At 66.6% G+C, this 54882-nt stretch carries 58 protein-coding genes (2 of these 58 only partly in view); 24 read left to right on the forward strand and 34 right to left on the reverse strand.

What is annotated here, in order from left to right:
* Nucleotides 1-62 carry the beginning of an AMP-binding protein gene (locus HALNA_RS10635; RefSeq protein ID WP_049936355.1) on the reverse strand. Its footprint begins 1945 nt before the window's first position, so only the first 62 of its 2007 coding nucleotides appear in the window; the start codon lies at nucleotides 60-62; its stop codon lies off the left edge, out of view.
* A 94-nt stretch (nucleotides 63-156) separates the two neighbouring features.
* Here HALNA_RS10635 and HALNA_RS10640 point away from each other — a divergent pair, with 94 nt between their 5' ends.
* The gene (locus tag HALNA_RS10640) at nucleotides 157-795 is read left to right on the forward strand and encodes an IS6 family transposase (RefSeq protein WP_049935679.1); all 639 of its coding nucleotides are present in this window, start codon (nucleotides 157-159) and stop codon (nucleotides 793-795) included.
* Between the two features lie 62 nt (nucleotides 796-857).
* On the opposite strand, the gene HALNA_RS10645 is transcribed toward HALNA_RS10640, so the two are convergent.
* Together HALNA_RS10645 and HALNA_RS10650 are read right to left on the reverse strand one after the other, a co-directional pair.
* On the reverse strand, nucleotides 858-1628 hold the full coding sequence (locus HALNA_RS10645) for an inositol monophosphatase family protein (protein ID WP_049936356.1): 771 nt from the start codon (nucleotides 1626-1628) through the stop codon (nucleotides 858-860).
* A 51-nt stretch (nucleotides 1629-1679) separates the two neighbouring features.
* Nucleotides 1680-2456 carry an SDR family NAD(P)-dependent oxidoreductase gene (locus HALNA_RS10650; protein ID WP_049936357.1) on the reverse strand — a complete coding sequence of 259 codons (777 nt, stop codon included), beginning with the start codon at nucleotides 2454-2456 and terminating at the stop codon, nucleotides 1680-1682.
* A gap of 171 nt (nucleotides 2457-2627) precedes the next feature.
* On the opposite strand from HALNA_RS10650, the gene HALNA_RS10655 reads away from it, so the two are divergent.
* Nucleotides 2628-3563: a BKACE family enzyme gene (locus HALNA_RS10655; RefSeq protein ID WP_049936358.1), complete on the forward strand. Its 936-nt coding sequence runs from the start codon at nucleotides 2628-2630 to the stop codon at nucleotides 3561-3563.
* An 85-nt stretch (nucleotides 3564-3648) separates the two neighbouring features.
* Nucleotides 3649-4905 carry an argininosuccinate lyase gene (argH, locus tag HALNA_RS10660; RefSeq protein ID WP_049936359.1) on the forward strand — a complete coding sequence of 419 codons (1257 nt, stop codon included), beginning with the start codon at nucleotides 3649-3651 and terminating at the stop codon, nucleotides 4903-4905.
* A gap of 141 nt (nucleotides 4906-5046) precedes the next feature.
* Here argH and HALNA_RS10665 read toward each other — a convergent pair whose 3' ends face one another.
* A complete protein-coding gene (locus HALNA_RS10665) occupies nucleotides 5047-5289 on the reverse strand; it encodes a DUF7120 family protein (protein ID WP_049936360.1) in 243 nt (80 codons plus the stop codon).
* A 100-nt stretch (nucleotides 5290-5389) separates the two neighbouring features.
* Between HALNA_RS10665 and HALNA_RS10670 the strand changes: the two genes are divergently transcribed.
* Nucleotides 5390-6706, forward strand: coding sequence for a hypothetical protein (locus HALNA_RS10670; RefSeq protein ID WP_049936361.1), 1317 nt, complete (start codon nucleotides 5390-5392; stop codon nucleotides 6704-6706).
* A 6-nt stretch (nucleotides 6707-6712) separates the two neighbouring features.
* Here HALNA_RS10670 and HALNA_RS10675 read toward each other — a convergent pair whose 3' ends face one another.
* The 5 genes from HALNA_RS10675 to HALNA_RS10695 are packed head-to-tail and all read right to left on the reverse strand — an operon-like array spanning nucleotide 6713 to nucleotide 9399.
* Entirely contained in the window at nucleotides 6713-7264 is a 552-nt protein-coding gene (locus HALNA_RS10675; protein ID WP_049936362.1) for a hypothetical protein, read from the reverse strand.
* Nucleotides 7265-7289: 25 nt separating this feature from the next.
* The gene (locus HALNA_RS10680) at nucleotides 7290-7574 is read right to left on the reverse strand and encodes a hypothetical protein (protein ID WP_049936363.1); all 285 of its coding nucleotides are present in this window, start codon (nucleotides 7572-7574) and stop codon (nucleotides 7290-7292) included.
* Nucleotides 7575-7576: 2 nt separating this feature from the next.
* Nucleotides 7577-8656 carry a radical SAM protein gene (locus HALNA_RS10685; RefSeq protein WP_049936364.1) on the reverse strand — a complete coding sequence of 360 codons (1080 nt, stop codon included), beginning with the start codon at nucleotides 8654-8656 and terminating at the stop codon, nucleotides 7577-7579.
* Between the two features lies 1 nt (nucleotide 8657).
* Nucleotides 8658-8930 (reverse strand): CGCGG family putative rSAM-modified RiPP protein, encoded by a 273-nt coding sequence (locus tag HALNA_RS10690; protein WP_049936365.1) that lies wholly within the window; start codon nucleotides 8928-8930, stop codon nucleotides 8658-8660.
* Between the two features lie 52 nt (nucleotides 8931-8982).
* A complete protein-coding gene (locus HALNA_RS10695; RefSeq protein WP_049936366.1) occupies nucleotides 8983-9399 on the reverse strand; it encodes an SRPBCC family protein in 417 nt (138 codons plus the stop codon).
* Between the two features lie 89 nt (nucleotides 9400-9488).
* On the opposite strand from HALNA_RS10695, the gene HALNA_RS10700 reads away from it, so the two are divergent.
* From HALNA_RS10700 to HALNA_RS10710, 3 genes are all read left to right on the forward strand, one after another.
* The gene (locus HALNA_RS10700) at nucleotides 9489-9752 is read left to right on the forward strand and encodes a DUF2249 domain-containing protein (protein WP_049938035.1); all 264 of its coding nucleotides are present in this window, start codon (nucleotides 9489-9491) and stop codon (nucleotides 9750-9752) included.
* Nucleotides 9753-9956: 204 nt separating this feature from the next.
* Nucleotides 9957-10145 carry a methytransferase partner Trm112 gene (locus tag HALNA_RS10705; protein WP_049936367.1) on the forward strand — a complete coding sequence of 63 codons (189 nt, stop codon included), beginning with the start codon at nucleotides 9957-9959 and terminating at the stop codon, nucleotides 10143-10145.
* Between the two features lie 41 nt (nucleotides 10146-10186).
* A complete protein-coding gene (locus HALNA_RS10710) occupies nucleotides 10187-10768 on the forward strand; it encodes a DUF7524 family protein (RefSeq protein ID WP_049936368.1) in 582 nt (193 codons plus the stop codon).
* 71 nt (nucleotides 10769-10839) lie between these two features.
* Here the strand turns inward: HALNA_RS10710 and HALNA_RS10715 are convergent, their stop codons facing one another.
* The 3 genes from HALNA_RS10715 to proC are packed head-to-tail and all read right to left on the reverse strand — an operon-like array spanning nucleotide 10840 to nucleotide 13778.
* The gene (locus HALNA_RS10715) at nucleotides 10840-12171 is read right to left on the reverse strand and encodes a glutamate-5-semialdehyde dehydrogenase (protein ID WP_049936369.1); all 1332 of its coding nucleotides are present in this window, start codon (nucleotides 12169-12171) and stop codon (nucleotides 10840-10842) included.
* Nucleotides 12164-13009: a glutamate 5-kinase gene (proB, locus tag HALNA_RS10720; RefSeq protein WP_049936370.1), complete on the reverse strand. Its 846-nt coding sequence runs from the start codon at nucleotides 13007-13009 to the stop codon at nucleotides 12164-12166. The genes HALNA_RS10715 and proB overlap by 8 nt, the downstream gene beginning before the upstream one ends.
* Nucleotides 13002-13778, reverse strand: coding sequence for a pyrroline-5-carboxylate reductase (gene proC, locus HALNA_RS10725; RefSeq protein WP_049936371.1), 777 nt, complete (start codon nucleotides 13776-13778; stop codon nucleotides 13002-13004). The genes proB and proC overlap by 8 nt, the downstream gene beginning before the upstream one ends.
* A gap of 391 nt (nucleotides 13779-14169) precedes the next feature.
* Between proC and cysS the strand changes: the two genes are divergently transcribed.
* The gene (gene cysS / locus HALNA_RS10735) at nucleotides 14170-15651 is read left to right on the forward strand and encodes a cysteine--tRNA ligase (protein ID WP_049936373.1); all 1482 of its coding nucleotides are present in this window, start codon (nucleotides 14170-14172) and stop codon (nucleotides 15649-15651) included.
* A gap of 3 nt (nucleotides 15652-15654) precedes the next feature.
* On the opposite strand, the gene HALNA_RS10740 is transcribed toward cysS, so the two are convergent.
* Both HALNA_RS10740 and HALNA_RS10745 read right to left on the reverse strand, forming a co-directional pair.
* Nucleotides 15655-16752, reverse strand: coding sequence for an L-dopachrome tautomerase-related protein (locus HALNA_RS10740; RefSeq protein ID WP_049936374.1), 1098 nt, complete (start codon nucleotides 16750-16752; stop codon nucleotides 15655-15657).
* Nucleotides 16753-17854: 1102 nt separating this feature from the next.
* Nucleotides 17855-18139: a DUF357 domain-containing protein gene (locus HALNA_RS10745; RefSeq protein ID WP_049936375.1), complete on the reverse strand. Its 285-nt coding sequence runs from the start codon at nucleotides 18137-18139 to the stop codon at nucleotides 17855-17857.
* Between the two features lie 90 nt (nucleotides 18140-18229).
* Between HALNA_RS10745 and HALNA_RS10750 the strand changes: the two genes are divergently transcribed.
* Both HALNA_RS10750 and HALNA_RS10755 read left to right on the forward strand, forming a co-directional pair.
* Nucleotides 18230-19306: an NAD(P)/FAD-dependent oxidoreductase gene (locus tag HALNA_RS10750; protein ID WP_049936376.1), complete on the forward strand. Its 1077-nt coding sequence runs from the start codon at nucleotides 18230-18232 to the stop codon at nucleotides 19304-19306.
* 40 nt (nucleotides 19307-19346) lie between these two features.
* A complete protein-coding gene (locus HALNA_RS10755) occupies nucleotides 19347-19631 on the forward strand; it encodes a DUF7545 family protein (RefSeq protein ID WP_049936377.1) in 285 nt (94 codons plus the stop codon).
* On the opposite strand, the gene HALNA_RS10760 is transcribed toward HALNA_RS10755, so the two are convergent.
* Nucleotides 19628-20440, reverse strand: coding sequence for a ZIP family metal transporter (locus tag HALNA_RS10760; RefSeq protein WP_049936378.1), 813 nt, complete (start codon nucleotides 20438-20440; stop codon nucleotides 19628-19630). The two genes, HALNA_RS10755 and HALNA_RS10760, sit on opposite strands and share 4 nt — an antisense overlap.
* Nucleotides 20441-20592: 152 nt before the next feature.
* On the opposite strand from HALNA_RS10760, the gene HALNA_RS10765 reads away from it, so the two are divergent.
* Nucleotides 20593-22683: an acetate--CoA ligase family protein gene (locus HALNA_RS10765; protein ID WP_049936379.1), complete on the forward strand. Its 2091-nt coding sequence runs from the start codon at nucleotides 20593-20595 to the stop codon at nucleotides 22681-22683.
* Nucleotides 22680-23747: a phosphotransacetylase family protein gene (locus HALNA_RS10770; protein WP_049936380.1), complete on the forward strand. Its 1068-nt coding sequence runs from the start codon at nucleotides 22680-22682 to the stop codon at nucleotides 23745-23747. Before HALNA_RS10765 ends, HALNA_RS10770 begins: the two co-directional genes overlap by 4 nt.
* On the opposite strand, the gene HALNA_RS10775 is transcribed toward HALNA_RS10770, so the two are convergent.
* A complete protein-coding gene (locus HALNA_RS10775; protein WP_049936381.1) occupies nucleotides 23744-24841 on the reverse strand; it encodes an aminopeptidase P family protein in 1098 nt (365 codons plus the stop codon). The two genes, HALNA_RS10770 and HALNA_RS10775, sit on opposite strands and share 4 nt — an antisense overlap.
* Nucleotides 24842-24935: 94 nt before the next feature.
* On the opposite strand from HALNA_RS10775, the gene HALNA_RS10780 reads away from it, so the two are divergent.
* Complete coding sequence (locus HALNA_RS10780) at nucleotides 24936-26087, forward strand: DUF7544 domain-containing protein (RefSeq protein ID WP_049936382.1); 1152 nt, start codon at nucleotides 24936-24938, stop codon at nucleotides 26085-26087.
* Here the strand turns inward: HALNA_RS10780 and HALNA_RS10785 are convergent.
* Both HALNA_RS10785 and HALNA_RS10790 read right to left on the reverse strand, forming a co-directional pair.
* On the reverse strand, nucleotides 26039-26839 hold the full coding sequence (locus HALNA_RS10785) for a CBS pair associated ParBc domain-containing protein (RefSeq protein WP_049936383.1): 801 nt from the start codon (nucleotides 26837-26839) through the stop codon (nucleotides 26039-26041). The genes HALNA_RS10780 and HALNA_RS10785 overlap by 49 nt on opposite strands.
* A gap of 41 nt (nucleotides 26840-26880) precedes the next feature.
* Nucleotides 26881-28347 (reverse strand): DHH family phosphoesterase, encoded by a 1467-nt coding sequence (locus HALNA_RS10790; RefSeq protein WP_049936384.1) that lies wholly within the window; start codon nucleotides 28345-28347, stop codon nucleotides 26881-26883.
* A 170-nt stretch (nucleotides 28348-28517) separates the two neighbouring features.
* On the opposite strand from HALNA_RS10790, the gene HALNA_RS10795 reads away from it, so the two are divergent.
* The gene (locus HALNA_RS10795; RefSeq protein WP_049936385.1) at nucleotides 28518-28913 is read left to right on the forward strand and encodes a DUF7522 family protein; all 396 of its coding nucleotides are present in this window, start codon (nucleotides 28518-28520) and stop codon (nucleotides 28911-28913) included.
* 134 nt (nucleotides 28914-29047) lie between these two features.
* Here HALNA_RS10795 and HALNA_RS10800 read toward each other — a convergent pair whose 3' ends face one another.
* The 15 genes from HALNA_RS10800 to purH all read right to left on the reverse strand — a co-directional run bounded on the left by HALNA_RS10800 (nucleotide 29048) and on the right by purH (nucleotide 44655).
* Nucleotides 29048-30553, reverse strand: coding sequence for an NADH-quinone oxidoreductase subunit N (locus HALNA_RS10800; protein WP_049936386.1), 1506 nt, complete (start codon nucleotides 30551-30553; stop codon nucleotides 29048-29050).
* Nucleotides 30550-32082 (reverse strand): complex I subunit 4 family protein, encoded by a 1533-nt coding sequence (locus HALNA_RS10805; RefSeq protein WP_049936387.1) that lies wholly within the window; start codon nucleotides 32080-32082, stop codon nucleotides 30550-30552. Before HALNA_RS10805 ends, HALNA_RS10800 begins: the two co-directional genes overlap by 4 nt.
* The gene (gene nuoL, locus HALNA_RS10810; RefSeq protein WP_049936388.1) at nucleotides 32079-34097 is read right to left on the reverse strand and encodes an NADH-quinone oxidoreductase subunit L; all 2019 of its coding nucleotides are present in this window, start codon (nucleotides 34095-34097) and stop codon (nucleotides 32079-32081) included. Before nuoL ends, HALNA_RS10805 begins: the two co-directional genes overlap by 4 nt.
* A gap of 1 nt (nucleotide 34098) precedes the next feature.
* On the reverse strand, nucleotides 34099-34401 hold the full coding sequence (nuoK, locus tag HALNA_RS10815; protein WP_049936389.1) for an NADH-quinone oxidoreductase subunit NuoK: 303 nt from the start codon (nucleotides 34399-34401) through the stop codon (nucleotides 34099-34101).
* Nucleotides 34401-34766 (reverse strand): hypothetical protein, encoded by a 366-nt coding sequence (locus tag HALNA_RS10820; RefSeq protein WP_049936390.1) that lies wholly within the window; start codon nucleotides 34764-34766, stop codon nucleotides 34401-34403. Before HALNA_RS10820 ends, nuoK begins: the two co-directional genes overlap by 1 nt.
* Nucleotides 34763-35047, reverse strand: coding sequence for an NADH-quinone oxidoreductase subunit J (locus HALNA_RS10825; RefSeq protein ID WP_049936391.1), 285 nt, complete (start codon nucleotides 35045-35047; stop codon nucleotides 34763-34765). Before HALNA_RS10825 ends, HALNA_RS10820 begins: the two co-directional genes overlap by 4 nt.
* Nucleotides 35048-35110: 63 nt before the next feature.
* Nucleotides 35111-35572 carry a NuoI/complex I 23 kDa subunit family protein gene (locus tag HALNA_RS10830; protein ID WP_049936392.1) on the reverse strand — a complete coding sequence of 154 codons (462 nt, stop codon included), beginning with the start codon at nucleotides 35570-35572 and terminating at the stop codon, nucleotides 35111-35113.
* Entirely contained in the window at nucleotides 35572-36696 is a 1125-nt protein-coding gene (locus HALNA_RS10835; RefSeq protein ID WP_084509985.1) for a complex I subunit 1/NuoH family protein, read from the reverse strand. The genes HALNA_RS10830 and HALNA_RS10835 overlap by 1 nt, the downstream gene beginning before the upstream one ends.
* Nucleotides 36696-38354, reverse strand: coding sequence for an NADH-quinone oxidoreductase subunit D (locus tag HALNA_RS10840; RefSeq protein ID WP_049936393.1), 1659 nt, complete (start codon nucleotides 38352-38354; stop codon nucleotides 36696-36698). The genes HALNA_RS10835 and HALNA_RS10840 overlap by 1 nt, the downstream gene beginning before the upstream one ends.
* Entirely contained in the window at nucleotides 38351-39058 is a 708-nt protein-coding gene (locus HALNA_RS10845; protein WP_049936394.1) for an NADH-quinone oxidoreductase subunit B, read from the reverse strand. Before HALNA_RS10845 ends, HALNA_RS10840 begins: the two co-directional genes overlap by 4 nt.
* Nucleotides 39055-39468, reverse strand: coding sequence for an NADH-quinone oxidoreductase subunit A (locus HALNA_RS10850; protein WP_049936395.1), 414 nt, complete (start codon nucleotides 39466-39468; stop codon nucleotides 39055-39057). Before HALNA_RS10850 ends, HALNA_RS10845 begins: the two co-directional genes overlap by 4 nt.
* A gap of 131 nt (nucleotides 39469-39599) precedes the next feature.
* Nucleotides 39600-40214: a 5-(carboxyamino)imidazole ribonucleotide mutase gene (gene purE / locus HALNA_RS10855; RefSeq protein ID WP_049936396.1), complete on the reverse strand. Its 615-nt coding sequence runs from the start codon at nucleotides 40212-40214 to the stop codon at nucleotides 39600-39602.
* On the reverse strand, nucleotides 40211-41380 hold the full coding sequence (locus HALNA_RS10860) for a 5-(carboxyamino)imidazole ribonucleotide synthase (RefSeq protein WP_049936397.1): 1170 nt from the start codon (nucleotides 41378-41380) through the stop codon (nucleotides 40211-40213). Before HALNA_RS10860 ends, purE begins: the two co-directional genes overlap by 4 nt.
* Before the next feature lie 56 nt (nucleotides 41381-41436).
* Complete coding sequence (locus tag HALNA_RS10865; RefSeq protein WP_084509987.1) at nucleotides 41437-42864, reverse strand: ATP-binding response regulator; 1428 nt, start codon at nucleotides 42862-42864, stop codon at nucleotides 41437-41439.
* 216 nt (nucleotides 42865-43080) lie between these two features.
* A complete protein-coding gene (gene purH / locus HALNA_RS10870; RefSeq protein ID WP_049936399.1) occupies nucleotides 43081-44655 on the reverse strand; it encodes a bifunctional phosphoribosylaminoimidazolecarboxamide formyltransferase/IMP cyclohydrolase in 1575 nt (524 codons plus the stop codon).
* 696 nt (nucleotides 44656-45351) lie between these two features.
* Here purH and HALNA_RS10875 point away from each other — a divergent pair.
* The 9 genes from HALNA_RS10875 (at nucleotide 45352) to HALNA_RS10915 (ending at nucleotide 52189) form a co-directional block, all read left to right on the forward strand.
* On the forward strand, nucleotides 45352-46104 hold the full coding sequence (locus HALNA_RS10875) for a S8 family serine peptidase (protein WP_049936400.1): 753 nt from the start codon (nucleotides 45352-45354) through the stop codon (nucleotides 46102-46104).
* A gap of 36 nt (nucleotides 46105-46140) precedes the next feature.
* Nucleotides 46141-46458, forward strand: coding sequence for a hypothetical protein (locus tag HALNA_RS10880; protein ID WP_049936401.1), 318 nt, complete (start codon nucleotides 46141-46143; stop codon nucleotides 46456-46458).
* Between the two features lie 157 nt (nucleotides 46459-46615).
* Complete coding sequence (gene purB, locus HALNA_RS10885) at nucleotides 46616-48007, forward strand: adenylosuccinate lyase (RefSeq protein ID WP_049936402.1); 1392 nt, start codon at nucleotides 46616-46618, stop codon at nucleotides 48005-48007.
* Between the two features lie 183 nt (nucleotides 48008-48190).
* Nucleotides 48191-48535 (forward strand): glutaredoxin family protein, encoded by a 345-nt coding sequence (locus HALNA_RS10890; RefSeq protein ID WP_049936403.1) that lies wholly within the window; start codon nucleotides 48191-48193, stop codon nucleotides 48533-48535.
* 104 nt (nucleotides 48536-48639) lie between these two features.
* Nucleotides 48640-49200, forward strand: a complete 561-nt coding sequence (locus HALNA_RS10895; protein ID WP_049936404.1) for a DUF7110 family protein — start codon at nucleotides 48640-48642, stop codon at nucleotides 49198-49200.
* Between the two features lie 336 nt (nucleotides 49201-49536).
* The gene (locus HALNA_RS10900; protein ID WP_049936405.1) at nucleotides 49537-49719 is read left to right on the forward strand and encodes a DUF5786 family protein; all 183 of its coding nucleotides are present in this window, start codon (nucleotides 49537-49539) and stop codon (nucleotides 49717-49719) included.
* A 184-nt stretch (nucleotides 49720-49903) separates the two neighbouring features.
* Nucleotides 49904-50872 (forward strand): phosphoadenosine phosphosulfate reductase family protein, encoded by a 969-nt coding sequence (locus HALNA_RS10905; protein ID WP_049936406.1) that lies wholly within the window; start codon nucleotides 49904-49906, stop codon nucleotides 50870-50872.
* 83 nt (nucleotides 50873-50955) lie between these two features.
* Nucleotides 50956-51666, forward strand: a complete 711-nt coding sequence (locus tag HALNA_RS10910; protein ID WP_049936407.1) for a diphthine--ammonia ligase — start codon at nucleotides 50956-50958, stop codon at nucleotides 51664-51666.
* 31 nt (nucleotides 51667-51697) lie between these two features.
* Nucleotides 51698-52189: a type IV pilin gene (locus tag HALNA_RS10915; RefSeq protein ID WP_049936408.1), complete on the forward strand. Its 492-nt coding sequence runs from the start codon at nucleotides 51698-51700 to the stop codon at nucleotides 52187-52189.
* Here HALNA_RS10915 and HALNA_RS10920 read toward each other — a convergent pair.
* Nucleotides 52186-53154, reverse strand: coding sequence for a nucleotidyltransferase family protein (locus HALNA_RS10920; protein WP_049936409.1), 969 nt, complete (start codon nucleotides 53152-53154; stop codon nucleotides 52186-52188). The two genes, HALNA_RS10915 and HALNA_RS10920, sit on opposite strands and share 4 nt — an antisense overlap.
* A 91-nt stretch (nucleotides 53155-53245) precedes the next feature.
* Here HALNA_RS10920 and HALNA_RS10925 point away from each other — a divergent pair, with 91 nt between their 5' ends.
* A protein-coding gene (locus HALNA_RS10925; protein WP_049936410.1) for an ATP-binding protein crosses the window boundary here: on the forward strand, nucleotides 53246-54882 show its 5' portion. The gene runs 169 nt beyond the window's last position; the window shows 1637 of its 1806 coding nt (coding positions 1-1637); it begins with the start codon at nucleotides 53246-53248; the stop codon falls past the right edge of the window.

Genomic DNA, 54882 nt, shown 5'->3' on the forward strand with positions numbered 1-54882 from the left:
ACGAACGACTGCGAGGGGCTGTAGACGACTGCATCCGTCCGCTGCTCCCGGTTTTCGGTCATGCACCGAACTGTACCACGAGAGGGTAATAGGTTTTTGCGTCGAAAGTGTGGTCGCGTTAAGTTAGAGGATGAGGCGTTCGATTTCTGAGTGTCTATGGCAGAATCCGAACGCCTCAGCGAGTGTATCGAGTGGATCGACTTGTCGTTTGTGGAGCGCAAGCGGACTCCCGAGTGGGCGATTCAAGTGGGCATCCGGTGTCATCTCGCCGGCATGTCAACGAGAGATGCCAGTCAGTTTCTCGATGAGTTGGGAGTCCAACGTAGTCACGTCGCGGTTCACAACTGGGTGCATAAGGCTGATCTACAGCCGATTTCGACGGTGAGTGCGGATCAACTTGCGGTCGACGAGAAGGTGATCCGCATCAACGGCGACGACTACTGGCTGTACGGTGCCGTTGATCCCGAAACGAACGATATCCTGCAGTTTAGGCTGTTTCCGACGACGACGAAACAGACAACGCGATGGTTTCTGGCCGAGCTGCATCGGCAATATCGGCTCGATGGCGTCGAGTTCCTCGTCGACGATGCCGATTATCTAGTGAACGTTCTCGACGAAGACGGCTACCGATTCCGGATGATTTCACACGGGAATCGGAATGCTATCGAACGTGTCTTTTGGGAGATAGAACGACGAACCTCCTCGTTTGCAACTAGTTTTAGCCATGTCGAACCGCAGACAGCAGAATCGTGGCTCCAAGCCCTCGCCGTCCGGCACAATTCACGCCAAAGTTAACGCGACCGAAAGTGTGAGACGCCGATCCGGCCGCGTGCCGGCGACTCGGGACGGCGCCGCGCCTACGACAGAAGCGCCAACAGGTCGTCGTGAATCCCACCGCCGGAGGCGACCAGTCCTTCGCTCCGCGGCGTCCAGCGGTCGCCCGAGAGGTCGGTGACGGTCCCCCCGGCCTGCCGGATCAGGTGGACGCCCGCGACGGTGTCCCACGGGTGGGCCGGAACGACGCCGACCGCGGCGTCGACGCGCCCGTCCGCGACGAACGAGAGCGTCGCCTGCGCCGAGCCCAGTCGGCGCACGTCGCCGACGGTGGGTGAGAGGGTATCGAGCAAGCGCCCGTAGGCGCCGCCGTGTTCGCGGCCGTACCGGAGCGTCGGCGCGACGATGCTCGTCTCCAGAGTCGTCGCGTCGCTGACCGACGCCGGGTCGTCGTCGACGATGGCGCCGTCGCTCCCCGCGTGATACTCGGCGTCGATGGCCGGGAGACAGTTCGCGGCGGCGACCGTCTCGCCGTCCTTGACGACGGCGACGCTCGTCGCCCAGACGGGCACCCCGCGGACGTAGTTCGTCGTCCCGTCGATGGGGTCGATCACCCACGCCGTCTCGCCCGGACGGAGCCGCTGTCGACCGTCACCCTCCTCGCCGACGACGGCGTCCTCGGGGTACGCGTCGGCGATGCACTCGACGATCCGGCGCTGCGCTCCGGTGTCGGCTTCCGTGACGTAGTCGGTCGCCGACCCCTTCGTCGCCACGTCGAGCGCCGTACCGAACAGGTCGGTGGCGACGGCTGCGCCCTCGCGGGCCGCCCGAACCGCCATCGTCTCACGATCCATTGGGGGGCCTTACCGCGTGTCGCGACAAGAACGGTTCGGTCGCACTCCTCGCTACTCCCCGAACGCGCCGTGGGTGAAGCCGTCGTCCACCGTCAGGACGGTCCCGTTCGTGTAGCTCGCGGCGTCGCTGGCGAGGTAGATGGCCGCGCCGACGACCTCCCCCGGATCGGCCAGCCGTCCGGTCGTCGTCCGGCGGGCGATCTCGGCGTGGCGCTCCGTCCCCTCGTCGTACGTCCCCCCGGTCTGTTCGGTGCGGACGAAGCCGGGACGGATGGCGTTCACCCTGATCTCGGGGCCGAGCTCTTCCGCGGCGACGCGCGTGAACGCGTCGATCCCGCCTTTCGCCGTCGTGTACGGCACGAGATTCGGGATCGCGAGCCCGTTCGAGATGGAGGAGATGGGGATGATCGCCCCCTCGTCCATGCGCTCCGCGAAAAGCTGTGTCGCGCGGTAGGTGCCGTCCAACTGCACGTCGAACACCGTCTGCCACTCCTCCTCGGTGCCGTCGGCCAGGCTCGACCGGGAGATGGCGCTCTGTGAGGCCACCAGCACGTCGATCCCGCCGAGGGCGTCGACCGTGGCGTCGCGCAGGTCGACCAGCGACTCGCGATCAGTCACGTCACAGGTCTTCTCGACCGTCTCGGCGCCGAGTTCGCGGAGTTCGGCCGCCGTCTCGGCCACGCTCTCGGCGCCCCGACTCGTCGCGACCACGTCGGCGCCGTCGGCCGCGAATCCGTGGGCCAGCGCCCGTCCGATACCGCTCGTCCCACCGATGACGACCGCCCGTTTGCCCGCGACCGTTACCGGCGTGTGGTCGTAATCCACCATACACCTCGGTCGGCCGTCCGCGACTTATATTGTTTATTGTAAGTCATTACCGGTGGGTCACCGGACCGTCTTTGCGACTCACCGGTAACCAGTTACAATAAACACTATTAGCCGTTGTCACACGGCACCGATCCCCCACGCCTATACCGGTCGCCCTCCTCTCGGTCGACCATGCGCGAACTCGACAAGACCATCGTCTCGTGTGCGGTGACCGGGGCGATCCACACGCCGACCATGTCGCCACACCTCCCGATCACCGCCGATGAGATAGCGTCCGAGGCCATCGCGGCCGCCGAGGCCGGCGCCAGCATCGTCCACATCCACGTCCGCGACGAGACGACGGGCGAACCGATCACCGACCTCGACCTGTTCCGGCAGGTCGCCGAGACGATCGGGGCCGACTGCGACGCCATCGTCCAGCCGACGACCGGCGGCGCGCCGACGATGGCCCCGGAGGAGCGCATCCGGGTCGTCCCCGAACTCGAACCCGAGATGGCCTCCTGTAACATGGGGTCGATCAACTTCGGCCTCTACCAACTGCTCGAAAAGTACGACGAGTTCGAGTACGATTGGGAACCGGAATACCTCGACGGCACCCGCGACCTGATCTTCCGGAACACCTTCGAGGATCTGGAGACCATCCTCCCCGTCTTCGAGGACCACGGCACCATGCCCGAACTCGAAGTGTACGACGTGGGCCACCTCTACAACGCGAAACACCTGCTCGACCGCGGCCTGTTGGAGACGCCGCTGCATATCCAGTTCGTCATGGGTATCCACGGCGGCATCGGCGCGAGCGCCGACAACCTCACCCACCTCGTCGACGTGGCCGACGACCTCTTTGGCGACACGTACACGTTCTCGGTCATCGGCGCCGGGCGCAACGAGTTCCCCCTCGGCACGCAGGCCGTCTCGATGGGCGGGCACGCCCGCGTCGGCCTCGAGGACAACCTCTATCTCGAACGCGGACGGCTGGCGGAGAGCAACGCCGAACTCGTCGAGAAGATGGTCCGCCTCACACGCGAGGTTGCCGGACGCGAGATCGCGACGCCGGCGGAGACACGCGAGTTCCTCGGTCTCGAGGGCCAGTCGGCCACCGACTTCTAACATCGATATCGACGCACAGCCGGCAGTGGACCCCCTCCAGCGGCGGTCGGAAAGCCTTTAGTACGGTCTCGGGGTACGCGAGTGCATGCTTTGGGAGAACACCGAGCACTCGGCGAGCGAGGCGACGCTCCGGTATACGATGGAGCCGAAGGAGTTCGAGAACCGGTTTCTCCCGTACGACGTGCTGACGAACCTCGCACACGTGACGATGCTGAACCGGCAGGGGTTCCTGACCGACGACGAACTCGCCGACCTCCGGGCGGCACTCACCGACCTCTACCACGAGGCCGACGAGGTGGAAGGCGAGGACGTACACACGTTCGTCGAGGAGCGGGTCACCCGGCGAACGGAGGCGGGCAAGAAGATGCACCTTGCCCGTTCGCGCAACGATCAGGTGTTCGTCGACACGCGCCTGTTCATGAAGGACGCGACCATCGACCTGGCCCACCGGATTCTCGACTTCGTCGACGCGCTCCGCACCTTCGCCGAGGAAGAGAACGTCTTGATTCCGGGCTACACCCACCAGCAACAGGCGATGCCGTCGTCGACGGGGCTGTGGGCGTCGAGCTACGTCGACGCGCTGATCGACGACCTGCGCTCCCTGCGAGCGACCTACCGCATCATCGACTCGAACCCCCTCGGCGCCGCCGCGTCGTACGGCACCAGCCTCGACATCGACCGCGACCTGACGACCGAACTGCTGGGCTTCGCGGGGAAACAACACAACCCCATCTACTGCTCGAATCGGGGCAAACAGGAGCTCCAACTGCTACAGACGCTCGATCTGGTGATGCTCGACATCCAGAAACTCGCCGAGGACATCATTAACTTCTCCGAGGACCAGCAGTTCTTCGAACTCGACGACGACTACACTACGGGGAGTTCGATCATGCCCCAGAAGCGCAATCCGGACATCCTCGAACTCGCGCGGGCGAAAGCGGAGGAGGTGTCGGCGGGCAAGGAGGCCGTCCGGCGCATCATCGGCAAACTCCCGAGCGGCTACAACCGCGACAGCCAGCAGACCAAAGGCCACCTGATCGAGGGTATCGACACGGTGCGGGCGACGGTGGACATCCTCACGCCCCTGATCGAGAGCATGGAGCTTTCGGACGACTTCGAGATAGACGACGGCATCTTCGCCGCCTACACCGCAAACCAGCTAGTCCAGGAGGGGATGGCCTTCCGCGACGCGTATCACGAGGTGAAATCGAGCGGGGAGTACGAACGCCACGACGAGGTGGCCGAACCGGTACACCAGCCGATCGGTGACCTGCGCGAGTTCTGGACCGCGGAGCGCGAGATGTTCGACGCGATGTCGGAGCGCTTGCTAACCACCGACTAGTCGGCCGACCCGAACGTCGGACCACCACGCTCCCGCGTGGAGCGATTCGAGTTCGGCCAGTCGGCCGTCCCGAATCCTGTGGGCGGCCCGCCCTTCCCGGACGCAACGAATGTCCGACACGAAAAAAACGTCTGTGGCGGATTACAGCGTACGTTCGTCGTCCGATTCGTTTCGGATCGCGGGGTCTTGCTGGTCGTCGACGACCTGCGTGAACAGATCCTCGTCGGTCGTCTGGGTCGGCGAGTCGTCCGTGTTGTACGCCGACACACCGAGCGAGAGCAGTTCTTCGACCGCCTGATCACGGTTGATGAACTCCCCGTCCTCGACGAGCTGTCGGATTTCGATATCCACGTCGTCCGGCAGCGAAACTTCCGCCGTAGGCATGCTCGGCACTCAGACGCTCCGGGGTATTAAAAACCCGGTTCGGCGACCCCGAACACGTTCGCCGTAGCGTCGAGGGGGCGTCGCGGCCCACTACCCGATTATGGCGACTATCCCCGGCGACGTGGACGCGGATCGAGGGCCACCGCTCTCGATACCGCTCCGGCATTTCGTCGCCGCGCTCGGCTTCCTGCTCGCCGGCTCGGCGCTCGGCGTCGCCGACGCGTTCGGCGTCGCATCCGGCCTCGCCCGCCTCGCTCACCTCCACCTCCTGCTGGTCGGGTTCGTCTGTCTCACCATCGCCGGCGCGATGACGCAGTTCGTCCCCGTCTGGTCGGGGACGGCGCTTTACTCCCGGCGACTCGCGCGCGCGCAGTTGTGGCTGATCGCCGGCGGAGTCGGAGCCTTCGCCGCCGCGCTCCTGACGAACCGACTCGCGGCCCTCCCGGCCGGCGGCGGTCTGATGCTCGCGGGCTTCTGGACGTTCGCCTACAACGTGGGGCGGACGCTCGCGGCGGCCCGCCCGCTGGACGTGACCGAACGCCACTTCGCAATCGCGCTCGCCTTCGTCGTTGCCCTCACGGCGCTCGGCGTCGTCCTCGCCGTCGGCTTCGTCACTCCCGTCTTCGGCGCGGCGGTGGCCCGGCCGGCCGCCGTCGCCACCCACGCCACCCTCGCCGTTTTCGGCGCCGTCCTCACGACCGTCTTCGGCGCCCTCTATCAGTTGGTCCCGATGTTCGGTCAGACCGACCTCGACGCGCTCGATCGCCGCCTCCAGCGGGTCGAGACGGTCGCCTACCCCGTCGGCGTCGTCGTCCTCGCGGCGGGGCGGCTCCTCCGATCCGCGCCGATGGCCCGCCTCGGCGCACTCCTCCTCCTCGCAGGCGTCCTCGCCTTCGTCGTCGTCCTCTCCCGGCGTCTCCGCGACGCCCGCGCCGAGCGGACGCCGATGCTCGTCCGGTACGCCCTCCTCGCGCCCACGCTCCTCTGCTGGGCGCTCGTGACCCTCCCCGCGTGGCTCCACACGCCGCTCGCACCCGCCGCCCGCTTCGGCGCCCCGGGAACGACGCATCTCCTCGCCGTGATCGTCGTCCTCGTCCTCGTCGGAACGCTCTATCACGTCGTCCCCTTCCTCGTCTGGCTCCACCGCTACGCCGACCGTCTCGGGGTCGAGGCCGTCCCCATGATCGACGACCTCTACGACGACCGCCTCGCGACGGTCGATCTCGCACTCGTCGCCGGCGGCGGCGCCCTCCTCGTCGTCGGCGAGTGGACGGGAGGAGGGACCGTCGCCCGCGTCGGCGGTGGCGGCCTCGCCGTTGGCCTCGCGGTCTTCGCGGCCAACCTGTCGCTCGTCGTGTGGCGTCACGCCCCCGACGCCCTCCGCCGTGAGTCGACGCCGGCGACCGGCTCCGACTGATCGCGGTCAGAACGGCGTCGTCGCGCCGTCGTGTGGCGTCCGATCGGACTCGTCGGCCGTGGGGAGTTCGCCCGCGTCACGATACGACGCCTCGAGCGCCGCGAGTCGGTCGTTGATCCGCTCGCTTCCCCCGTGCATCGGCGCGACCCGGACGCGAACGGGGTCGAACTCGTGGGCTGGCCCAACGTCGTCGGCGTTCCACGCCCGGAACGACGCCGTCGCCAGCGTGTCGCTCTGCGGGCAGAACTCGGTTGTCGGCGTGAACTCCGCGCGGAGGACTGTCGGGTCCTCGGCGTCGACCGCGTACCGATAGCCCGCGTCCGTATGCCGGCTGTCGAGGTTCAGCCGCGCCAGGTTGTAGCCGAACGTCGCGTCGTAGACGGTGCGTGCCTCGAATCGCTCGCGGGTCAGGCGGTGGAACGCGGCGTGGTCACGCCCCGTCAGCACCCGGTGGCCGTCGAGGAACGGTCCGGGCGCCGGCAGGTGTGCTGGGACGAACGCGTCGTAGCCGTCGAAATCCTCGTCGCCGCTCGACCAGGGCCGGGGAACGATGGGCATGGACGACGGTACGGTCGCGGTCCCCCTACCCTCCGTCCCGAACGTGTTCGGGGTCGAACAGCCGGGCGACCGCCCGCGGGTCCTCGTCGGCCGCGTCCCGTGCTGGCGCGAAGACGCCGGCGGCGATGCGGCCGGCCATGCGTTCGACGGTCCGTCGCTGTGCCGGCGTCAACCCGTCCAGTTGGGCCAGCGCGGTCCGCAGTTCCCGCTCCGCGACGACACGCTCGCAGTCGCGGAGGCGGCGGGCGAGGGGCGCCTCGGCCGCCGCATCGTCGTCGCCGTCGGCTTCGCGTGACAGCTGTGTTGCCACGGTCAGTCCCCCGCGGCCGGAAGCGGTCCCTCGTACCCCTCGGGCACGTACGCACACAGCGGGTCGCTCGCCAGCGGGTCGCCGGTCGTGGCGTACGCCCGCGACCGACTGCCGCCACAGACGCCACGGTACTCGCAGGCGCCACATTTCCCGCGCAGGGCGTCGGGGTCGCGGAGGTCGGTGAACAGCGTCGACTCGCGGTAGCTGTCGATCAGGCCCCGGTCGCGGACGTTGCCGGCCGACTCGGGAAGGAAGCCGGAGGGGAACACCTCGCCGACGTGGCCGACGAACGCGAACCCGTCCCCGGCGGTGATACCCGTCCGCCGACCGATGGCGTCGGCGGCGGCCGCCCCACCCTCGTGGCGTCGCTGGAGCGCGACCCGCCGGTAGTGGGGGGCCTCCGTCGTCTTGACGCCGAACTCCTCGTCGACCGCCACGTCGGCCAGCCACGCCATCACGTCCTCCGCTCGCTCCGGGCCGATGGCGTCGAGTACCGCCCCGCGGCCGACGGGGACGAGGAAGAACACGGACCAGAGGATCGCACCGAGTTCGGCGACTAGCTCCCTGATCGCCGGGAGTTCGTCGACCGTCTCGGCGCAGACGGTGGTGTTGATCTGGAGGGGCAGGCCGGCGTCGCGGGCCGCCTCGGCCGCCCGAATCGTCGACTCGAAGCTGCCCGGTTCGCCCCGGAACTCGTCGTGGGCGGCCCGCGATCCGCCGTCGACGCTCAACGCGAGGCGGCGCGCGCCGGCGTCGGCGACGGCGGCGACCCGGTCCGGCGTGAGCGACGCCGTCCCGCTCGGCGTGAGCGTCATCAGGAGGCCCCGGTCGGCGCCGTACTCGATCAACTCGACCGTGTCGTCGCGGGCCAGGGGGTCGCCGCCCGAGAGCACGACCAGTTGGTTCTCGCCGAACCGTTGCGCCTCGTCCAGTAGCGCCATCCCCTCCGCGGTCGTGAGTTCGTCGGGATGGCGTTCGGGCTGGGCGTCGGCACGGCAGTGCTTGCACGTCAGTTCACACGCCCGTGTGAGCTCCCACACGAGGACGAACGGCCGCCGGTCGGTGTCGACGTTCGCGTGCATCTCAGACGTGGACGCGGGTGACGTGTCCGCCACAGCCACACCGATCGACGTACTCCAGCGTCGCGTCCGCGAACCGCTCGCGGAGCACGCCGTACAGGTACGTCTCGGGATGGCCGTGATCGCCGTGGGTCACGAGGTTGACGTGTGTCCCGGCGGCCGTCCGCTCGACCGCCGCGATCGCCTCCTCGACCACCAGTTCCCTGCTGGCCGCGTGGTCCGGACCTTCGAGATTTGCGGACCACGAGGTGTCGTGGGTCTCCTCGGAGTGGCTCATGGAAGCGAGTTGTCGACGGCCCACCCAGAGACTGTCCCCGAACACGTTCGGGCTAGCCGAGGGTGGTTTCCAGGTGGTCGAACTGCGCGTCGAGTTCCTTCGTCCGCTGACGGCGGATGATCGTCGCGTCCATCAGGTCGCCGACGAGCGCCACGTCGAGCGCGAAGTCGGTCGTCGCCTCGACGCGCGTTCGCCCGGCATCGACTGCCTCGACGCCGTAGACCGTCCGCATCGACTCGAAGATGCCCGCCCGTTGCTCGTAAGCGAGGACGGCGTCCGGGGCGTCGACACGTTCCAGGTCGAGTTCGATCGTGGCGATGCCGACCCGGTTGCCGATGTGGATGTCGTCGCCGTCGACGGTCACCTCGTCGAAGCCCGCGGCGCGCATGAACGGCTCAAGGTCCGTTATCGCGTCGCGTACGGCCGCCGCCGGGGCGTCTATCGTCCGCATGACGGTGACGGTCTGCATACGTATATCACCCGGTGCGGATGTAAAGAAGCCCCGTGCCGAACGCGTTCGGGACAACGCTCTCCGTGCCCGGCGACCGAGACTCGGGTATGTCGGGTGTCGATACACTCCTGGCCGAGACGGACGCCCCGTCGACCACGGTCCACGAGCGACTGGACGTGCGCGACCTGCCGCCACCGGAGCCGCTGCAACTGACCCTGGAGACGCTCGCGGACCTCGACGACGACGCCGTGGTCGTGCAGGTTAACGACCGCGTCCCGCAACACCTGTTCCCGCAACTCGACGACCGCGGGTTCGGGTACGAAGTCATCGACGACGGCGACCCCGTGGTGACCGCCATCTGGCGTGTGTGAGATATCGTAGCGTTTGGAACTGTTTGCACACCTGATCGCACGCAGTCCTGCGAGTAGGTGTGCTCCGACTTATACGGATTAGTGTAACTGTTTACCGGTGGGTCACCAGAACGGGTCGGCCACCCACCGGCAACGGGTGACCGTAACCACTACCACGGCGCGGTATCCGTGGCTTTTTATCGACCGCACACCACCTGCCGGGTAATGAAGGAATCCCTGATGGAGATCCTCTGTGATCCACTCGACAAGAGCGATCTGGAACTCGAAGTGGACGAGCGCGACGGCGAGGAGATCATCGAGGGTCGGCTCGTCGGCACCGTCACGGGCGAGGTGTACCCCATCGAGGACGGCATCCCGAACCTGCTCCCGCCGGATATGCGGGACGACGAGTAGCGGCCTGAAGTTTTTTCCTCCCCGGGTGCGACCCTCGGGCTGTGACTCCGGTGTTGCTCGTCGAGTTGAACCGTGGGCAGCTTCACGACATCGAAGCGCCGGCCGAGTTCGCCACGTCGGAGCCGTTCTCCGTCGAACTCCGCAACCACGGCGAAGCCGTCCACGTCCACGTTCGCGCTGACGAGTCCCTGTCGGCGGCCGCACGCATCGAGACGGACGGAAACCTCTTCGTCGAACGCGAGACGACCCAGTCCGTCCCGGTCGGCGTCGGCCCCGTCGACGGACCCGTCACCGGCACCCTCGAAGTCGCCACGGGCTACGGCTCCGAGACGCGGAGCGTTCAGGTGACGATCGAACCCGACCCCGGGGGTAACGCCGTCGACGTCGACGAGACGCTCGCCAACCCACAGCGTCCCGATCCGGAGCCGGAGACGCCCTCGCTCGCCGAGCGACTCGCGGGTGTCCTCCCCGGCCGACGCGTCGTGCCCGTCCTCGTCCTCGGCGTCGTCGCTATCGCCGTCGCCGCCGCCGTCGCGAACGCCGTCCGCAGCCCCGCGGTGCTCGTCGGCGCCGGCATCGTCGTCGGGGCGGTGCTCGTCGCCATCGTCGCCCTCTTTCGCTGATCGTCGGCGCCGACGAGCGCCCGCGCGACCCACGGACGCCGCCACCCGGACTCGCCGAAAAGGGGCTGCTGTTACTCCCCGGCCAGGTGGCCGGGAACCCACTCACCGTCGAACTCCTCGTGGAGGTAGGGCTTGGCGTTCTCGCCGGCGTAGGTGGCCACCAGTTGCCCGTCGCCTTCGAGGTAGTATTTGTATGTGGTGAGGCCGTCGAGGCCGACGGGACCGCGGGCGTGAATCTTGCCCGTGCTGATGCCGACTTCGGCGCCGAGGCCGTAGCGGTAGCCATCCGCGAAGCGCGTCGACGCGTTGTGGAAGACGCTCGCGGCGTCGATGCTCCGCATGAACGTGGCCGCGCGGTCGGCGTCCTCGGTCAGGATCGACTCGGTGTGTTTCGAGCCGTGGGCGTTGACGTGGTCGACCGCCTCGTCGAGGGAGTCGACGACCGTGATCGAGAGTTCGAGGTCGCCGTACTCAGTCTCCCAGTCCGCGTCGGTCGCGGGGTCGATATCGACCACCTCGCGGGTCGCCGCGTCGCCACGGAGGGTGACGCCCGCGTCCTCGTAGCGGGCGACCATGTCGGGCAGAAAGTCGGCGGCGACCGACTCGTGGACCAGCAGGGTCTCGACGGCGTTACAGACTGCCGGGTACTGCACCTTGGCGTCGAAGGCCACGTCCTCGGCCATCGGCAGGTCCGCGTCGCGGTCGACGAAGACGTGACAGACACCTTCGGTGTGGCCGAGGACGGGAATCTTGGTGTTGTCCTGGATGTAGCTCACGAACTCCGAACTCCCGCGGGGCATGAGGAGGTCGATGGCGTCGTCCATACCGAGCATGGTGTTTACGTCCTCGCGGGCCTCGATGAGCCGGGCCCAGCCGTCGGGTATCCCTCCCGTCGCCTCGCGGATGACCTCGTAGAGGACGCGGTTTGAGTGGCTGGCCTCGCTCCCACCTTTCAGAATGACGGCGTTGCCGGACTTCAGGCTCAAGGCAGCGATCTGAACCAGGGCGTCCGGCCGCGACTCGAAGACGGTGCCGATGACGCCGATGGGGACGCCCACCTTGTAGAGTTCGAGGCCGTCGTCGAGGCGGCGGGCCGAGAGCGTCCGCCCCAGGGGGTCCTCCTGCTCGGCGACGCTCCGGACCATCTCCGCGATGTCGTCGAGTTTCGACGACGAGAGCTTCAGGCGGTCGACGAGCGCCTGGCTGTACTCGCCGGCCGCGAGCAGCTTCTCGCCTTCCGTCACGTCCTTCTCGTTCGCTTCGAGGATGCGGTCCTCGTTCGCTCCGAGGGCGTCGGCGACGGCGTGGAGCGCGGCGCTTCGTTCCTCGTCATCCAGTTTCGCCAACTCCAGCGCGGCGGTCTGTGCCTCGGCGACCTTCCGTTCGGTAGCTTGCTCAGTCATCGATGACCCCGTTCACGGGGACGAATAGCGTCCCCACGGATTTGCCAGTAGCGATTCGTTCCAGTACGTCCGGCTCGGCCGACCCGGCGATGATCGCCGGGATGCCGTGTTCGCTCGCGTCGCGTGCGCCCTGTACCTTCGTCAGGATGCCGCCGAATCCGACGCCGTCGCTCGATCCGCCGGCGACGAGTTCCTGCACCTCGCCGTAGTTGCGCCCGACGGCTTCGATGCGCCGGGCCGACGGCTCCCGCTTGGGGTTGTCGGTGTAGACGCCGTCCACGTCGGTGAGCGTCACCAGCAGGTCCACGTCGACGCCGATGGCGACCGACGAGGAGAGCATGTCGTTGTCGCCGATCCGAATCTCCTCGGTCGCGACGGCGTCGTTCTCGTTGATGATGGGGACGACGCCCCACTCTAGCAGCGTCTCGACCGTGTTGCGGAAGTTGGTGAACCGCTCGGGATTGCCCAAGTCGTGATCGGTCAGCAGGATCTGGGCGACCGTCCGCCCGTACCGCTCGAAGCTCTCCGTGTAGCGCCGCATGAGGTGGCTCTGTCCCACGGTCGAAAGCGCCTGTGACTCCTCGACGGTCTCGTGGGGGTAGCCCACCCGACCCTTGCCGGCGCCGATGGCGCCCGAGGAGACGAGCAACACCTCTTTGCCACGCGAGAGGAGGGCCTCCACGTCGTCGACGAGTTTGTCGAGTTTGTCATCGTCGAGGTTTGAGTCGTCGTCGGTCAGGGAGTTGGTGCCGGCCTTGACGACGACCCGCTCCGCGTCGGCCGCGAGCCGTCGGGCGCGCTCGATCTCCTCGGGCGTGACTGCTTCGCTCTCACTCATCGTCGAAGTCGCCGCCGAGTTCGCGGGAGCGCTCGGCGGCGGCGCCCAGCGTCGCTTCCAGTACCGACTCCACGTCACTGTCCCAGAGGACGTTCATCCCCTCGATGGTCGTGCCGCCCTCCGAACAGACCGCGTCGATCAGGTCCTCGATCGACTCGTCGGACTGGATGACGGTTTCGGCGGCACCTTTGAACGTCTGGGCGGCGAGTGTCGACGCTGCGTCCGGGTCGAGCCCCTCCGCGATCGCTGCCGTCCGCATCGAACCGATGAGGTAGTAGACAAAAGCCGGCCCGCTCCCGTTCAGCGCCGTCGCCACGTCCATCTGGCTCTCCTCGATTTCGACGAACTCGCCGAGGTCGTCGAGGAGGTCGCGCACGTCGTCGTCGACGGCGTCCCACGAGACGGCCGCGGCCATCTCGCCCAGTTCGGCGGCGAGGTTGGGCATGATCCGAATCACGGTGGCGTCGGTGTGTGACTGGACGTACGACCGTGGAACGCCCGCGGCGATGGTGACGAGCGTCGCGTCGGCCGGCAAGTCGAGATCGGAGAGCACCGCGGCGATAGCCTTCGGCTTGACCGCGACGAACACCACGTCCGCGTCGGCAGCCGTCGCGATGTCGGTCGTCGTCTCGTTGCAGTACGGTTCGACCGCTTCGAGGGCGCTCGTGTCCAGATCACACGCGGTCAGCCTGTGGGTGCCGGTCCGGGAGAGCCCCCTGACGATGGCGCTTCCCATGTGGCCGCACCCGATGACGCTAACGTCGGTCATTCGTACACCCAATAGACGGGGACCCCGATATACGGGTGTTGATTCCCCGCTGGTCCTGCCGGCTATCGCTCGCTCGACCGCCCGAAGGATGCTCTGTCGACACGTACGGGCGGTATGGCATCGGAATCCAGCGCCACCGAGACGCCCATCACGGTCACCGGCCGGAGCGAGGGACCGAATCGTTCGGTTGCTGGACGGTCGTAGTCGATGACGACGAAGCGTCCGCGGGGACCTGACTCGCGACGGGCCGCAGTCGTCGCGTTCGGAGCCAGACCGGGCGGACGCATAACTGTACTCCGAACGACTATTCTGTAAGATAAATAACTATAATTCGCGGGCTAGCCTGCAAGCGTTTCTACAGATATTAATGCCTCGACGCGGAAGCACGCCTATGACGCTGTCCGTGACCAACACGCTGACGGGCGAGCGAGAGGCGTTCGAGCCGGGTGGCGAGGAAGTCCTGTTGTACGTCTGTGGGCTGACGGTCTCGGACGACGCTCACCTCGGCCACGCGCGGGTGTGGACCCACGCCGACGTGATGCACCGGTGGCTCGACCACTGCGGCTACGACGTGCGCCACGTCGAGAACTTCACCGACGTGAACGAGAAGATCGTCGCCCGCGTCGGCGAGGACGACCTCGGCGACGCCGAACTCGACGTGGCGGAGGGCTTCATCGCCTCGGTCCTCGCCGACATGCGCGGCCTGAATCTGAAGCGGGCGGCGGTCTACCCCCGCGTCTCGGAACACGTCCCCGAAATCGTCGACCTCGTCGGGACGCTGCTCGACCGCGGCTACGCCTACGAGGCGAACGGCTCCGTCTACTTCGACGTGACCGAGTTCGAGGACTACGGCAAACTCTCGAATCAGAACCTCGACGAGATGGAGTCCCAGGGCGACCCGGACGAGCGATCCGAGAAGCGCCACCCCGCGGACTTCGCTCTCTGGAAGGCAGACGGCGTCTCGCCGTCGGACGTGGTCGAACACCGCAAGGACGACCGGCCGCTGAGCGACCATCCCCCGTCCGGCGAGACGTGGGACTCGCCGTGGGGCGAGGGCCGGCCCGGCTGGCACATCGAGTGCTCCGCGATGAGCACGACTCACCTGGGCGATACCATCGACATCCACGTCGGAGGTCACGACCTGATCTTCCCTCACCACGAGAACGAAATCGCCCAGAGCGAGGCGGCAACAGGGGAGAAATTCGCCCGCTACTGGCTCCACACCGGCCTCCTCGAAACCGCCGGCGAGAAGATGAGCTCCAGTCTCGGGAACTACTTCTACGTCGCCGACGCTCTGGAGGAGTTCGGCCCGAACGTCATCCGGACGTTCTACTGCTCGACCAACTACGGATCGAAACAGACCTACAGCGAGGCGGCGATGGCGGAAGCCGAGGAACGCTGGGAGCGACTCGACCGCGCGTGCGAGGCGGCCGTCGACGCCTGCGACGGCGTCGCCGCCCGCACCAAAGTCGAGGACGACGACCTGCGGACGGCGGTCGAGGAGGCACGCGAGGGCTTCACCGCGGCGATGAACGACGACTTCGGGGTGCGCGAGGCGACGGCCGCTCTGCTGGAACTCGCGACGGCGGTCAACCGCCACGTCGACGGGCGCGACGAGTACGACTACGTCGGCCTCCGGCGCGCAGTCGAGACGTTCGAGGAGTTCGGCGAGGGCGTCCTCGGCCTCGACTTCGGCGGCGGTGCGGGCGGCGAAGCCCACCTCGCCGACGACCTGATCGAACTCGTCCTCGACGTGCGCGAGGCCGAACGCGAGGCGGGCAACTACGACCGGGCCGACCAACTCCGTGACGACCTGGAAGCCATCGGCGTCACCGTCGAGGACGGGGACGACGGGCCGACGTATCGGTACTGACGCCTACCGCCCAACCGTCACGGGCGCCAGGCTCTCGAACCGGAACAGCTCGAACGGGTGGTACGACTCCTCGGTCCCCCGATTGAACGGCGGCGCGCGGTGCAGTTGGGTGACCGTGAAGTAGACGTTTCCGTCCGGGCCACAGCAGAAGCCGTCGGGCCAGAGGAACTTCTCGTCGTCGCGGGCGAGTACCTCGTACTCGCCCGATGGGCGGGTAACGCCGATGGCGTTGTTCGTCATGTCCGTAACGTAGACGTTTCCCGCGGTGTCGACGGTGATGCCGTCACAGACTTCCTTGTCGCCGTAGCGTTCGATGCAGTCGTCGAGTTCGGCGTCGGAGAGCGACCCGTCCAGCAGGTCCGCGGCGCGGATTCGGTAGACGCTCTCGGTCGTGATGCCGCAGTAGTAGACCCACTCGAAGGCGGGGTCGATTGTGATGCCGTCTAGGCCGGCGCTGATGGGTTCGTACTCGCCCTCGGCGTTCTCCTGTACCACCGGCTCACCCTCGATGATCGGCGTCACGCCGTCCTCGGGCAGGACGCTCGGGTGGTCCTCGATCACCCGACGGGTTCGTCCCGTATCCAGATCCAGGGCGACGAGGCCGGGTGCTCCCGGATCGCTCGGCTCGTCGCTCAACCCCAAGTCCGCGATGTAGACCGCGTTGCGCACTGCGTCGTACGCGAAATCCTGCATAAACGAGAGGTCGGTCGTCGCGTGGGCCGGGACGTGGTCGACGCGGGCGAGCCGATCGGTCGTCGTATCCCACGAGACGAGTTTCGGGAGGTGCCCCTCGGCGACGTTGCCGATGTCGAGGATGCGGACGGTCCCGTCGGGGTCGGCACGCAGGCCGATGAGGGTGTGGATGCCGACGCCGTCGTCGCCGGGGGGCGTGCTCCACGCCTCGTTCGGGAACGGGCGCACCTCGCCGTCGTCGACGTATTCGACGACGCGGTACGCCGGTTCGTCCCCGTAGGGAAACGGGTGGTTGCTGACGAGGAGTCGCCCGTCGGGGGTCATGGCGGGGTTACCCGCGCGGGTGTCGAACCGGGCGTAGGGCTCGGGGTCGACTTCGGTGCCGCCGTCGGCACAGTGCCGTGTCATGGTACGCATTTCACCGCCGATGTATATATACGGACCGTCGATCCGCCTGCGCCAACAGCTTCTTTACCAGGTGACGACGAGTGAACGACGTGCCTCGGAGAAGCCCCGCTGTGATTGCGGTTGCCTCTCTCCTCGTCGTCGCCGGATGTGGCGGTATGGGGGGCGAAAACGCTACCCCGACGCCGGATGCTCCAGCGGTGGAGCCGACGAGAAGTTCCGCCGATGTCCCCAACGAAACCCTCACCGACGCCGAATTTCCGGACGGGTTCTCACGGTCGGCGGTCGACATTTCGGCGGCTCGCAGGCTCTCGATTAGCTATCTCCGAACGGAACCAGTGTCGGGGGTCGCGCTCGAGCGATTCCGTCCCGGAGCGTACGTCGACTACCGGTACGAAGCGAGCGCGACACGGACTCGGTTCCGCCTTGATGTCCACAACGGATACGCCGATGTCACGCAGCGCGATGTCTACGTCGAATCGGGCGTTCGATACAGCCGTAACGGCCGGAACGGACGAACCTCGTTCGAGGCGACGAACGGTTCGGTCGACGAAACCCGATTCCGTGCGGCCAATTCGATGTGGGCAGTGGTCTCCAGGATCATCACGATCGGTGAGTTTCGGGCGACACAAATCACCGAACACAACGGCGAACGGCGTATTCGGTACACCATCACCGGCGTCGCCGTCGTGAACGCAACCGACGTTCGGGGACATCTAACCGTGAATACCGACGGGATCGTCCGTGAAGCACAACTCCTGTACAACCAGGGTGGCGAGCCCAAGCGGTTCCAGTACCGCGTTGTGTCCCGTTCGGGTGGTAACGTCACGCCACCAGCGTGGCTTCCCGCTGCTCGGACGGACGATCCAGACAGTCAGCCGGGGAGGGCGGCTGCTCGTCGGGAACGCGTGCTCGAACGAACGAGCACAAGTACGTCGGTCTCCCGTCGGGCACCTCGGGCGGTCACGCGCCTGACGCCGCGTACGACCGCGGCGGCCGAGAGCCGACGGCCGCCGATCACGGACTCACCTCGGGATCGACGACGTGGTCGAGTACGATCCGACACCGGCACACGGGCGCGCCGTCTTCCGGACGGGAACGTCGCCTACACGGTAAACAGGTCCGTGTCCTCGGGGACGGCAAAGAGGCCCATCCGAACGCCGGCGTCGAGCCACCCGTAGCCGTAGGAGAAGGCGGCCAGGGCGTTCACCGGGTCGTCGCTGGCACGGAAGTGGCGGCCGTCGTCGAGATACGACTCGGACATCTCCCGGCACTCCGCGGCCGCGGTGCCGAGGGGCGTGTCCGCGGGCGGGCGGGTCTCCGCCTCGTCGAGGGCGTTCGCGAGCATCCGCTCGTAGCGGTCGGTCTTCTCCAGGAGGTCGGCGGGCATGGGCGGCGGTGGGTGGGGGGAGGACAAGAAGGTGGGGGTGGGCGACCCGGAGGGCGCAAGCTAAATGCGTCCCACCGCCTTACGACGTGTATGAGCGAGAGCGACGGCGCCGACCATCGGCGTCTCATCATCGCAGGGAGCGGGATAGCGGGACTGTCGGCCGCCATCTACGCCGGCCGGTCGAACAACGATCCGCTGGTGTTCGAGGGCGACGAACCCGGCGGGCAGTTGACGCTGACGACCGACGTGGAGAACTACCCCGGCTTCCCCGAGGGGATCAGCGGGCCGGAACTGGTCACCAACATGAAAGACCAGGCCCGCAAGTTCGGCGCCGAAATCGAGAACGGTGTCATCGAGTCCGTCGACGTCGAGGAGTCGTCGGGACCGGGCCGGACCTTCCACGTCACGCTGACGAGTGGTGTGGAGTATACGGCCGACGCGTTCATCGCCGCCTCGGGCGCCAGCGCCCGCACGCTCGGTATCCCCGGCGAGGACGACCTCATGGGCTACGGGCTGTCGACGTGTGCGACCTGTGACGGCGCCTTCTTCCGAGACGAGAAAATCGTCGTGATCGGCGGCGGTGACGCCGCCTGCGAGGAGGCGGTCTTTCTTACCAAGTTCGCCTCGACCGTCTATCTCGTTCACCGACGCGACGAGTTCCGCGCCGAGGACTACTGGATCGACCGCGTGATGGAGAAAGTCGACGAGGGTGAGATCGAACTCGAACTGAACACGGAGGTGACGGAGCTTCACGGCACGCCCGAGGAGGGCGTCGACCACGTGACGATGGTCCACAACCCCGAAGGCCATCCGACGGACAAACTCGACGACCCCGAAACAGAGGAGTTCGACTTCGACGCCGGCGCCGTCTTCTATGCCATCGGCCACACTCCGAACACGGCGTATCTGGAGGGGCTGGACGTGGAGATGGACGACGAGGGGTATCTGGAGACCGCCGGCGGCGACGGCGGCGGGCAGACGAAGACGGGCGTCCCCGGCCTCTTCGGCGCGGGCGACGTGGTCGACTACCACTACCAGCAGGCCATCACCGCGGGCGGCATGGGCTGTAAGGCCGCCATCGACGCCGACGGCTACCTGGAGGATCTGGAACGGGAGCGCGCGGCGGCCGAGAGCGGGGAACCCGCGGCGGCCGAGAGCGACGACTGACTTCCCACACGCCCTTATATCGGGCGCCCCCAGTAGCGGCATGGTCGAAACCGAGACGTACACCATCGATGGCCCGGACGGCGACAGCGACGAACTCGAACTCCCGGTCGGTCTGGTCGACGCCCTCGCCGAACAGGGCGAGGACCCGACGACCGTCGTCGCCGAAATCGCGCTGCTCTCTTTCGTCCAGCGCTCACACGCCATCGTCCACCACGCCGAGGGCGAGGTGCCCGGCGACCTCCGCGAGATCAACGAGAAAGCCGAGGAACTGTTCGAGGAGCGCTTCGGCATGACCTTCGGCGAGGCGACGGGTCACAGTCACTAAACGAACAGGAGCGGGAGCATCGCCAGTACGCCGGCGGCGACGCCCGCGGCGAGTTCGCGTCTCCCCCCACCCGGCAACTCCTCGCCGATGTCGAGGGCTTCGGGTATGAACTCCGTCACGACGAGATATATCATCGCGCCGGCGGCGAAGCCGAACCCGGCGGGGAGGAAGTCGCGGGCGACACGGACGAAGAGGAACGCGATGACCGCGCCGAGAGGCTGTGGGAGACTGGAGAAGACGGCCCACCAGACCATCTTCCACTCCGAGACGCCGAGCGTCCGGAGCGGAATCGAGATGGCGACCCCCTCGGGGACGTTGTGGATGGAGATGGCGATGGTCATGAAGACGGCGAGCAGTGGGACGGCGAAGCCGAACAGGCCGACGGTCGTGCCGGCGGCCGCCCGCAGGCCGAGGTCGGCGAAGGCGACGCCGACGGCGACGCCCTCGGGGAAACTGTGGACGGTGAGGACCCCGAGGATCAGCAGTAGCTTCCGGAAGTCGGCTTCCTCGTACTGCTTCGGGCTCAGCTCGTACCCCTCGATGACCTCGTGTGCGACGACGACGAGGACCACGCCCGCGACGAGGCCGGGCACGATCGCGAGCGGCGAGTCGGCCGCCGACAGCCCCTCGAACACCAGGCCGAAGACGGACGCCGACAGCATGATGCCCGAGGCGAGTCCCCACAACGCCACGTTCCAGCGGTCGCTCACGTCGTCGACGAGGAAAAACGGAATCGCACCCAGGCCAGTCGCTAGCGCGGTGATCAGCCCGGCGAGAAAGACGAAGGCGACGTTTTCAAGCAGCGCCATCGGTCGATTCGAGGGTGGCGAGGAGGTTAAGTATTATCATATCTTCGATACTTTTGGTCGGCCTAATCCGTGCCGTGTGGAGTCGGCGGTCCGTCAGATTCGGGGGGAACCGCCCACGGAGTTTATGCGGCGGCCGGTGGTAGCCGGGGGTGATGGGCACACTCTCCGCGCTGTTTACCCCCGAACGGGTGGCCGTCGTCGGGGCGACGGAGCGTCAGGGATCGGTCGGCCGCGCGCTCGTCGAGAACCTCACGGCCGACTTCGACGGGACGGTCGTGCCGGTGAATCCGAACTACGAGTCGGTCCGTGGCCTCGACTGCGTCGACAGCGTGAGCGAGGCCGACGCCGACCTCGTCGTGGTGGCCGTCCCGGCGCCGATCGCCGTCGACGTGGTGCGCGAGGCGGGTGCAACCGGGGTCACAAACGTCGTCGTCGTCACCGCGGGGTTCGGCGAGACGGGCGGCGAGGGTGTCGACCGTGAGCGCGAACTCGAAGCCGCGGCGGCGGAGTACGACCTGAACCTCGTCGGGCCGAACTGTCTCGGGATCATCAGCACGCCGGTCGGGTTGAACGCCACGTTCGCCCCCCGGTCGGCGCCGCCGGGCTCCATCTCCTTTCTGAGCCAGTCGGGCGCGTTCGTCACCGCCGTCCTCGACTGGGCGGCCGATCAGGGAGTCGGGTTCAAGGACGTGGTGTCGCTCGGCAACAAGGCCGTCCTCGACGAGACCGACTTCGTGGCGAACTGGGGCGACGACGAGGACACCGACGTGATCGTCGGCTACCTAGAGAGCATCGAGGACGGGCGCCGGTTCGTCGAGACGGCCCGCGAGGTGACCCGCGAGACGCCGGTGGTCGTCGTGAAGTCGGGGCGGACCGAAGCGGGCGCGCAGGCGGCGTCCTCCCACACCGGTGCGATGGCGGGGCGGGACCGCGCCTACGCGGCCGGCCTCCGCGAGGCGGGAGTCGTCCGCGCCGACTCCGTTCAGGACCTCTTCGACGCCGCGCGCGCCCTCGCCGGCCAGCCGGTTCCGGAGACCAACGGGGTCGCGGTCGTCACCAACGCCGGCGGGCCGGGCGTGATGGCGACCGACGCCGTCGGCGATGGCCCCCTCTCGCTCGCCGACTTCGGCTCGACGACCGTCGACGCCCTCCGCGACCGCCTGCCCGAGGGCGCGAACGTCTACAACCCCGTCGACGTCATCGGCGACGCCGACAACGACCGCCTCCGCGACGCCGTCGATATCGCCCTCGCCGACGGCGCCGTGGGCTCGGCCGTCGTCCTCGCCGCCCCCACCGCGACGATCGATTTCGACCGGCTCGCCGCCGACGTGGTCGACCTCCAGGCCACCCACGGCCTCCCCGTGACGACGTGTCTGATGGGCGAGGAACGCACCCGTGGGGCGGCGGACGTGCTCTCCGAGGCGGGGATTCCCACCTACTTCGACCCCGCGCGGGCGGTCGGGAGTCTCGCCACGCTCGAACGCTATCGGGCGATCCGTGAGCGCGACCGACCCGACCCGACGGCGTACGACGTGGACCGCGAGGCGGCCAACGGGGTGCTCGACCGGGCGCGGGACCGCAACACGACACGACTCGGCGTCGAGGCGATGCCCCTCCTCGACGCCTACGGGATTCCGACGCCCGCGGGCGAGGTGGCCGACTCCCCGACCGACGCACTGGCGGTGGCCGAACGCATCGGCGACCCCGTCGTCATGAAGATCGTCAGCCCGGATATCCTCCACAAATCCGACATCGGCGGTGTGAAGGTCGGCATCCGCCACGAGGAGGTGTACGACGCCTACGAGGATCTGATCGCCCGCGCACGCAACTACCAGCCCGACGCGACGATCCTCGGCGTCCAAGTGCAGGAGCGGGTCGATATGGACGCCAGCATCGAGACCATCGTGGGCGCGAACCGCGACCCGCAGTTCGGCCCACTCGTCCTCTTCGGCCTCGGGGGTATCTTCGTCGAGGTGATGGAGGACACCGCCGTCCGCCTCGCGCCCGTCGCCGAGACGGAGGCGCGGGCGATGACCGAGGAGATTCAGGCGTCGCCGCTGCTGTCCGGGGCGCGCGGCCGCGACCCCGTGGACCGGGGAGCGGTCGCCGAGACGCTCGGGCGCCTCTCACAGCTCGTGACGGACTTCCCGTCGATCCTCGAACTCGACGTGAACCCGCTGGTCGTCCGGCCGGACGGCGTCGAGGCCGTCGACCTCCGACTCACCATCGAACCCGAATCATGAACACCCTACTCGTCACCGCGACCGGAGAGAGCACAGGCAAGACGGCCATCGCCATCGCCTTGGCCCGCGACGCACAGGAGCGAGGGCGGAGCGTCGGCTACATGAAACCCAAGGGGACCCGCCTCCAGAGCCACGTCGGCAAGACGCTCGACCGCGACCCGATGCTCGCGCGCGAACTCCTCGGCACCGACGACGAGATGCACGAGATGGAGCCCATCGTCTACTCGCCGACGTTCGTCCGCTCGGCGCTGGAGGGGCGGGAACGGCCCGCCGACCTCCGCGAGCGCGTTCGCGAGGGGTTCGACGCCGTGAGCGAGGGTCGGGACTTCGTCGCCGTCGAAGGTGGCGGCCGCCTCACCACCGGCGGGGTCGTCGACCTGACCGACGCCGACGTGGCCGACCTACTGGACGCCGACGTGGTCCTCGTCGCCGACTACGAGTCGCCGCCGGACGTGGACGAGACGCTCGCGGCCGCCCGCCAGCTCGGCCACCGCCTTCGCGGCGTCGTTTTCAATCGGGTGTCCGAAACCGCCTACGACGAAGTCGAGAGCATCGTCGTCCCGTTCCTCGAAAAGAGGGATATCCCCGTCGTGGGCATCCTCCCCCGTGACCCCAGTCTGGCGGGGGTCACCGTCGCCGAACTCGCCGATGAACTCGGCGTCGAGACGCTGACCGACGTCCCGACCGACGGCGTCGTCGAGCGGTTCCTCGTCGGCGCGATGAGCGGCGAGTCGGCGCTTCGCTTCTTCCGGCGGACGAAAGACGCCGCCGTCATCACCGGCGGCGACCGAACGGATATCCACACCGCCGCGCTCGAAGCGCCGGGCATCAACTGTCTGGTCATCACCGGCGGTCGGCGCCCACCGGGGACCGTCCTCGGGAAGGCGGCGGAAAAGGGCGTGCCCGTCCTGCTCACGGCGGCCGATACGCTCTCGACGCTCGAACGCGCCGAGGACGTGGTTCGGAGCGGGCGGACGCGCGACGAACACACCGTCGACGTGATGCGGTCGCTCCTGACCGATCACGCCGACGTGGACGCGCTGATCGGCGACGGCAACGACTAACCCCGCCACCGACGGTCGGTGTGGTTCAGCCGCTCGCACCCGCCGTCGTCGGTGACGACCACCAGATCCTCGATCCGCACGCCGAAGCGATCGGGCAGGTAGACGCCGGGTTCGACGCTGAAGACCATCCCCGGTTCGAGTTTCGTCTCGTTTCCGGCGACGATGTCGGGCGCCTCGTGGACGTCGAGGCCGACGCCGTGGCCCGTCCGGTGGACGAACCGGTCGCCGTAGCCCGCGTCCTCGATTACCTCGCGGGCGGCGCGATCAACCGATCCGGCGGTCACGCCGGATTCGACCGCCGCGATGGCCCGGGACTGCGCCTCGCGGACGACGTCGTGAACCCGCCGGAACTCCTCGCTTGGCTCCCCGTCGAAGACGACGGTCCGGGTCTGGTCGCTCGGATAGGCGTCGACCCGCGTTCCGAAATCGAGGACCACCGGCTCGCCGGCCCGAATCTCTCGCTCGCCGCTCGCGTGGTGCGGGTCGGCGCCGTTGGCCCCCGCGCCGACGATGGTCTCGAAGGCGACGCCCGTCCCACCGTTCGCTTCCAGACGCTCCTCGATGTACGCGGCGAGGTCGGCTTCGGTCGTCCCCACGGCGTCGGCGCCGAGGGCGCGCAGGTCCCGCATCGTCGCGTCGGCGGCCTCGGCCGCCGCCCGGAGCGCGTCGAGTTCCCGGCCGTCTTTCCGCCGGCGCAGGGGCGAGAGCACCTCGCTCGCGAGGCCGAAAGACGCGTCGGGGAGTCGCTCCCGGAGCGCGAGCGAGAACCGAACCCACATCCGGTCCGCGAGGAGGACACGGGACGGCGACAGGCTGTCGAGAAGCGGGTCGAGCGCCGGACCGGGACCGGTTTCGTCGTCCCACGTTCGCACGTCGTGGACCCACGTCGTCATCGAATCGGCTTCGAGCGTCGGGACGACGAACGTCGGGTCGCCGTCGACGGGAACGACGAGGAGTTGGAGGCGGTCGCTCGCCTCGGCGTCGACGCCGGTCAAGTAGTAACAGTCCCGACCGGGAGTGAGCGCGAGTGCGTCGGCACCGGCGGCGTCGAGGCGCGACTGGGCGCGCCGTGTCCGGCGTTCGAAGGTGGTCATGACCGGGTGTTCGGACCCGGGACTAAAATATCGCCACCCCGGTCGTCGAGACTGGTCATACATACTTTTGTCATGTCGGGCCGACGAACCTCGTATGCCCTCCCGCTGGTACGCCTTCGCCGCCCTCTCGGACGCCCGTGACGCGACCGAAGAGCTCCTCCGACCCATCGACCGCGGCCGGTGGCTTCGACTCGCCCTGATCGCCCTCTTCGTCGGCGTCGGCGGCGGCGTCCCGACCGGCGGGAGCAATGTCAACGTCCCGTCGGGCGGTGGTGGGGGCGGCGTCCCGTCGGACGTTCCCGCCCCGTCGATACCGGAGGTCGGCACGGCCGTCACGATCGTGGCCGGGATCGTCCTCCTGATCCTCCTGTTGGCGCTCGTCTGGAGCCTCGTCGGCGCCATCATGGAGTTCGTCCTGATCGTCGGCCTCCGCGACCGCGAGGTGTCGATCCGCGACCCGTTCGGCGCGAACGTCCGACCCGGCTTCCGGCTGTTCGGGTTCCGACTCGTCGTCGGTCTGGTGAGTCTGCTGGTGATCGGCCTGCCGCTTCTCGCGGTGTTCGGGTTCGGCATCGGCGTCTCGCCCGCCTTCCTCGTCCTCCTCGTCCCGCTGGTGATCGTGTTCGGCGTCGTCGCCCTCGTCGGGAGCGTCGTCCTCGGCCTGACGACGGACTTCGTGGTGCCGACGATGCTGGCCGAGGGCGTGGGCGTCCTCGACGGCTGGCGGCGCCTCTGGCCGACGCTCCGTGCCGAGTGGAAGCAGGTCGGACTCTACGTCGTCGCGAAGTTCGTCCTCGGTATCGCGGTGGGCCTCGCCGTCTCGCTGGTCGTCCTGCTGGCGGCGCTGATCGTCGCGATTCCGTTCGTCATCGTGGGCGCGCTCCTGTATTTCGCCGTCCACGCCGCCGGCGCCACCACCGTCGGACTGGTGATCGGCGGCGTCCTAGTCGCCCTGTTCGTTCTCGTGATGATCGTCGTCGGCCTGATCGTGCAGGTGCCGGCACTCACGTTCGTCCGCTACTACTCGCTGTCGGTGCTCGGTATGCTCGTGCCCGAACTCGATCTGGTCGGGGTCGACCGACCGGACGAGGGTGGTGACGGTGACGACACCGGATCGGAGGAGAACGGTGACGACGGAGACGACGGCGACGACACCGGATCGGAGGAAAACGGAGACGACGCCGTCCGAACGGGTACTTACCGGCCCTCTTCCTGGAGGCGCTCGGTCGTCTCGATGAGCGGGTGACGGGCGTAGTCGACGACTGAGATGTCGTCGATGGTTTCTAACCCCTCCTTCTCTGCGGTGCGTTGCATCCCGAGTTCGAGTTCCTCGGCGGCGTCGACGACGATGACGTAGGCGTCCATCTCCTCGATATCGAGGCGGTTGGCGGCCATGACACGATGGTGGCCGTCGGCCAGGAGGAGCGTTCCCGCGTTGTCGATGACGACCAGCGGTTCGGCCAGTCCGTGTTCGAGTTCGTAGCTCCGGCCCTGTAACTCGTCGGCGTACACCCGGGACTGGGTTGGCGTGAGCGCCGAGAGATCGACCTCCCGGCGCTCCTCCTCGACCTCGATTTCGTGGATCTCTTCGAGGGTGTGCATGAGTTTCCCCACCTTCTCGGGGGTCGCACGCTCGATCTGACTCCGGATCACGTCGGTGTTCGAGATGATCCCGACGAGGTTGCCCGCGTCGTCGACGACGGGGAGTTTCTGGATGCCGGAACGGAGGATCACCCGCGCGGCGTCGTTGATCTTCATCTCGGGGTGGGCGACCACGAGGTCGGTGGCCATCACGGTGAACACCCGTGCGTTTTCGTCGGCGGCCAGCAGATCCCGAGCGCTGATGAACCCCTCGACGTGCCGGCCGTCGGTCACCGGAAAGCCCGTGTGACCGTCGCTCTCGATAATACGACGTGACACCTCGGCGACGGTGTCGTCCGGCGACACCGTCGCCACGTCACGTGTCATGTAGTCTTCGACTGTCGCGTTCGCGGCCATTGACGGCCCGTACGACGCCGAGTCTCAAAAGGGTGGTCGTCCTACTCCTCGGCCAGTGGGAACTCGAACGCGATATCGGCCGCCGCGGGATCGCGCCGCGGCGCGCTCGGCGGGTCCGACAGCACCTCGAAAAGCCGCCCGGCGATCACGTCGTCGACGACGCTCGCCAGCGACTCGGTCGACGCTTCCTCGACCGACCCGAGGATGCCGAGCGGGATCTGTGCGCCCGCCATGTCGGCGTGACCGCCGGCGCTCCCGATGGAGCCGAGGGCGTCCCGCAACACCTCGCCGAGGTCCACGTCGGTGCCGCGCGCCCGGCCGGACACGTATATGGTCCCGTCCCTGAATCCGTGAACGACGGCGATACGGACCCCCTCCATATCGAGGAGTTTATCGGCCGCCTGGGCGAGGGCATCGCGGTCACGAATCCGGCCGACCCCGGTCGTGAGCACGTCGCCCCGTAGCCGGCGGTTGCGGATCGCCGCCGAGAGCGTCGCGAGCACATCCGGGCTCATGCTCGGCTCCTCGACGCGGTCGAGCACCGACTCGTCGACGTGTGGCAGGAGGAACGCGGCCGCCTCGAAGTCCGAATCGACCGCCTCGCGGGTGAAGTCCCGCGTGTCGATCCGGATGCCGTACAGGAGCGCAGTCGCGATGGTTCGGTCGGGCGTCACGCCGAGTCGATCCAGATACTCCGCGAGGAGCGTGCTGGTCGCACCCACGTCGCTTCGCAGGTCGACGTACCGTGCTTCGACGGGCGCCCGTGGCGGGTGGTGATCGATCACCACGTCCACCTCGGTCTCCGGATCGAGGCCGTCGTTCACGCCCGGCCGCGAGTGGTCGACGAGGGCGACGCCAGCGTACTCGTCGATTTCGTCGGGCGTCTCGAAGTTCCGAAGATCGATGTCGAGCAGGTTCACCAGTGCCCGGTTCTCCTGGTGTGAGATATCGCCGAAATAACAGGCGTCGGCGTCGATGCCGGCCGTCTCCACGACGCTCGCGAGCGCGAGCGCCGACGCGATGGCGTCGGGGTCGGGGTTGTCGTGCATCACGACCGCGAGCCGACCGTCGATGTCGCGGACGACGCTCAACAGCCGGCGGACGCGATCGGCCCCCTCGCCGGTCACCGCATCGAGAAACGTCTCGGCGACGAGCCCCCGCGAGTCGACGATCCGATCGGCCACGTCGGCGAGCGGGGCGGTCACGTCGGCCCCGCCCCCCCCGCCACAGGCGACGATCAGGGCGTCGGGAAACGTCTCGCGGGCCTGTCGCGCGGCGGCGAGATTGTGGTCGGCGTCCTCACCGAGCACCAGAACGATGTCGGTCGCGTCGGGGTACGTCGCCGGATCCGCCGGATCGCCCCGAACGACGCCGTCGGCGATGCCGTCGAGCGTTTCGACCCGAGCCTCGTCCGGAACGACGACTCTGAGTTCGCCGCCCCACGTCGAGACGACGCCGACGACGGTCTCACCGGTGCGGCCACACCCGAGAACGAGCCGCCTCACCATATCCGACCGTTACGCCCGCCACTCATAGTGTTTATTGTACCTGTCTGCCGGTGGTTCGCCAAGACGGTCCAGCGAACCATCGGTACTGACTTACAGGGGTCAGTATCAAAACTCTACCGTCACGAGCCGGCGATGGAGTTATCAAATTGTGTTGCGTGTTATCGTATGCCATGAGTGATAACCGTGATCTGATCGGCCCGTCCCTCGAGGAGCAGCTAGTGAGCGCCTGTCGGACTGCCGTCGGGGACAGTTTGCGGAGCATCACGTATTTTACGCCCGATGCGTACGAGCAGGTGTATCTCCGATCGGATCTGGAGGCCGACGCCGACCTGGCGGCGTCGGTCGAACACGAGGCGGCCGGATTTCGCACCCAGGTGGCCTACGCGGACAGCGAACTCGGCAACTACCAGTATACGCTCCGGGTGTTCGAGAACGGCTTCGTCACGCGCGTCATCGACGGCGAACGCGGCGTGTTCGTGACGACGGACGGGATCACCGTCCTCAGATCGAAGGAAGTGACGGAGGCGATTCGGTCGACGCTACGAGCGGGGGCGACGGCCGACTGATAGTGTGTATTGTAACTGGTTACCGGTGGGTCGCCAGGATAGTCCGGCGACCCACCGGTAATGACTTACGACAAACACTATGACACCTGCCACCGGAGTGTGACGACCTTCCGAAAGTCGACTCGACGGCGTAATCAGGCGAACAGCGCCGTCGCCGCGCTCTGGGCCGTCTCGACGACGGGCCCGAACGCCGGCAGGAGGACGAGCGTTCCGACGGCGGCGACCAGCACCGCGACGTAGATGCCGAGGGGCGTCGCGCCGAGGTCGAAGGAGCCGGACGGGTCCTCGATCCACATGGCTTTCACCACTCTGGAGTAGTAGAACAGCGACAGCGCGCTGTTGATGGCGCCGACGGCGGCGAGCCACCAGAAGCCGCCCTGGATCGCCTCGTAGAACAGGGCGTACTTCGAGAGGAAACCGCCGAAGGGCGGCAGACCGGCCAGCGAGAACATGAAGACGGTCATCGCGAGACAGGCGACCGGCGCCTGTCTCGCGAGACCGTTGTAGTCCTCGAAGGTGCGGCCGATACCCCAGTGTTCGACCATGGCGATGAACAGGAACGCGCCCGTGTTCATGAAGCCGTAGACGAGGAGGTGGGCCATGCTCGCGCCCATCACGGCGCCGTTGGGGCCGCCGCCCGAGAGCGCCGCGAGGCCGATCAGCGCGTAGCCCGCGTGCCCCACCGAGGAGTACGCGAGCATCCGCTTGACGTTCTCCTGGGTCGCCGCCGCGAAGTTGCCGAGCGTCATCGTGACGACGGCGAGGACCGCAAAGAGCAGCGGCCAGTCGACGCCCATCGGAACGACCGAGTCGATGGGGAAGGCAACGGCGAACACGCGGAAGGCAACGGCGAAGCCGGCCGCCTTCGACGCCGACGAGAGGAAGGCGCTGATCGGGGCGGGGGCGCCCTCGTACGCCTCCGGCGCCCAGAAGTGGAAGGGCACAGACGCCGTCTTGAACGCGAAGCCGCCGGCGATCATCACGATGCCGATGCCCGCGACGCCCACGAGGTCACCCGCCGAGCCGATAGCCGCCGCCACGTCAGTCAACAGGAGCGAACCGGTGACGGCGTACACCAGCGAGATACCGAACGCGAACACCGCCGAGGAGACGGCGCCGATGAGGAAGTACTTCAGTCCCGCCTCGACGCTCCCGCGGTTCTTCTTGAGGAAGGCCACGAGCGCGTACGAGGGGAGCGAAGCGAGTTCGAGGCTGACGAAGACCGTCGCCAGCGACCCCGACGAGCCCATGAGGCTCATCCCCGTCGCGGCCAGCATCACCAGGGAGTAGAACTCCGCCTGGTACGTGCGGTCGCGCAGGTAGTCGAAACTCGCGAGCGACACCATCGCGGCGACGCTGGCGAAGATGACGGTGAAAAACAGGCTCATCCCGTCGACGACGATGGAGCCACCGTAGAGTTCGATTGCGCCGCCCTCCTGGCCGGTGCCGGCGAGCAGGAACCAGCCGGCGACGCCGAGGGCCGCGACGCTCCCGAGCGCCGAGATGCCGGCGAGCGCCGTCGGCCGCGTCGAGTCCGGGTCGATACTGTCCACGATCAGGAGGACGAGCGCCGTCAGGCCGAGCAACAGCGTCGGCGCGACGGCCGTCCAGGTCGGCAGTTGGGTCTGAATCGGGATCATGAGAACTCACCTCCGAAATCGAGCAGCGGATTCACCGCGTCCTGGATCATCCCGAAAAAGAGGTCGGGAGCGACCCCGAGGACGATGATCGTCACGAGGAGAATCGCGAGGGGAACGGTCTCGTGGAGCGCGGCGGGCCCGACCTCGTAGTCCGTTTCGAGGCGGAACGACCCGAAGAGCGTCCGCTGCATCGCCAAGAGCAGGTAGCCGGCGACGATGACGATTCCGAACATCGCCGCGGCGGTAAAGAGGGGCATTCCGGCCGTGACCGTCGACTCGAAGGCGCCCTTGAAAATGAAGAACTCGCCCGCGAAGCCGGCCATCAGGGGTAGCCCCATGTAGCCAAACGCGCCCGCGATCAGGATACCCGTCGTGACCGGCATCCGGTCGGCCATCCCGGACATGTCGCCCACCATCCGCGTGTGGGTCGTGTTGTAGATGACGCCGACCGACATGAACATCAGCCCCGAGATGAGGCCGTGGGCGATCATCTGGAAGGTTGCGCCCCCGACGCCGTAGGTCGTGTAGGCGATCAGCCCGAGGATGACGTAGCCCATCGACGACACCGACGAGTAGGCGACGATGCGCTTGAGATCCTGTTGAGCCAGCGCGAGCATTGCGCCGTAGATGACGCTGATGACGGCGATCAGGGCAATCGGCACCGCGAAGGCGGTCGCCGTCTCCGGCAGCATCGTGAAGTTGAACCGCAGCAGGGCGTAGGTCCCCATCTTCAGGAGGACGCCCGCCAGCATCACCGACACCGGCGACGGCGCCTCGACGTGGGCGTCCGGCAGCCACGTGTGGAACGGGACGATGGGTACCTTCACCGCGAAGCCGAGGAACATCGCCACGAAGGCGACGCTCCGGAGCGTCCCGGCGGGGATACCGTACAGCGAACCGAGTTCACCGGCCCGAAGCGCCTGCGCGATGGCCGGCATATCGAGCGACGACACCGAGTCGCCGAGGCCGAAGACGAGGGCGATGAAGCCGATGAACATCGCCAGCGACGCGATGTTGGTGTAGACGAAGAACTTGATCGCGGCGTACTTCCGTCGCGGGCCGCCCCAGACGCCGATGAGGAAGTACATCGGCAGGAGGACGGCCTCCCAGAAGACGAACCAGACGAAGAAGTCGAGCGCCGTGAAGACGCCGAGCAGGTTCGCCTCCATGAACAGCATCAGGCCGTAGAACTGGGACTGGCGGTCGTCGATTGGCGTCCACGCGCTCACGATTGCGAGCGTCGAGAGGATCGTCGTCAGCACGACCAGCGGCAGGGAAATGCCGTCGACGCCGACGTGCCAGCTGAGGGTGTAGCCACCGAGTTCCAGCCACGGCACGATCGTCTCGAACGCGACCGACCCGCCCATGAGGGCGTTGCCCGTCGCGTCGAATCGACTCCACATGTAGAGGCTCCCGACCACGGGGAGCAGGCTCAGTGCCGCGGCGAGTCGGCCGGCCACCTCGTCGGGGGCCAGCATGACGACGAACGCGGCGATAAACGTGACGGCGATCAGTGCTTCGATGATCATACGAACCACCCTCCCATCAGTCCGAAGACGACGAGCAACGCCACCAGCCCGAGGGTGAGGAGCGCGGCGTAGTTGGTCACGACGCCGGTCTGAACGCGTCGAATCCGGCTTCCGGCGACCAGGCTCACCGAGGAGACGCCGTTGACGACGCCGTCGACGACACCCTGGTCGAACTTATCCGCCAGCCGAGCCAGCGGCAGGACGACCGATTCGGCGATCCAGACCTGATACTCGTCCTGGTAGTAGTTGTTGTACCACAGCGTCTTGACCGCGCCGAGCTTCTCGGTGTGCTCGGTCGGGTCGTCGACGTTGTAGAGGACGTGTGCCGCGCCGGCGCCCGCGAGGGCGAGGGCGAGCGACACCGCGCCCGCGACGTAGGACGCCACGTCGGCCGCCGAATAGCCGGCGTAGTCGTGGAGCAGTTCACCGTAATGCTCGCTCGTGAGCGCCGACAACTCGCCGTGGGCGAGCCAGTCGTGCAGGTACTCCAGATGGATTCCGGTCAGCTCCTGAACCGGCACCATGTTGACGAAGCCGACGGTGGCGGCGAGGATTCCGAGCACCACCAGCGGCCCCTTCACGTTCCAGCGCACCCCGTGTGGGTCCCGAGCGATGTCGGTCCGCGGTTCGCCGTGGAACGTCAGGAACACCATCCGGAAGGTGTAGAAGCCGGTGAAGAAGACGGCCACCAGCCCCATCGCGTAGCCCGCAAGCAGGAGCGGCGAGCCGGCGAGGCCGTGGACGAGTGCCTCGTACAGCACCTCGTCTTTCGACCAGAAGCCGGCGAAGGGGACGATGCCCGCGAGCGCGAGCGACCCCGAGAGGAACGTGTAGTACGTGACGGGCATCCGCTCTTTCAGGCCACCCATGTTCCACATGTCCTCGTCGTGGTGCATGGCGATGATGACCGCGCCGGCGCCGAGAAACAGGAGCGCCTTGAAGAAGGCGTGGGTCAGCAGGTGGAAGGTCGCGGCGACGTAGCCGCCGGCGCCGAGCCCCAGCATCATGTAACCGTACTGCGAGATGGTGGAGTAAGCGAGCACCTGCTTGATCTCCCGCTTGACGACGCCCATCGTCGCGGCGACGAGGGCGGTGAATCCGCCGACGAGGGCGATGATGCCCAGCGCAGTCGGCGAGAGCGCGTAGAAGCCGTACATCCGCGCGACCAGGTAGACGCCGGCCGCTACCATCGTCGCGGCGTGGATGAGCGCGGAGACGGGCGTCGGACCCTCCATGGCGTCGGGGAGCCACGTATGCAGCGGGAACTGCGCGGACTTCCCGATGACGCCGCCGAGGATCAGGAGGCCGACGATGGTGAACCACGTCTCGGGCGCGAAGCCGAAGGTGGTCACCTCGGCCGCGCCGGCCAACGCCTCCTCGGCGAGGACGGGGAACGACCCCTCGCCCGCGAACTTCGCGGTGCCGAAAGTGGCGAAGACGGCGACGACGCCGACGAGGAAGAAGTAGTCCCCGAACCGGGTGACGAGAAAGGCCTTCTTCGCGGCGCTCGGCGGCCCCTCCTGCCGGAACCAGAAGCCGATCAGGAGATACGAACAGAGGCCGACGAGTTCGAAGAACATGAACGCCATCAGCAGGTTGTCGGCGACGACGAACCCGAGCATGGAGGCGGTGAAGAGCCCGAGGCCGGCGTAGTAGCGCGGCAGACCCGTCTCGCCCTCGTCGTTCATGTAGCCGAGGCTGAACACGTGGACCAGAAGCGAGACCAGCGAGACGATGAGCAACATCATCGCCGCCAGCGGATCGAGCAGGAGGCCGAAGGTGAGCGACACCGTCTCCTCGCTCGCGCCCGCGGCCCACGTATAGAGCGTCTCGTTGTAGGCGTTCCCGTTGCTGACGGTCAGGAAGACCCAGGCCGACAGGAGCAGGGAGCCGGCGGTGGCGGCGATACCGCCGAACGCGCCGCCCTTGGGGAGGTATTTCCCGCCGCCGAGCGAGACGACAAAAGAGAGGAAGGGAAGCAAGACGATGGCAGGTGCGTAATCGAACGCCGCCATCTTACCACCTCATCTCCTTGGCTATCGTCACGTCCACGTCGCCGAAGTTGCGATACATCACGAGGATGATGCCGATGCCGACCGCGACCTCCGCGGCGGCCAGCGCCATGGTAAAGAGGCTGAACGTCTGGCCGGTGACGTTGCCCCAGTACGCCGAGAACGCCACGAGGTTGATGTTGGCCGCGTTCAGCATAAGCTCGACCGACATCAGGAACAGGAGGGCGTTCTGCCGGGTCAGGATGCCGAACAGCCCGATGCAGAACACCGCCGCGGCGAGCAGGAGATACCACTGGACCGGAACCATCAGCGGTCACCTCCGTCGTCGTCGGTCAGCCGGTTGCGGACCTTCCGACCACCGTCGGCCAGTAGTGCGACCATGTCGCCGTCCTCTTCGCGACGGGCGAGCATCACCGCGGCCGCGAGCGCAGCCACGAGCACGACGTCGATGATCTCGAACGCGACGAGCATCCCCTCGCCGGGCACCGCACCCATATCGAGGTTGAACATCGCGTAGCCGATGCTCGCGGTGATCGGGGCGTCCGGTCCGAACCCCTGTGGGTCGCCGAACGAGGCTCGGAGGACGGCCAACGCGATCACGGCGAACAGCGCGACGGCCGCGAGGCCGGGAAGCAGGTGGGAGCCCATTCTGAGCGACGGTTTCGTCGTCACGTCTCCCGCACCTCCGTTGTCGATGTCGATTCCGCTGCCGAGGTCGGTTTCGTGAGCATCACGGCGAACGTAATGAGGATGAGCACCCCGCCTACGTAGACGAGGATCTGCATGGCGGCGAGAAACTCCGCCTGCATCATCACGTAATGTACCGCGACGCTCAACAGGGCGCCGCCGAGGAGGAGTGCGGAGTGCCACACGTCCTCGACCAGGACGACGCCCAGGCTGCAGCCCAGTGTGATCAGGGCGAACAGCGCGAACGCGATCGTTTCATACACCATTGCTTGAATTTGCTTGAGGTAATCCTTTGAACGTTTCGAGACGGCGCAGCGCCGACTCGGATCTTACTGGTAGTCGATCTCCCCGTCGCCTTCGCCGATCCACGCGCTGCGGTCCGGGTTACGGGATTCGAGCGGGTCGATCCCCTTGTACCACGGGACGTTTTTCAACTGCTCTTTGTTGTAGACGAAGTCGTCTTTGGTGTCCGCCGTGAACTCGAAGTTCTGGGTCAGCAGGATGGCGTCCACCGGACAGACCTCCTCACAGAGCCGACAGTAGATGCACTGGCCGATGTGGAGGTTGTACTGTTCGCCGTTGCGCTGGTCGTCCTGCACGATCTGGATCGTGTCGTTCGGACAGACGTTTTCGCACTGCCGACACCAGATACAGCGCTCCTGGCTGAACTTGTGAACGCCGCGGAACCGCGGACTCACTTCCGGCGCCACGTCGGGATACTCGACGGTGAACGTCTTCCCGTCCAGCGCGTGTTTCATCGTCACCGCCATGCCTTTGAGAATTCCAATCATTACGCGATCACTCCCACGATGACTGCCGTGAGCACCAGGTTCGCGAAGGAGAGCACGAGCATCCCCTTCCAACCGATTTCGATCAACTGGTCGATACGCACGCGCGGGACCGCGGAGCGGGCCCACTGCGTGAACAAGAAGAACGCCCACATCTTGATGACCATCCAGACGAATCCGGGCAGCACGGGACCGGCCGGACCGCCAAGGAAGAGGACGGCCATCAGCGCGCCGCCGAGGAAGATGTGGATGAACTCCCCGAGATAGAAGAGGACGAAGTAGACACTCGAGTACTCGGTCTGATAGCCGGCGACGATTTCGGTCGGCGCCTCCGGAATGTCGAAGGGGTTCCGGCCGATCTCGGCCATGTTCGCCGCCAGGAAGAGGACGAACGCGAACGGGTTGACGAACGCGTACCAGCCCGGAATCGCGATGCCCGCGACCGTGACGAGCGTCTCCGTCTGGGCGGCGACGATTTCGCTGGTCCGGAAGGTGCCGGCGAAGATGATCACCGACGCCGCCGTGACGACGAGCGGAATCTCGTAGGCCAGGTTCTGCGCGATGGAGCGCAGCGAGCCCAAAAGCGAGTACTTGTTGTTCGAGGCGTAGCCGGCCATCACGAGGCCGAGCGACGCGATCGAGGCCGCCGCGAACGCGAAGACGATGCCCGTCTCGGGGTCGGCCAACTGGAGACCGCTCCCCAGCGGGATGACCGCGAACCCGAGCAGCGCCGAAAAGGGCAGGATGATCGGCGCGAGGTCCCACGCCGGGCGGTCGACGCCGTCCGGAACGATCAGTTCCTTCGAGAGCAGGCGCACCGCGTCGGCGACGATGATCAGCAGGCCGAACGGACCGATCCGGTTGACCGCGATACGGTCGGTGAACGCGGCCGTGATCTTCCGTTTGGCCCACGGGCCGGCGAGCGCCGTCATGCCGAGCATGATGTTGGCGATGAGGAACGCGCCGATCAGGCCACCCACCACGTCACCGAGGACGCCCGTGAGGCCGAGCGCGCCGGAGACGGTCTCCGGGAGCGTCGTGATCGGCCCGCTCGCGGAGGCGTTGGCCGTCGCGTTCGCCGTCCCCGTCGGCGTCGCTGTCCCCGACTGCAGGAGCACCGAATCCATCAGCGATCCACCTCACCGAGGACGATGTCGAGGCTGCCGAGCGAGGCGATCAGGTCCGGAATATACTCGCCGTTCGACATCTCCGGCAGCGTCTGGAGGTTCGAGAAACACGGGCTCCGGATCTTGAACCGGGCCGGCTTCTCGGTACCGTCCGCGCGCACGTAGATGCCGAGTTCGCCTTTCGCGCCCTCGACGGCGCGGTAAATCTCCGTGTCGTCGTCCGGCCGGATGGTCCGGGGGACGTTGCTCTGGATCGTCCGCTCGTCTTCCGGCCAGTCCTCCAGCAGGTCGACACACTGCTCGATGATCTTGGCCGACTCCTCCACCTCGCGCAGGCGGACGAGCAGGCGGCTGTAGTTGTCGCAGCCGTCCTCGACGGGAACGTCCCAGTCGAGTTCGTCGTAGTAGCCGTACGGGTCGTCGCGGCGGAGGTCGTAGTCGATGCCCGACCCGCGTGCGACGGGGCCGGTCGCGCCGTAGCTTTTCGCCACCTCCGGCGGCAGGACGCCCGTATCGACGGTGCGAACCTGCAGAATCTCGTTCGCGGAGATGAGGTCGTGGTACTCCTCTAAGGCCTCCGGAAGGTCGTCGAGGAAATCACGGATCAGTTCGAAGAAGTCCTCGCGGGGTTCGGGCAGATCCCAGACCACCCCACCGAGGCGGAAGTAGTTGAACATCAGCCGCTGGCCCGTCATCTCTTCGAGGATGTTCTGGACCTTCTCGCGGTCCCGGACGGCGTACATGAAGATGGCAGTGAAGTCGCCGTAAACGTCGAGCGCGAAGGTGCCGACCGCGAGCATGTGGGCCGCGATCCGACAGAGTTCGGCGCCCATCGTCCGGATGACCTGTGCGTACTCCGGTACGTCGATGTCCGCGAGGTCCTCCGCGACGCGGGCGTACGCCCACTCGTTGAGCAGGCCAGCCGAGATGTAGTCCCAGCGGTCCGGGTAGGGCATGATCTGGTAGCGATACGTCCCTTGCTGGCAGATCTGCTCCTCACAGCGGTGGAGGTAGCCGATGTCCGACTCCACGTCGACGACCTGTTCGCCGTCGAGCACCGTCTTGAGGTGGAGGACGCCGTGGGTCGCCGGGTGGTGCGGGCCGATGTTGAGGAACATCGTATCGCCCGCGTCGCTCTGGTGGTCCTCCTGGAGCGGGTTGGCGTGTTCGCGTAGCGGGACGATCTGCGGGCGATCCTGGTCGTAGTCGCGGCCGAGCGGGTGGCCCTGCCAGGTCTCGGGGAGGAGGATGCGACGCAGGTCGGGGTGGTCCTCGTACTGGACACCAACGAGGTCGTACGCCTCGCGTTCGTGCCAGTCGGCGGTCCGGTAGACCGGTTCGGCCGACTCGCTCACCGGGTCGTCGGTGGGCGTCGGCACCACGACGCTCACCTCGTCGGTCGGGTCGTCGTACTTCTTGAGGTGGTAGATGGATTCGTACCGGTCCTCGTACTCCTGTGCGGTGACACAGGAGAGGTGGTCGTAGCCGGCCTCGTCGCGCAGGCGGAAGAGGGTGTCCTGCACCTCGTCCGGTCGGACGACGAAGCCCGGCGCGTTGAGGTGGTCGTCGCGGTCGATGACCAGATCGCCGAGTAGGGCGTCGATCTCCTCGGCCGTCGTCTGTTCGACCGTCTCCGGGGTGGATTCTTCGAGACTCATGGCGAGTCGGCCCAGTTGTACCGCATGACGAGGTCGTCCTCGTCGATCTGTTCGGCGAGTTTGTCGACCACTTCGTCGCGGTCGAGGTCGCTGAACTGTTCGAGTTCGTAGGGCTTGACCGTCACCGGCGAACTCTCGCCGTTGGCGATGCGCTCTTGCAGTTTGGCGACGCCGTACACCAACGCCTCGGGGCGGGGCGGACAGCCGGGGACGTGGATGTCCACCGGAATGACCTCCTCGGCGCCCTTGATGACGTTGTACCCCTCCTGGAACGGCCCGCCGGAGATGGTACACGACCCCATGCCGACGACGAACTTGGGTTCGGGCATCTGGTCGTAGACGCGTTTCATCCGCGGGGCGAACTTCGAGACGATGGTCCCCGGGACGATTATCACGTCGGCCTGTCGCGGCGACGCGCGCGGCACGCCGGCCCCGAACCGGTCGAGGTCGTGCTTTACCGCGTACGTGTGCATCATCTCGATACTACAGCAGGCGATACCGAACTGTAGCATGAACATCGAGGAGCCACGCACCCACTCCATGAACCGATCGAACTTCGTGAGGATGAACGGCGAGGAGCCGAAGGCCTCGCGAAGTTTGGAGTTGAACCGGTTGTCGGTGCCGGACGCCCCGATACGGGCGTCGCGGGTCTCGCTGCCTACCTTTGTCGTGTCGGTGACGAATCGTTCCTGTTCACTACTCATGATTGACGCTCCGTTTTACGGCGGTTCGCGCGCGGGCTCTTGACCCACTCGACCGCGCCGTTCCGCCAGGCCCAGACGAGACCGACGACGAGGACCCCGATGAACACCAGCATCGGCACGAGCGTCTGGAGGAGGGTCGCCCCGCCTTCCAGCGCCGACCGATAGATCAACGTCCACGGGAAGATCAGGACGGTCTCCACGTCGAAGATGACGAACAACAGCGCGACCATGTAGTACTGGATGTTGAACTGGACGTGCGCCGTCCCCGTCGGGACCTCACCACTCTCGTAGATGACGGTCTTTCCCTGTTCGGTGATCGTCGGCCGGAGGAGCGCGGACACCACCATCATCCCGATGGGGATGCCGACGCCGACCAGGCCGAGTGCACCGATTGCTATCCACTGATTCATACCTTGATTCCTGTCATCCTGCGGGTTAGGGGTGCTCCCCCATAAGCGTTGATTTATGCCATTCCACGACGTGAGCCGATTTCGCGCACGTCTACGGGCGGCTCACGGCCTGTCGCGCCGGCAGTGTGGCCCTACTCCCCCCGCTCCCGGAACCCGTCGATGCCCCGGTCGTGCAGCGCCCGAGAGACGTCCGCGACGCCCGCCCGCAACTCGTCGTGTTCGGTCTCCAGTCTGGTCACGAGTTCGTCGTGCTCCCGGCCGAGGATCTGGACCGCCGACAGCGCCGCGTTGTACGATTTGCCCGCGTCGACGGCGACGATGGGCGCGCCCGTCGGCATCCCGATCACCGAATCCACCGACTTCTCCTGGACCGGCACCCCGATCACCGGGAGCGGATAGGCGATGGAGGCAATCATGTTCGGCAGGTCCGCGGATTTCCCGCCCGCGCCCGCGATGACCACGTCCAGTCCCCGGTCCGTCGCCGTCTCGCCGTAGGCGTACATCAGGTCCGGCGTCCGGTGGGCCGAGACGACGTAGCTCTCGAAGGAGAAACGCGCCTCTGGCGGATTGTCGTAGTCAGTCTGTTCGGCGAATCCGAGTTCGCGGAGGGCGTCGTACGCCCCCGCCATCACGTCCAGATCCGAGTCCGACCCCATGATGATCCCCACCTCGGGGGTCGCCTCGGTCTGACGGTCCCTGTCGGCCTGTGCGTGCAGTTCGTCGATCAGGTCGGTTACGTCGGTCATTGGAACCTCAGACTGTCGCGCAGTTCGCGGGTCGATTCGAGGAGGGCGGTCAGATCACCGTCGCCGTCCTCGTCCGTTGCCGTCACGTGCCCCATCTTCCGCAGGGGTCGAACCTCGTCTTTCCCGTACCAGTGGAGGTGGGTCGCCTCGCGTTCGAGGACGGCATCGACGCCGCCGAGTTCGGCCGTTCGGGGCTCGTCGATGGTGCCAAGGACGTTCGCGCTCACCGTCGGCGCGCGCTGACGGGTCGACCCCAGCGGCCACCCGAGGACTGCGCGAGCGTGCTGTTCGAACTGCGAGGTGACCGCCCCCTCGATGCTCCAGTGTCCGGAGTTGTGGGGGCGGGGCGCGATTTCGTTGACCAAAATATCCCCTTCGGGGGTCTCGAACAGTTCGATACCGAAGACGCCGCGTCCGTCGAGGGCGTCGAGGACGTCGCGGGCGACGGACTGGGCGCGCTCTTTCACGCCGTCGCTCGTCCGCGCCGGAACGACCGTCTCCCGCAGAATCTCTTCTTCGTGGACGTTCTCACCGACGGGGAACGTCCGAACCTCGCCGTCGCCCTGGACGCCGATGACGGAGACTTCACGCTCGAAGTCCACGAACGTCTCGGCGAGGGCGCTCGGCTCTTCGGCCGTGCCGACGGCCTCCTCCAGGGCCGCCTCGGCCTCGTCGGGCGAGTGGACGGGGAGGTTTCCCCGGCCGTCGTAGCCGCCCTCGCGCGCTTTGAGCATGACGCCGCCGAACTCGGAGACGGCGGCTTCGAGGTCGGCAACCGAGTCGACACGGCGGTACGCGGGCACCGGAACCCCCGCCTCGGCGAGCATCTCCTTTTCCAGCCACTTGTCCTGGATCGTCCGCAGCGTCTCGGGGGTCGGATGGACCGGCACGTCCGACTCGGCGCCCGCGGCCGCCAGATGGTCGGGGTCCGCGAGTTCGATCTCGTAGGTCAGCGCATCGGTGCGATCGGCCAGCCGACCGATCGCCTCGGGGTCGTCGAAGTCGCCGACGATCTGGTCGCGGGCGACGGGCGCGGCCGGACAGTCCGGCGTCGGATCGAGGACGATGGTCTCGACGCCGAGCGGGGCGGCCGCCTCGGCGAGCATCCGGCCGAGTTGGCCACCGCCGACGACGCCGAGCGTCGGTCCGGGAACGGTTGTCGTCATGGCTGGTCGTGGTGCCGAGCCGCGCTTAAACGTTGTTACAGCGACCGCGACTGCGGCTACCCGTCGACGAACTCGACGCCCTCAATCTCGAACCGGGCGCCGCCGGTGGCAGCCGCGTCGACGCTGACGGTCCAGTCGTGGGCCTCGACTATCTCCGCGACGATCGACAGCCCGAATCCGGTCCCGCGATTGAGCGTCGTGTAGCCGCTGTCGAACACCCGTTCCCGTCGAGATTCGGGGATGCCGACCCCGTCGTCCTCGATGTACAACACGTTCCGGTCGGGGACGACGCCCGCGCTCACTGTCACCGGACGGTCGTTGTGTTCGACCGCGTTCCGGAGGACGTTCTCCACGGCCTCTTTCAACCGGCTCGAATCACATCTGATTCGCGCCGAGTCGTCGATTTCGAGCGTCAACTGCTCCGTCCTGACGCTGTTTCGCCCCGCCCGCACGACATCGGCGACGGCGACCGTCGTATACTCGCCAACGGCGTTGCCCGTCCGCGCCAGTGCGAGCAGATCCGACAGCATGGCCTCCATCTGGTCGAGGGCCTCCGCAGACGTCTTCAGATGGCTGCTCGTGCACTCTCGCCTGGCGACCGCGAGATGGCCGTCGGCGACGTTCAGGGGGTTGCGAAGGTCGTGTGCGATCGTCGAGGTGAACTGATCGAGCTGTTCGTTCCGGTTCGCGAGGTCCTGCTCGCGGGTTTTACGCTGTGTGATATCGCGCGTGAACCCGGTCACCCGCTCGACCGACCCGTCCGTGCCGATCACGGGCTTGCAGTGAGATTCGACCCACAGTCGAACCGAGGATGGATGCTCGACGCGGAACTCGATCCGCTGGCTCGTCCCTTCGGACGCCCGCTTCATGGCCAGTCGGACCCGGTCGTGGTCGTCTTCGTGAACCCGGTCGAGAAACGTCGACGGATCGGCCCGGAGCGCATCGATCGACTCGCCGAAGAGATCCTCGTACGCCGAGTTGACGAAGAGTAGCTCCGACCAGTCTTGGGAGAACATCCAGAGCACGTCGTTCGAGAGTTCGGCCAGTTTGTGAAGTCGCTCGTCCGCCCGCGCCGCGCGCGCTTCCATCCGTCGATGCTCGACGTGCGAGATCACTTTTTGCGCGACGAGTGCGTGCTGGTTTCCGATGGTCTGCCGGATGATGTAGTCGGTGACGTTCGCCGAAATCGCCTCGCTCGCGGCCACTTCGGTTCCAGTCTCGGTGAACAGAACGAACGGAAGCTCCGGCTCCACCTCGCGAACGGCCCGCAGGAACTCGACGCCGGTCATATCCGGCATATGATGATCGCTCACGATGCAGTCGACGTCGTCGTCCTCGAACGCCACCAGCCCCGTCTGCGCCGAGGCCGCCGTTCGCACGGTCAGCCGCTCGTCCTCCTGTTCGAGCCCCGTCCGTAACAGCTCCAGCAAGTCGGGGTCGTCGTTCACACACAGGACGGTTATCGGATCATCCACCGCTCGCATCTTACCATCGATCGATCCGCCGACGTGTTAGTGATTCCCCACCGACTATCAGGGTCGATAACCGACGGGCTGCCCGCGCGCGGGTCGTCCGTACGACTAGTCGTACCGGAGGCGCCACGGAACTCGCTTCGCTCGCCCCGTGAGCGTTAGACACTCCCTTCAGTCGTGTCTAAAGTCGTGCAGGACTCACTTCGTTCGACCTGCTGGCTTCCGGCACTAATCGTGCCGGAAGCACCGCGTTCCGGTGAACGCCATCGCCATATCGTGCTCGTCGGCGGCGGCGATCACGTCCTCGTCGTTGACGGAGCCGCCGGGTTGGACGACGGCCGAAACGCCGGATTTCGCCGCCTCCTCCACCCCGTCCGGGAACGGGAAGAAGGCGTCCGAGGCCATCACCGCACCCTGAGCGTCTTTCCCCTCGGCGTGTTCCTCCGTTTTCATCGCCGCCAGCCGCACGGCGTCGACGCGGCTGACCTGTCCCATCCCGATGCCGACCGTCTCCGTCCCCGACGCGAACAGGATGGCGTTCGATTTGACGTGTTTCAGCGTCCGCCACGCGAACAGCATCGTCTCTATCTCCTCGTCGGTGGGGTCGCGCTCCGTGACGATTTCGAGGTCGTCTCGGGTCGGTGTCCAGTCGTCGCGCTCTTGGACGAGACGGCCGCCAGTCAGGGGCTTCTCCGTCAGCGTCCCCGTCCGCTCGCTCAACTCGCCCACGTCGAGGACCCGGAGGTTCTCCGTCTCGGTCAGTACGTCGAGGGCGCCGTCGGTGTAGCCGGGCGCAACGACGACTTCCTTGAACGACTCGACGATGGAGTCGGCCGTCTCGGCGTCACAGGGGCGGTTCAGTGCAACGATACCGCCGAACGCGCTCATCGCGTCGGTCGCGAGGGCGTCGTCGTAGGCCCGGACGAGCGAGTCGGCCGTCGCACACCCCGCCGGGTTGGTGTGTTTGATGACCGCCGCGGCCGGTTCCTCGAACTCCCGGATCAGGTCGAGCGCCGCGTCGGCGTCGTTGTAGTTGTTGTACGAGAGCGCCTTCGCCCCCTCGTTCAGTTGGGGGGCGCCGACGACACTCGCCTCGTCGCTCGTGGCGTCGGCGTAGAGCGCCGCCTCCTGGTGGGGATTCTCACCGTAGCGAAGCGTCCGGCTCCGATCGTCGGAGACGACGCGGCGGGTGGGGAACTGCCCAGCGTCGTCGCCCTCGACACGCACCTCGCCGTCGTCGACGGTGACTCGATCCTCCGCGAACCACTTCACTGCGCGCGGGTAGGCCTTGAACTCCGCCTCGTGAAGGACGCGGCGTTTCAGGTCGTCGGCGTCGTCGCCCTCGTAGACGGGCACCGCCTCCTGAGTGACGATGGGGCCGGCGTCGAGTTCCTCCGTGGCGACGTGGACCGTACAGCCCGTGGTGCGGACGCCCGCGTCGAGTGCCTGCTGGTGGGCGTCCTCGCCACGGAACGCCGGGAGCAGGGAGGGGTGGACGTTGAGGACGGTGGGCAGGGCGTCGAGCACGTCCGACGAGAGGACGCGCATGTACCCGTCCATACAGACCAGATCGAACTCGTAGTCGTCGAGGTGGTCGAGCACCCGTGCCTCGTGGTCGGCGCGAGTGTCGTCGCCGCGTTCGACGACTTCGGTCGGGATGCCGCGGTCGGCGGCCGCCGAGAGCACCGGCGCGGACTCGTGGTCCGTGAGGACCGCCGCCACCTCGGCGCCGCCGGGCGCCAGATCCGCGATGTGCATGAGGTTCCGTCCGCGATTGCCGGCGAGCCCTGCGAGTCGTATCATGATCGAGGGAGGTTCGCGCGAGGGAAAAACAGTTGCGACTCTCTGTACGGCCTCGAGGTGATCGATAATAACGTATTTGTTACAAAAGATTCATAAGACAGATTCACCTAATTGTGCCGTATGAGTCGTAGCGTTTCTGATGTCCTGTCTGGGCCTCATCGTGGCGAATCTATTCGACTAACGGTAAGCGTTACCGGTGACCCTGGGGACATCAGAAACGCGATCGAAGACGCCGGAGGTTTGGTTCATAACACCGACCGTTTCGGTCAACTGGATGCCACGGTTCCAGAGACTGAGGTCCGCCCTCTTTATAAGCGAGACGATGTTTATACGCTTAACGCCGAGGGGGATATCGAACTAGCCACCGAGGGAAACTAACGAATACTTCCCCCTGGATTGACAGTTACGACGCACTCTGTCAGGCTACTAATCAATCCTACAGGCAACTCCTTAGACTAGACGAGGTGCCCTCTAGGGGAGAGGGAATTGATATTGCAATCGTCGATAGCCTCTATGCACTGCCAGCAGACGATCCACTCGAATCGAAGATTGAGGGACAACATGATCTCTCGCATCGGGGTAACGAGCAACAAAAAGAGTGGTATCACGGCTACCTGACCTTCGACATTCTACATGCTCTGGTTCCGGACGCTCGCTTCCATTTATACCGGGTGAAAACCGCCCGGCGAACCCGACGTGAGAGAGGGGAAACCGACGAACGTCGACAGCGTGGCCGGAAACGACATAATCAAGCAGGCGATCGGACAGGCGATCGACGACGGGATCGACGTGGTCAATTTATCGCTGGGAAGACTGCATACGTTCTGTCAAAAATGCGTATTCGATGGACCGATCGCTGCACTCCATCGGAACGACACCTCGGTGGTTGCGGCGATCGGAAACGAACACGCCAACCGGCGATACGAACACGTCCTTTGCCCTGCGCTAACCGAGGAGACGATTTCCGTCGGAGGTGTCACGAACGCGTGTCTGGGATCTGTCGAACGAGTCATAAACGATAGACGGATCTGGGTGGATACGGAAGACATCGAGTCCGTACCCTACGACAGACAGGGCCCGTACTGCAGTTTCAAAGGGTGCGAGGTCGGTAGTAACGACTGTCAAAATAATCGCACTGAAATTCCGTACGAGCACAATATCCAGTCTTACCGGGGTAATCCGGAGCTTCTGGCACCTGCCCAGAAACCCGACTTTGCGGATCGGTCCGAGGGACAAGCCGCATTCGCAATGGGCACCAGTTTCGCGGCACCGATCGTGGCGGGTGTCGTGGCCCGACTGCGGAGTATGGACACGACGGCCACGGTGTCGGACCGGGTTCGGAGTGCAGTTCTTTCCGGAAGCGACACCGTATACACGGACCATACCACGTACAACCGGCTCAACGCGGCTGACGCTCTGGAAATCCTCCGTAAATCGGAGAAAGATTGATCCGAGATACAATCCAAGGGGTGTCCGAATCACCCAATGGACGATTCGATGGATATTCTACTGGAACGGATGGCAGAGGCGGAGACTGTCCCCGAACTCCAGACCCACGTTCTGGCGTTCAACAAGTACGCGGACGAGCATTTCGGTAGCGGGGACGTCGAGTTCGCAGGCGAAGAGGACGTTTCGGATACGAGAGTCGACACGCTGGTGACTTGGATCGAGGCGCTACAAGATCGAATGGAGGAGGTCACCAGACACGACCGTATCGAGAGCTACTCCATCACGGTAAGCGGCAGTCTGACTGGCCCTTCCGTTTCCGTCGGTGTCACCTGCTTACCGGACGATCCGGAATGAATCCCATCCGAGAACGATAGCCCGAACGAGGTGGGAGCACCTCCCGCCCGCAACCCCCGATTCGGACGTGGTAGGTCGGGATGGGACACGAAGAGCGACCGCTCCCGTGAAGCGGGGGACCGGTACGCTTTTGAGTCGTCCCCGGACACTCCCGCCCATGACGGATCTGCCACGGAGCGACCCGCTCGCGGCCGTCTCGCCGCTCGACGGGCGCTACGCGCGCTACACCGAACCGCTGGTTCCCTACGCCAGCGAGTCGGCGCTCATGCGGGCCCGGGTTCGCGTCGAAGTCGAGTATCTGCTCACGCTTGCCGACCTCGATGCGACGCCCATCGCCATCGACGGCGCGGAACGCGAGGCCCTGCGCGACTGCTACGACGCCTTCGACGCCGAGGACGCCCGCCTGATCAAGCGCCTCGAAACCGAGGGCGCCGACGGCTACAGCGCGACCAATCACGACGTGAAAGCGGTGGAGTACTTCCTGCGGACGCGGACTCGCGAGTCGCTTCACCCCTGGATACATTTCGGCCTGACCAGCGAGGACGTGAACAACCTCGCACACCGCCTCCTGCTCGAACCGGCCGTCGAAGACGTACTGCTTCCCGCGCTCGCGGAAGTGCGAGACGAACTTACAACGCTGGCTCGGGAGTACCGGGAGACGCCGATGCTCGCCCGGACGCACGGCCAACCGGCGACGCCGACGACGTTCGGGAAGGAGATGGCCGTCGTCGCCGCCCGCCTCGGGCGGACGATGGGGCGGGTTCGCGACGCGGCGGACGGCCTCTCGGGCAAACTCGCCGGCGCCTCGGGCACCTACGCTGCTCACGTCGCGGCCTACCCCGACGTGGACTGGCCGGCCGTCGCCCGCGAGTTCGTGACCGACCTCGGCCTCGACCACACGCCGCTTTCGACACAGGTCAACCCCTGTGACGACCTGGCCACCCTGTTCGACGCGTTCCGCGGCGTCAACAACGTCCTTCTCGACCTAGACCGGGACGCGTGGCTCTACGTCTCGGATCGCTACCTCGGCCAGCGGGCCGTCGAGGGCGAGACGGGGTCGTCGACGATGCCCCACAAGGTCAACCCCATCGACTTCGAGAACAGCGAGGGCAACCTCTCGAAGGCCAACTCCGATCTGACCTTCCTGGCCGACTACGTGACCACCTCGCGGCTCCAGCGCGACCTCTCGGATTCGACGGTCAAGCGGAACGTGGGCGCCGCGCTCGGTCACTGCCTCATCGCCTACCGAAAAACGGAAGCCGGCCTCGGGAAGGTCGTCCCGAACGAGCGGGTGATGCGCGAGGAACTGGAGGCGACGCCCGAAGTGATCGGCGAGGCGGTCCAGACGATCCTGCGCCGCGAGGGCGACACCGAGGCCTACGAGCGCGTGAAGGACCTCACGCGTGGCGAGCGGGTCACGATCGAGGACTTCCGGGCGCTGTTCGACGACCTGGACGTGGACGAGTCGGTGCGCGAGGAGCTTCGGGCGTTGACGCCGGCGGGGTATACGGGTCGGGCGGCGTCGTTGACTGAGAGGCCGCCGGAGTAGGGGCGGCGTCGTTGGCTGAGAGGCCGCCGGAGTAGGGGCGGCGTCGTTGGCTGAGAGGCCGCCGGAGTAGGGGCGGCGTCGTTGGCGGACTCGGAAGCGACCGAGCGAGGGTCGGTGCCAGGTACCCGACGCCGGTGTCGACGGTGCGCAACCCATTTTACTCGCGGCGTCATACGTGCAGGTATGACGTTCCAACCCGGGAGCGACCTCGACGCCGAGACCGTGCAGGAGCGAGTCGACGCCGCCATCGAGGACAACGACGTCGTCCTGTTCATGAAGGGCAATCGGCTCATGCCCCAGTGTGGCTACTCCCAGCGCGCGCTCGAACTGATCGATCAGTACGTCGACGACTTCGAGACGGTCGACGTGCTCCCGGCGCTGCCGGAGTTCCGCGAGGCCCTCGAGTCCCACAGCGGGTGGGAGACGACGCCACAGACGTACGTCGAGGGCGAGTTCGTCGGCGGGAGCGACGTCCTCGCGGAACTCGACGAGCGAGGCGAACTCGAGGCGACGCTCGCGGGCGAGTAGCCCGACCTGTTCGTCGTCCAATGCGAACAGCAGGTCATATAAGCATACGCCCCGTACAGTCCGGTAGACGGGCGTAGTGGTGCCACCTTCGCCGAGAACAAACTATGTCAGGCCGCGTATATCGACTCCATTCGACGCTCGAACTGCCACTCGAAGACGTGCAGGACTACTTCGAGGGGGACCCCGATCTCCCCCCCGAAATCGCCGACGTAACCCTCACCCGACGAAACAACACGCTCATCCTCAAGGCCGTCTCGGAAGACGAGAACTTGAGCAAGTACACTCCCACCGCCCAGCTGAAAGCGAGCGTCACCGAGACGCGAGTGTACGAGGAGGAGCCGCCACGCGCCGGCGGGCCGTGGCAGGAGGAAGAGGAGGAGATTCCCTCCGAACTCGTCGAGTTCGCCTGCTTCAAAGGCGACCGCGAGACGGTGCTTCAGAACACCGCGCTCCAGTACCCCATGTTCCTCGTGCTCCGGGACATCGCCCGGATGGCCGAGAAGGGGACGCTCACCGCCATCGTCGAGGAGGACGACGAACTCACGGCGACACGGATCGTCGAGGGCGAGGACCGCCCCGCCTCCGTCGAAGTCGTCGAGAACCCCAGCCAGTCCCAGGCCGAGAAAAACGGCGTGAACTGGCGGGACAACCAGTTCATCAGCTAGCGAACGCGTTTTTTCGCCGGCGACGCCGCATACGGACCGCCGTGGCCGTGTCGACGACGGCCGGGTCCGCCCCGCGACCCATCTCACACGCCGGGTCGTTCGCCGTGTCGCCGCCGGAATCCGGGCCGGGTGTCTTCCAGTTCGGTCACCGGCCCGTCGGGGCCACCTCGAATCCGGCGTGTCTATCGGCTCGCTCGCCTCGTTCCGTGACGAAGGACGAGCGGTCGGCGCGGTGTCCGCATACGACCGTGTTTCGGAGCGCCGTGCGTGAGGGTATCGGACTCCACGGCGGCGTCGTACCGGACCCTTTAATCCGGGGGCCACCAACTGGTCGGTATGGGTTTTGGGAGCTACGACGAATCCGAACAGGAGAACCAGAACGTCGACACCGACGACGACGGTGAGGGCGTCGCCGTCCACGAGAACGACCACGAGGGGACGGTCACCTTCGAGACGGACGCGTCGACCGACGACCTGATCGACCAGCTCGGCGAGATGAAAGACGGCGACGACGAGTAATCGCGACTCCCCGTTTTCGACGATTCATACGGTTTAGTGTAAGTCATTCCCGGTGGGTCGCCAGGACGGGTCGGCGACCCACCGGTACCCAGTTACAGTAAACACTATCACGCCCCCGAGATGGCCGCAACGTCAGTCGGAGTCAAAAGCTACTTGCCGGGGGCTAATGACATATAATTAGACGATGAACGAGTTCCCCGACTACCTCGACGTCGACTACACGGACGGCGAGGGCGAGACCCCGGACGACTATCCGACGCTCGAGGACAAGATCGAGAAGGCCATCGCGGTCACCCGCGCGGGCTTGGAACAGTACGAGAACCCCGCTGTGATGTGGACCGGTGGTAAGGACTCGACGCTCACCCTGTATTTCATCAAGGAGGTCGCCGAGCAGTTCGGCCTCGAGACGCCGCCCGCGGTGTTCATCGACCACTACCAGCATTTCGACGCCATCCACGACTTCGTGGCCCACTGGGCCGAGGAGTGGGACCTCGACGTGATCTACGCGAAAAACGAGGACGTGGGCGCGTACATCGAGGAACACGGCCTCGAACCGGGCGACGACATCCCCATCGCGGACCTGTCCGAACACAACCAGCACCACGTTCGCAACATCCTCGAGTACGAGGAAGACACCTTCCCGTTCCTGCTCGACACCTACGTGGGCAACCACCTGCTGAAAACCGTCGCGCTCAACGACGCGCTGGAGGAGTACGACATCGACGGCGTCATCTCCGGCGTTCGCTGGGACGAACAGGAGGCGCGCGCGGACGAGACGTTCTTCAGTCCGCGTCACGACCCCGACATCTACCCGCCCCACGACCGCATCCAGCCGATCCTGCAGTTCGCTGAACCGGACGTGTGGGACGCCTTCTGGAACTACGTCGTTCCGGATACGGTCGCGGACTTCCCGGACGACGGCTACGTCCCCCAGGGCGCCGACGACCTGCCCAACGGACTCACGCAGGACGACATCCCCGTCAGCCCGAAGTACTTCGCCGGCTTCCGGTCACTCGGGAGCGAGGTCAGCACCGAGAAGTCCGACGAGGAGCCCGCGTGGCTCCAGGATATGGCGAACACGACCGAACGCGCCGGCCGCGCCCAGGACAAGGAGGACCTCATGGAGCGCCTCCGTGACCTGGGCTACATGTAGCGAGTGTCGACTCGCTCGACCGCGCCGAGACGCCGGGACGCCGAACCACAGCCCCTAACCCCTCGCCTCGCCTCACACCGGTAATGACCGATCAATGGGCGAGCCTCTTTTCCGGCGGCAAGGACTCCTCGTGGGCGCTGTATCGCGCGCTCGAAGACGGCCTGAACGTGACGCGACTCGTGACCGTCCACCCCGGCGACGACTCCTATATGTATCACGTCCCGGCGACGAACCTCGCGGCGCTGGCGGCCGAGAGTATCGGGATCGACCTCCTCGAAGTCGATCCGGGTAACCTCGGTGCCGAGGCGGCGACCGATTCGGCGGCACAGGGCGACGCCGAACTCGAACCGCTGGAGGCGGCGCTCGGCGAGTTGGCGGCCGAGATCGATCTCGTGGGCGTCACCGCCGGCGCCGTCGAGAGCGAGTTCCAGACGAGTCGCATCGAGGCGATGTGCGAGCGGTTGGGAATCGACCTCTACGCCCCACTCTGGCAGCGTGATCCGGTACGGCTGGCCGAGGAGATGCTCGACGCTGGTTTCGAAATTCTGATCGTACAGGTCGCAGCTGCCGGCCTCGACGAGTCCTGGCTCGGTCGCAGCCTCGACGCCGGCGCACTCGACGAACTCGTCGCCCTGAACGAACGGTACGGGGTCCACCCCCTCGGCGAAGGCGGGGAGTTCGAGACGCTGGTAACGGACGGGCCACACATGGACCGCCCCATCGAACTGGCGTGGGAGCGGGTGTGGGAGGAGTCGCGCGGCCACCTGCGGGTAACGGACGCGTGGCTGGAGTGACGTTATATCCGTGCCGGCCGAACGGGGCCGTATGTCCGAACCTCTCCATCGGGATGGCCGCGCGATATCGCCGGTCGTCGGCGTCGCCCTCACCCTTGCGCTCGTCGTCGTACTGGCCGCGGTGCTCGGTAGCCTCCTGTTGGGTCTCGAACCGCCGGCTGACCCGACGCCACAGTACAGTTACAGCACCGAGTTCCACGCCGACGGCGACGGCAACACGAACGACCGTCCGTACGTCCTATTGACCCTCGAAGGCGGGGAAATCGTGGTCGGGGAGGACTTCTACATCGTCGACAGTTCGGGCAACGAGGTTCGGTGGGACGCGGTGTGGACGACCAGCGGCCCGCTGACTGCGGGCGATTACGCACACGTCGACGGGTTCGGGAGCGACGCGGCGCTGAACCCCGCCTGTGAGGGGGAAACCTACCGATTCGTCCACCGACCCGGCGACGGCGAGAGCGCGGTGCTCGCGGAGATAGAGATCACACAGCCCGCGGTCGGGCCGGCGGCCGTCCACTGCTAGTCGCCGTTCGTCATCGTCGAGTGCGCGCCGATGAGCGCGTCCGCGAGGTCGAGGTTCTCGATCCGGGTCTCCTCGTCGATGATCGATCCGCGCACGTCGGCGTCGCGGATGGCGGCGTTGGGGAAGACGACGGTGCGTTCGAGCGTCGAGTCGATCACGTCGGCGCCGGCCATCACGTGGACGTTCCCGTGGAGTTCGGCGTTCTCGACGGTCGCGGTGGGGTGGACGCGCGTGTCGCCGCCGAGATGCCAGGCGACGGCGTCGAGATAGCTCTCGGGCGTGCCGATGTCGAACCACGCGCCGTCGAAGGTGAAGGCGTGGACCGGTTGCCGCGACTGCATCCACTGGATGAACCAGCCGGGTTCGTCGGGGTTCTCGCCCGCGTCGAGATACTCCTCGAACAGCGGGAGCGTCTCGGTGGGAAACGCGTAGCAGGCGATGGAGACGAGCGTGCTCTTGGGGTCGTCGGGTTTCTCCTGGAAGTCGACGACGCGGTCACCGTCGAGTTCGACGAGTCCGTACGACCGCGCCCGCTCTTTCGACCCCACGTCGTAGGCGGCGATGGCGGGGGTGCGCTTGGCCTCGAAGAAGTCGACGAACTCGGCCACGTCGAAGCTGATGAGGTTGTCACCGGCGACGACGACCAGATCCTCGTCGACGCCCTCGCGGTCGATGAGTTGGGCAAGCGCGCCGACGACGCCGAACTTCTCGTCTTCTCCCGTCGTGTCCTCGACGGAGAGTGTCGGCTTCTCGAACTCCGTGTCGGCCAGATACGATTCGAACTCGTCGGCGAACCGCTCGTTGGTGCTGACGTACACTTCGGAGATGCGGTCGTCGGCTTCGAGATCCTCGAAGACGGTGTCGATGACCGTCGAGTCGCCGACCGGGAGAAACATCTTGGGCCGATGCTTGGTAATCGGCCAGAGTCGCGTCGCGTAACCCCCGGCCAGCACGATGGCCTTCATACGCGTCCCGACTGGCCACAGCGACAAGTTCTTTTTGTATCCACCGCCGGGTCGCCGAAAGGGGTTTCACGCCCATTGCCGTGGTACGGGTATGTCCGACCTCGGCGATTTCACCGAGTTCTCTACCGATGGCGATGCCGACGCTACCGACACCGAGACCGACCCCGAACCGGACGACCCGTCGACCGAGGCGGACGACTTCGAGTCCTACGACGTGTCGCCCGCCGGCTCGGATCGGGGGCTCGGCTCCGTCGCCGTCTCGCAGGGCCTCCGCGTCGCCGAGGACGGCGACGAGACGACGCTGAGGGCGTTCATCACCAGCGACAACCGCGAGTCGGTTCGGCTGGGGAAGTATCTCCTCGTGCCGTACCCGGACGAGGAGACGCTGTTCTGTCGGATCACGGCGCTGGAGTACGCCCAGGAGTTCGAGGCCGACGACGCCACGGAGATTCACGCCCGGCGAGCGATGCGCCGCGAGGACTTCACCGAACGGGACTACAAGTTCGTCGCGTCGCTGGAGCCGGTGGCGGTGCTCTTCTCCGAAGGTGACGACCTGCAACGGCGGATGACCGACCGCGTGCCGAAACCCGGCGCCGTCGTGGGCGAGGCGACGGACGCCGAGGAGATCAAGACCGGATTGGCCATCCCCTCGAACGGAATCTTCCTCGGACATCTCTCGGTCGGCGGCGAGACGGTGCGGACGGCGGCGTCCCCGCCGACCATCGACTATCGGCTGAAAGACGACTACGCCGACGGCGACCCCCTCGTCTTTCGGCACACGCTCGTCGCGGGCGGTACGGGGTCGGGGAAGACCCACGCCTCGAAGAACGTCCTCCGGCAGTATCTCGACTCGGCCTACCCGATGGACGACGGTCGCGAGGTGTCGACGGCGGTGGTCCAGTTCGACCCGCAAGACGAGTACGCGGCGATGCACGACGACAACCCCGACATGACCGACGGCGTCGCCCGCCGCCTCGACCGGGAGGGGGTCGCCCGCGGCGGGCACGAGGACACCGTCGCGTTCGTCCCCGAAGTCGACGGCTCGTCGTACGGCGGCGGCGGCCACCGCGCCGAGCAGGTTCCGTTCACCGTCCCGTTCAGTATGGTCCGGCGGCGGCCGTGGCTGGTCGCGGGCGCCCGACTCAACGACAACCAGTATCAGGCGCTCGACTACCTGCTCGGGCGCTTTTTCGACGACTACGGCGCCGGGGGAACCTACGACGAGTTCACGACGTATCTCGACGACCCGGCGCTCCGCGAGGAACTCGACGAGTCCGGACGGGTCCACGAGGCCACCTTCGACGCCGTCCGCCGTCGGGCGCTCGGCAGCGCGTTCCGCCGCGTCTTCGATCAGGACGCGCGGCCGGTGACGGAGCAGGTGCACGAACTCGTCCGCCCCGGCGGGCTGACCGTGGTGCCGACCTACCACGTCAACGACTCGCGGGCGACGGAACTGGTCGTCCTCGCCGTCGCCAGCCTGCTGGTCGACGAGAAACTGTCGAACGACCCGGCGTACGACCGGATCAAGGAGACGCCGCTGATCCTGGGGATGGACGAGGCGCACAACTTCCTCACGGACGCGGAGAGCGTGCAGGCCCGGAAGGTCATCTCGAAGTTCACCGAGGCGGCCAAGCAGGGCCGGAAAGAACGGCTCGGCCTCTTTCTCATCACCCAGGACCCACAGGACGTGGCGGAGTCGGTGTTCAAGCAGGTGAACACGAAACTCGT

It is taken from the genome of Haloplanus natans DSM 17983 (genome assembly GCF_000427685.1).
Taxonomy (GTDB): domain Archaea; phylum Halobacteriota; class Halobacteria; order Halobacteriales; family Haloferacaceae; genus Haloplanus; species Haloplanus natans.

Excerpts from the sequence above, each read along its gene's own strand:
- HALNA_RS10640 (WP_049935679.1), top strand. The coding sequence starts at position 157 with ATGGCAGAATCCGAACGCCTCAGCGAGTGTATCGAGTGGATCGACTTG.
- HALNA_RS10645 (WP_049936356.1), bottom strand. The coding sequence starts at position 1,628 with ATGGATCGTGAGACGATGGCGGTTCGGGCGGCCCGCGAGGGCGCAGCC.
- HALNA_RS10650 (WP_049936357.1), bottom strand. The coding sequence starts at position 2,456 with ATGGTGGATTACGACCACACGCCGGTAACGGTCGCGGGCAAACGGGCG.
- HALNA_RS10655 (WP_049936358.1), top strand. The coding sequence starts at position 2,628 with ATGCGCGAACTCGACAAGACCATCGTCTCGTGTGCGGTGACCGGGGCG.
- argH (WP_049936359.1), top strand. The coding sequence starts at position 3,649 with ATGCTTTGGGAGAACACCGAGCACTCGGCGAGCGAGGCGACGCTCCGG.
- HALNA_RS10665 (WP_049936360.1), bottom strand. The coding sequence starts at position 5,289 with ATGCCTACGGCGGAAGTTTCGCTGCCGGACGACGTGGATATCGAAATC.
- HALNA_RS10670 (WP_049936361.1), top strand. The coding sequence starts at position 5,390 with ATGGCGACTATCCCCGGCGACGTGGACGCGGATCGAGGGCCACCGCTC.
- HALNA_RS10675 (WP_049936362.1), bottom strand. The coding sequence starts at position 7,264 with ATGCCCATCGTTCCCCGGCCCTGGTCGAGCGGCGACGAGGATTTCGAC.
- HALNA_RS10685 (WP_049936364.1), bottom strand. The coding sequence starts at position 8,656 with ATGCACGCGAACGTCGACACCGACCGGCGGCCGTTCGTCCTCGTGTGG.
- HALNA_RS10690 (WP_049936365.1), bottom strand. The coding sequence starts at position 8,930 with ATGAGCCACTCCGAGGAGACCCACGACACCTCGTGGTCCGCAAATCTC.
- HALNA_RS10695 (WP_049936366.1), bottom strand. The coding sequence starts at position 9,399 with ATGCAGACCGTCACCGTCATGCGGACGATAGACGCCCCGGCGGCGGCC.
- HALNA_RS10700 (WP_049938035.1), top strand. The coding sequence starts at position 9,489 with ATGTCGGGTGTCGATACACTCCTGGCCGAGACGGACGCCCCGTCGACC.
- HALNA_RS10705 (WP_049936367.1), top strand. The coding sequence starts at position 9,957 with ATGAAGGAATCCCTGATGGAGATCCTCTGTGATCCACTCGACAAGAGC.
- HALNA_RS10715 (WP_049936369.1), bottom strand. The coding sequence starts at position 12,171 with ATGACTGAGCAAGCTACCGAACGGAAGGTCGCCGAGGCACAGACCGCC.
- proB (WP_049936370.1), bottom strand. The coding sequence starts at position 13,009 with ATGAGTGAGAGCGAAGCAGTCACGCCCGAGGAGATCGAGCGCGCCCGA.
- proC (WP_049936371.1), bottom strand. The coding sequence starts at position 13,778 with ATGACCGACGTTAGCGTCATCGGGTGCGGCCACATGGGAAGCGCCATC.
- cysS (WP_049936373.1), top strand. The coding sequence starts at position 14,170 with ATGACGCTGTCCGTGACCAACACGCTGACGGGCGAGCGAGAGGCGTTC.
- HALNA_RS10740 (WP_049936374.1), bottom strand. The coding sequence starts at position 16,752 with ATGACACGGCACTGTGCCGACGGCGGCACCGAAGTCGACCCCGAGCCC.
- HALNA_RS10745 (WP_049936375.1), bottom strand. The coding sequence starts at position 18,139 with ATGCCCGCCGACCTCCTGGAGAAGACCGACCGCTACGAGCGGATGCTC.
- HALNA_RS10750 (WP_049936376.1), top strand. The coding sequence starts at position 18,230 with ATGAGCGAGAGCGACGGCGCCGACCATCGGCGTCTCATCATCGCAGGG.
- HALNA_RS10755 (WP_049936377.1), top strand. The coding sequence starts at position 19,347 with ATGGTCGAAACCGAGACGTACACCATCGATGGCCCGGACGGCGACAGC.
- HALNA_RS10760 (WP_049936378.1), bottom strand. The coding sequence starts at position 20,440 with ATGGCGCTGCTTGAAAACGTCGCCTTCGTCTTTCTCGCCGGGCTGATC.
- HALNA_RS10765 (WP_049936379.1), top strand. The coding sequence starts at position 20,593 with ATGGGCACACTCTCCGCGCTGTTTACCCCCGAACGGGTGGCCGTCGTC.
- HALNA_RS10770 (WP_049936380.1), top strand. The coding sequence starts at position 22,680 with ATGAACACCCTACTCGTCACCGCGACCGGAGAGAGCACAGGCAAGACG.
- HALNA_RS10775 (WP_049936381.1), bottom strand. The coding sequence starts at position 24,841 with ATGACCACCTTCGAACGCCGGACACGGCGCGCCCAGTCGCGCCTCGAC.
- HALNA_RS10780 (WP_049936382.1), top strand. The coding sequence starts at position 24,936 with ATGCCCTCCCGCTGGTACGCCTTCGCCGCCCTCTCGGACGCCCGTGAC.
- HALNA_RS10785 (WP_049936383.1), bottom strand. The coding sequence starts at position 26,839 with ATGGCCGCGAACGCGACAGTCGAAGACTACATGACACGTGACGTGGCG.
- HALNA_RS10790 (WP_049936384.1), bottom strand. The coding sequence starts at position 28,347 with ATGGTGAGGCGGCTCGTTCTCGGGTGTGGCCGCACCGGTGAGACCGTC.
- HALNA_RS10795 (WP_049936385.1), top strand. The coding sequence starts at position 28,518 with ATGAGTGATAACCGTGATCTGATCGGCCCGTCCCTCGAGGAGCAGCTA.
- HALNA_RS10800 (WP_049936386.1), bottom strand. The coding sequence starts at position 30,553 with ATGATCCCGATTCAGACCCAACTGCCGACCTGGACGGCCGTCGCGCCG.
- HALNA_RS10805 (WP_049936387.1), bottom strand. The coding sequence starts at position 32,082 with ATGATCATCGAAGCACTGATCGCCGTCACGTTTATCGCCGCGTTCGTC.
- nuoL (WP_049936388.1), bottom strand. The coding sequence starts at position 34,097 with ATGGCGGCGTTCGATTACGCACCTGCCATCGTCTTGCTTCCCTTCCTC.
- nuoK (WP_049936389.1), bottom strand. The coding sequence starts at position 34,401 with ATGGTTCCGGTCCAGTGGTATCTCCTGCTCGCCGCGGCGGTGTTCTGC.
- HALNA_RS10825 (WP_049936391.1), bottom strand. The coding sequence starts at position 35,047 with ATGGTGTATGAAACGATCGCGTTCGCGCTGTTCGCCCTGATCACACTG.
- HALNA_RS10830 (WP_049936392.1), bottom strand. The coding sequence starts at position 35,572 with ATGATTGGAATTCTCAAAGGCATGGCGGTGACGATGAAACACGCGCTG.
- HALNA_RS10835 (WP_084509985.1), bottom strand. The coding sequence starts at position 36,696 with ATGGATTCGGTGCTCCTGCAGTCGGGGACAGCGACGCCGACGGGGACG.
- HALNA_RS10840 (WP_049936393.1), bottom strand. The coding sequence starts at position 38,354 with ATGAGTCTCGAAGAATCCACCCCGGAGACGGTCGAACAGACGACGGCC.
- HALNA_RS10845 (WP_049936394.1), bottom strand. The coding sequence starts at position 39,058 with ATGAGTAGTGAACAGGAACGATTCGTCACCGACACGACAAAGGTAGGC.
- HALNA_RS10850 (WP_049936395.1), bottom strand. The coding sequence starts at position 39,468 with ATGAATCAGTGGATAGCAATCGGTGCACTCGGCCTGGTCGGCGTCGGC.
- purE (WP_049936396.1), bottom strand. The coding sequence starts at position 40,214 with ATGACCGACGTAACCGACCTGATCGACGAACTGCACGCACAGGCCGAC.
- HALNA_RS10860 (WP_049936397.1), bottom strand. The coding sequence starts at position 41,380 with ATGACGACAACCGTTCCCGGACCGACGCTCGGCGTCGTCGGCGGTGGC.
- HALNA_RS10865 (WP_084509987.1), bottom strand. The coding sequence starts at position 42,864 with ATGCGAGCGGTGGATGATCCGATAACCGTCCTGTGTGTGAACGACGAC.
- purH (WP_049936399.1), bottom strand. The coding sequence starts at position 44,655 with ATGATACGACTCGCAGGGCTCGCCGGCAATCGCGGACGGAACCTCATG.
- HALNA_RS10880 (WP_049936401.1), top strand. The coding sequence starts at position 46,141 with ATGGACGATTCGATGGATATTCTACTGGAACGGATGGCAGAGGCGGAG.
- purB (WP_049936402.1), top strand. The coding sequence starts at position 46,616 with ATGACGGATCTGCCACGGAGCGACCCGCTCGCGGCCGTCTCGCCGCTC.
- HALNA_RS10890 (WP_049936403.1), top strand. The coding sequence starts at position 48,191 with ATGACGTTCCAACCCGGGAGCGACCTCGACGCCGAGACCGTGCAGGAG.
- HALNA_RS10895 (WP_049936404.1), top strand. The coding sequence starts at position 48,640 with ATGTCAGGCCGCGTATATCGACTCCATTCGACGCTCGAACTGCCACTC.
- HALNA_RS10900 (WP_049936405.1), top strand. The coding sequence starts at position 49,537 with ATGGGTTTTGGGAGCTACGACGAATCCGAACAGGAGAACCAGAACGTC.
- HALNA_RS10905 (WP_049936406.1), top strand. The coding sequence starts at position 49,904 with ATGAACGAGTTCCCCGACTACCTCGACGTCGACTACACGGACGGCGAG.
- HALNA_RS10910 (WP_049936407.1), top strand. The coding sequence starts at position 50,956 with ATGACCGATCAATGGGCGAGCCTCTTTTCCGGCGGCAAGGACTCCTCG.
- HALNA_RS10915 (WP_049936408.1), top strand. The coding sequence starts at position 51,698 with ATGTCCGAACCTCTCCATCGGGATGGCCGCGCGATATCGCCGGTCGTC.
- HALNA_RS10920 (WP_049936409.1), bottom strand. The coding sequence starts at position 53,154 with ATGAAGGCCATCGTGCTGGCCGGGGGTTACGCGACGCGACTCTGGCCG.